At 43.6% G+C, this 51,080-nt stretch carries 56 protein-coding genes, 1 tRNA gene, 1 other RNA gene and 1 pseudogene; 33 read left to right on the forward strand and 26 right to left on the reverse strand.

Features of this window, described 5'->3' with window-relative positions; all coding sequences use genetic code 11:
• Positions 1-28: 28 nt before the first annotated feature.
• The gene (gene petD / locus H6F44_RS10645) at positions 29-514 is read right to left on the reverse strand and encodes a cytochrome b6-f complex subunit IV (protein ID WP_190350941.1); all 486 of its coding nucleotides are present in this window, start codon (positions 512-514) and stop codon (positions 29-31) included.
• 104 nt (positions 515-618) lie between these two features.
• Positions 619-1,266, reverse strand: a complete 648-nt coding sequence (gene petB, locus H6F44_RS10650) for a cytochrome b6 (RefSeq protein ID WP_142600269.1) — start codon at positions 1,264-1,266, stop codon at positions 619-621.
• A 105-nt stretch (positions 1,267-1,371) separates the two neighbouring features.
• Between petB and H6F44_RS10655 the strand changes: the two genes are divergently transcribed.
• The 4 genes from H6F44_RS10655 to H6F44_RS10670 all read left to right on the forward strand — a co-directional run bounded on the left by H6F44_RS10655 (position 1,372) and on the right by H6F44_RS10670 (position 4,704).
• Positions 1,372-2,181, forward strand: coding sequence for a M23 family metallopeptidase (locus tag H6F44_RS10655; protein WP_206754455.1), 810 nt, complete (start codon positions 1,372-1,374; stop codon positions 2,179-2,181).
• 138 nt (positions 2,182-2,319) lie between these two features.
• Positions 2,320-2,775 (forward strand): helix-turn-helix domain-containing protein, encoded by a 456-nt coding sequence (locus H6F44_RS10660; RefSeq protein ID WP_190350943.1) that lies wholly within the window; start codon positions 2,320-2,322, stop codon positions 2,773-2,775.
• Between the two features lie 172 nt (positions 2,776-2,947).
• The gene (locus tag H6F44_RS10665; RefSeq protein WP_190350944.1) at positions 2,948-4,186 is read left to right on the forward strand and encodes a DUF3696 domain-containing protein; all 1,239 of its coding nucleotides are present in this window, start codon (positions 2,948-2,950) and stop codon (positions 4,184-4,186) included.
• 35 nt (positions 4,187-4,221) lie between these two features.
• Positions 4,222-4,704 (forward strand): hypothetical protein, encoded by a 483-nt coding sequence (locus H6F44_RS10670; RefSeq protein WP_190350945.1) that lies wholly within the window; start codon positions 4,222-4,224, stop codon positions 4,702-4,704.
• Positions 4,705-4,717: 13 nt separating this feature from the next.
• Here the strand turns inward: H6F44_RS10670 and H6F44_RS10675 are convergent, their stop codons facing one another.
• The gene (locus H6F44_RS10675; RefSeq protein WP_199302082.1) at positions 4,718-5,563 is read right to left on the reverse strand and encodes a phosphatase domain-containing protein; all 846 of its coding nucleotides are present in this window, start codon (positions 5,561-5,563) and stop codon (positions 4,718-4,720) included.
• Positions 5,564-5,612: 49 nt separating this feature from the next.
• Between H6F44_RS10675 and nadA the strand changes: the two genes are divergently transcribed.
• Positions 5,613-6,581 carry a quinolinate synthase NadA gene (gene nadA / locus H6F44_RS10680; RefSeq protein WP_190350946.1) on the forward strand — a complete coding sequence of 323 codons (969 nt, stop codon included), beginning with the start codon at positions 5,613-5,615 and terminating at the stop codon, positions 6,579-6,581.
• A gap of 109 nt (positions 6,582-6,690) precedes the next feature.
• On the opposite strand, the gene H6F44_RS10685 is transcribed toward nadA, so the two are convergent.
• On the reverse strand, positions 6,691-7,848 hold the full coding sequence (locus H6F44_RS10685; protein ID WP_190350947.1) for a class I SAM-dependent methyltransferase: 1,158 nt from the start codon (positions 7,846-7,848) through the stop codon (positions 6,691-6,693).
• A gap of 148 nt (positions 7,849-7,996) precedes the next feature.
• Here H6F44_RS10685 and H6F44_RS10690 point away from each other — a divergent pair, with 148 nt between their 5' ends.
• Positions 7,997-9,322: a YdcF family protein gene (locus H6F44_RS10690; protein WP_190350948.1), complete on the forward strand. Its 1,326-nt coding sequence runs from the start codon at positions 7,997-7,999 to the stop codon at positions 9,320-9,322.
• Positions 9,323-9,382: 60 nt separating this feature from the next.
• On the opposite strand, the gene H6F44_RS10695 is transcribed toward H6F44_RS10690, so the two are convergent.
• Positions 9,383-9,892 carry an RNA recognition motif domain-containing protein gene (locus H6F44_RS10695; protein ID WP_190350949.1) on the reverse strand — a complete coding sequence of 170 codons (510 nt, stop codon included), beginning with the start codon at positions 9,890-9,892 and terminating at the stop codon, positions 9,383-9,385.
• Positions 9,893-10,265: 373 nt separating this feature from the next.
• Here H6F44_RS10695 and H6F44_RS10700 point away from each other — a divergent pair, with 373 nt between their 5' ends.
• Both H6F44_RS10700 and H6F44_RS10705 read left to right on the forward strand, forming a co-directional pair.
• On the forward strand, positions 10,266-10,421 hold the full coding sequence (locus H6F44_RS10700) for a hypothetical protein (RefSeq protein WP_190350950.1): 156 nt from the start codon (positions 10,266-10,268) through the stop codon (positions 10,419-10,421).
• Positions 10,422-10,579: 158 nt separating this feature from the next.
• Entirely contained in the window at positions 10,580-11,164 is a 585-nt protein-coding gene (locus H6F44_RS10705; protein ID WP_322096201.1) for a rhomboid family intramembrane serine protease, read from the forward strand.
• Positions 11,165-11,238: 74 nt separating this feature from the next.
• On the opposite strand, the gene H6F44_RS10710 is transcribed toward H6F44_RS10705, so the two are convergent.
• Positions 11,239-11,616: a response regulator gene (locus tag H6F44_RS10710; protein ID WP_190350952.1), complete on the reverse strand. Its 378-nt coding sequence runs from the start codon at positions 11,614-11,616 to the stop codon at positions 11,239-11,241.
• 135 nt (positions 11,617-11,751) lie between these two features.
• Positions 11,752-12,903: an NAD-dependent epimerase/dehydratase family protein gene (locus H6F44_RS10715; RefSeq protein ID WP_190350953.1), complete on the reverse strand. Its 1,152-nt coding sequence runs from the start codon at positions 12,901-12,903 to the stop codon at positions 11,752-11,754.
• Between the two features lie 343 nt (positions 12,904-13,246).
• On the opposite strand from H6F44_RS10715, the gene H6F44_RS10720 reads away from it, so the two are divergent.
• Positions 13,247-14,266, forward strand: coding sequence for a hypothetical protein (locus H6F44_RS10720; RefSeq protein ID WP_190350954.1), 1,020 nt, complete (start codon positions 13,247-13,249; stop codon positions 14,264-14,266).
• A 35-nt stretch (positions 14,267-14,301) separates the two neighbouring features.
• On the opposite strand, the gene H6F44_RS10725 is transcribed toward H6F44_RS10720, so the two are convergent.
• Positions 14,302-15,324 carry a phosphotransferase gene (locus H6F44_RS10725; protein WP_199302083.1) on the reverse strand — a complete coding sequence of 341 codons (1,023 nt, stop codon included), beginning with the start codon at positions 15,322-15,324 and terminating at the stop codon, positions 14,302-14,304.
• 387 nt (positions 15,325-15,711) lie between these two features.
• Between H6F44_RS10725 and H6F44_RS10730 the strand changes: the two genes are divergently transcribed.
• Complete coding sequence (locus H6F44_RS10730; protein WP_190350991.1) at positions 15,712-17,046, forward strand: cytochrome c biogenesis protein; 1,335 nt, start codon at positions 15,712-15,714, stop codon at positions 17,044-17,046.
• Between the two features lie 9 nt (positions 17,047-17,055).
• Here H6F44_RS10730 and H6F44_RS10735 read toward each other — a convergent pair whose 3' ends face one another.
• On the reverse strand, positions 17,056-17,931 hold the full coding sequence (locus H6F44_RS10735) for an alpha/beta hydrolase family protein (RefSeq protein WP_190350955.1): 876 nt from the start codon (positions 17,929-17,931) through the stop codon (positions 17,056-17,058).
• 12 nt (positions 17,932-17,943) lie between these two features.
• Complete coding sequence (locus H6F44_RS10740; protein ID WP_190350956.1) at positions 17,944-18,564, reverse strand: hypothetical protein; 621 nt, start codon at positions 18,562-18,564, stop codon at positions 17,944-17,946.
• Positions 18,565-18,934: 370 nt separating this feature from the next.
• Here H6F44_RS10740 and der point away from each other — a divergent pair, with 370 nt between their 5' ends.
• The 4 genes from der to H6F44_RS10760 all read left to right on the forward strand — a co-directional run bounded on the left by der (position 18,935) and on the right by H6F44_RS10760 (position 22,474).
• Positions 18,935-20,293 carry a ribosome biogenesis GTPase Der gene (gene der, locus H6F44_RS10745; RefSeq protein WP_190350957.1) on the forward strand — a complete coding sequence of 453 codons (1,359 nt, stop codon included), beginning with the start codon at positions 18,935-18,937 and terminating at the stop codon, positions 20,291-20,293.
• Between the two features lie 89 nt (positions 20,294-20,382).
• A non-coding RNA gene (gene ssrS / locus H6F44_RS10750) (6S RNA) lies at positions 20,383-20,570 on the forward strand.
• 114 nt (positions 20,571-20,684) lie between these two features.
• The gene (locus H6F44_RS10755; RefSeq protein ID WP_190350992.1) at positions 20,685-22,043 is read left to right on the forward strand and encodes a folate/biopterin family MFS transporter; all 1,359 of its coding nucleotides are present in this window, start codon (positions 20,685-20,687) and stop codon (positions 22,041-22,043) included.
• A 107-nt stretch (positions 22,044-22,150) separates the two neighbouring features.
• Positions 22,151-22,474, forward strand: a complete 324-nt coding sequence (locus H6F44_RS10760; protein ID WP_190350958.1) for an NIL domain-containing protein — start codon at positions 22,151-22,153, stop codon at positions 22,472-22,474.
• Positions 22,475-22,632: 158 nt separating this feature from the next.
• On the opposite strand, the gene H6F44_RS10765 is transcribed toward H6F44_RS10760, so the two are convergent.
• Positions 22,633-23,274 (reverse strand): peroxiredoxin, encoded by a 642-nt coding sequence (locus H6F44_RS10765; protein WP_190350959.1) that lies wholly within the window; start codon positions 23,272-23,274, stop codon positions 22,633-22,635.
• Between the two features lie 429 nt (positions 23,275-23,703).
• Here H6F44_RS10765 and H6F44_RS10770 point away from each other — a divergent pair.
• The 4 genes from H6F44_RS10770 (at position 23,704) to H6F44_RS10785 (ending at position 27,201) form a co-directional block, all read left to right on the forward strand.
• Positions 23,704-23,785 (forward strand) — tRNA-Leu (locus H6F44_RS10770).
• Between the two features lie 291 nt (positions 23,786-24,076).
• On the forward strand, positions 24,077-24,871 hold the full coding sequence (locus H6F44_RS10775; RefSeq protein ID WP_190350960.1) for a Uma2 family endonuclease: 795 nt from the start codon (positions 24,077-24,079) through the stop codon (positions 24,869-24,871).
• Between the two features lie 240 nt (positions 24,872-25,111).
• Positions 25,112-26,131 carry a dTDP-glucose 4,6-dehydratase gene (gene rfbB / locus H6F44_RS10780; RefSeq protein WP_190350961.1) on the forward strand — a complete coding sequence of 340 codons (1,020 nt, stop codon included), beginning with the start codon at positions 25,112-25,114 and terminating at the stop codon, positions 26,129-26,131.
• Positions 26,128-27,201, forward strand: a complete 1,074-nt coding sequence (locus H6F44_RS10785; protein WP_190350962.1) for a glucose-1-phosphate thymidylyltransferase — start codon at positions 26,128-26,130, stop codon at positions 27,199-27,201. Before rfbB ends, H6F44_RS10785 begins: the two co-directional genes overlap by 4 nt.
• 119 nt (positions 27,202-27,320) lie before the next feature.
• Here the strand turns inward: H6F44_RS10785 and H6F44_RS10790 are convergent, their stop codons facing one another.
• On the reverse strand, positions 27,321-27,662 hold the full coding sequence (locus H6F44_RS10790) for an ArsR/SmtB family transcription factor (protein WP_190350963.1): 342 nt from the start codon (positions 27,660-27,662) through the stop codon (positions 27,321-27,323).
• Between the two features lie 292 nt (positions 27,663-27,954).
• Here H6F44_RS10790 and secA point away from each other — a divergent pair, with 292 nt between their 5' ends.
• Together secA and H6F44_RS10800 are read left to right on the forward strand one after the other, a co-directional pair.
• Positions 27,955-30,762, forward strand: coding sequence for a preprotein translocase subunit SecA (gene secA / locus H6F44_RS10795; protein WP_190350964.1), 2,808 nt, complete (start codon positions 27,955-27,957; stop codon positions 30,760-30,762).
• A 498-nt stretch (positions 30,763-31,260) separates the two neighbouring features.
• Complete coding sequence (locus H6F44_RS10800; RefSeq protein WP_190350965.1) at positions 31,261-32,667, forward strand: DUF2079 domain-containing protein; 1,407 nt, start codon at positions 31,261-31,263, stop codon at positions 32,665-32,667.
• Between the two features lie 5 nt (positions 32,668-32,672).
• Here H6F44_RS10800 and H6F44_RS10805 read toward each other — a convergent pair whose 3' ends face one another.
• Positions 32,673-32,819: a hypothetical protein gene (locus tag H6F44_RS10805; protein ID WP_190350966.1), complete on the reverse strand. Its 147-nt coding sequence runs from the start codon at positions 32,817-32,819 to the stop codon at positions 32,673-32,675.
• A gap of 168 nt (positions 32,820-32,987) precedes the next feature.
• Positions 32,988-33,485: a hypothetical protein gene (locus H6F44_RS10810; RefSeq protein ID WP_190350967.1), complete on the reverse strand. Its 498-nt coding sequence runs from the start codon at positions 33,483-33,485 to the stop codon at positions 32,988-32,990.
• A gap of 103 nt (positions 33,486-33,588) precedes the next feature.
• Here H6F44_RS10810 and H6F44_RS10815 point away from each other — a divergent pair, with 103 nt between their 5' ends.
• From H6F44_RS10815 to H6F44_RS10835, 5 genes are all read left to right on the forward strand, one after another.
• Entirely contained in the window at positions 33,589-35,061 is a 1,473-nt protein-coding gene (locus tag H6F44_RS10815) for an MFS transporter (protein ID WP_190350993.1), read from the forward strand.
• Between the two features lie 4 nt (positions 35,062-35,065).
• Positions 35,066-36,835 carry an ABC transporter ATP-binding protein gene (locus tag H6F44_RS10820; protein WP_190350968.1) on the forward strand — a complete coding sequence of 590 codons (1,770 nt, stop codon included), beginning with the start codon at positions 35,066-35,068 and terminating at the stop codon, positions 36,833-36,835.
• Between the two features lie 133 nt (positions 36,836-36,968).
• On the forward strand, positions 36,969-37,301 hold the full coding sequence (gene pedR, locus H6F44_RS10825) for a photosynthetic electron transport-dependent transcriptional regulator PedR (protein ID WP_190350969.1): 333 nt from the start codon (positions 36,969-36,971) through the stop codon (positions 37,299-37,301).
• A complete protein-coding gene (locus H6F44_RS10830; RefSeq protein ID WP_190350970.1) occupies positions 37,294-37,575 on the forward strand; it encodes a hypothetical protein in 282 nt (93 codons plus the stop codon). Before pedR ends, H6F44_RS10830 begins: the two co-directional genes overlap by 8 nt.
• A gap of 35 nt (positions 37,576-37,610) precedes the next feature.
• The gene (locus H6F44_RS10835) at positions 37,611-38,294 is read left to right on the forward strand and encodes an HAD family hydrolase (RefSeq protein WP_190350971.1); all 684 of its coding nucleotides are present in this window, start codon (positions 37,611-37,613) and stop codon (positions 38,292-38,294) included.
• 137 nt (positions 38,295-38,431) lie between these two features.
• On the opposite strand, the gene H6F44_RS10840 is transcribed toward H6F44_RS10835, so the two are convergent.
• The 5 genes from H6F44_RS10840 to H6F44_RS10860 all read right to left on the reverse strand — a co-directional run bounded on the left by H6F44_RS10840 (position 38,432) and on the right by H6F44_RS10860 (position 41,747).
• Entirely contained in the window at positions 38,432-38,605 is a 174-nt protein-coding gene (locus H6F44_RS10840; protein ID WP_190350972.1) for a hypothetical protein, read from the reverse strand.
• Between the two features lie 237 nt (positions 38,606-38,842).
• Entirely contained in the window at positions 38,843-39,046 is a 204-nt protein-coding gene (locus tag H6F44_RS10845; RefSeq protein ID WP_190350973.1) for a phycobilisome linker polypeptide, read from the reverse strand.
• A 241-nt stretch (positions 39,047-39,287) separates the two neighbouring features.
• Positions 39,288-39,773, reverse strand: coding sequence for an allophycocyanin subunit beta (gene apcB / locus H6F44_RS10850; protein WP_190350974.1), 486 nt, complete (start codon positions 39,771-39,773; stop codon positions 39,288-39,290).
• Between the two features lie 142 nt (positions 39,774-39,915).
• Positions 39,916-40,401 carry an allophycocyanin subunit alpha gene (gene apcA / locus H6F44_RS10855; RefSeq protein WP_190350975.1) on the reverse strand — a complete coding sequence of 162 codons (486 nt, stop codon included), beginning with the start codon at positions 40,399-40,401 and terminating at the stop codon, positions 39,916-39,918.
• A 371-nt stretch (positions 40,402-40,772) separates the two neighbouring features.
• Positions 40,773-41,747 (reverse strand): LysM peptidoglycan-binding domain-containing M23 family metallopeptidase, encoded by a 975-nt coding sequence (locus H6F44_RS10860; protein ID WP_190350976.1) that lies wholly within the window; start codon positions 41,745-41,747, stop codon positions 40,773-40,775.
• 24 nt (positions 41,748-41,771) lie between these two features.
• Between H6F44_RS10860 and H6F44_RS10865 the strand changes: the two genes are divergently transcribed.
• The 4 genes from H6F44_RS10865 to H6F44_RS10880 all read left to right on the forward strand — a co-directional run bounded on the left by H6F44_RS10865 (position 41,772) and on the right by H6F44_RS10880 (position 43,728).
• Complete coding sequence (locus tag H6F44_RS10865) at positions 41,772-41,939, forward strand: hypothetical protein (RefSeq protein ID WP_190350977.1); 168 nt, start codon at positions 41,772-41,774, stop codon at positions 41,937-41,939.
• A gap of 52 nt (positions 41,940-41,991) precedes the next feature.
• Positions 41,992-42,849 carry an inositol monophosphatase family protein gene (locus H6F44_RS10870; RefSeq protein WP_190350978.1) on the forward strand — a complete coding sequence of 286 codons (858 nt, stop codon included), beginning with the start codon at positions 41,992-41,994 and terminating at the stop codon, positions 42,847-42,849.
• Between the two features lie 171 nt (positions 42,850-43,020).
• Positions 43,021-43,353, forward strand: coding sequence for a hypothetical protein (locus H6F44_RS10875; RefSeq protein WP_190350979.1), 333 nt, complete (start codon positions 43,021-43,023; stop codon positions 43,351-43,353).
• Positions 43,354-43,377: 24 nt separating this feature from the next.
• Positions 43,378-43,728 (forward strand): hypothetical protein, encoded by a 351-nt coding sequence (locus H6F44_RS10880; RefSeq protein ID WP_190350980.1) that lies wholly within the window; start codon positions 43,378-43,380, stop codon positions 43,726-43,728.
• A gap of 30 nt (positions 43,729-43,758) precedes the next feature.
• Here the strand turns inward: H6F44_RS10880 and H6F44_RS10885 are convergent, their stop codons facing one another.
• The 6 genes from H6F44_RS10885 to tsf form a co-directional block, all read right to left on the reverse strand.
• Positions 43,759-44,013 (reverse strand): Uma2 family endonuclease, encoded by a 255-nt coding sequence (locus H6F44_RS10885; RefSeq protein ID WP_242016531.1) that lies wholly within the window; start codon positions 44,011-44,013, stop codon positions 43,759-43,761.
• A 79-nt stretch (positions 44,014-44,092) separates the two neighbouring features.
• Positions 44,093-45,154 (reverse strand): M14 family metallopeptidase, encoded by a 1,062-nt coding sequence (locus tag H6F44_RS10890; protein WP_322096204.1) that lies wholly within the window; start codon positions 45,152-45,154, stop codon positions 44,093-44,095.
• Positions 45,155-45,298: 144 nt separating this feature from the next.
• A complete protein-coding gene (gene psaC, locus H6F44_RS10895) occupies positions 45,299-45,544 on the reverse strand; it encodes a photosystem I iron-sulfur center protein PsaC (protein WP_009628656.1) in 246 nt (81 codons plus the stop codon).
• A gap of 154 nt (positions 45,545-45,698) precedes the next feature.
• Positions 45,699-46,019, reverse strand: a complete 321-nt coding sequence (locus tag H6F44_RS10900) for a translation initiation factor (RefSeq protein ID WP_190350982.1) — start codon at positions 46,017-46,019, stop codon at positions 45,699-45,701.
• A gap of 70 nt (positions 46,020-46,089) precedes the next feature.
• Positions 46,090-46,704: a hypothetical protein gene (locus H6F44_RS10905; protein ID WP_190350983.1), complete on the reverse strand. Its 615-nt coding sequence runs from the start codon at positions 46,702-46,704 to the stop codon at positions 46,090-46,092.
• A 79-nt stretch (positions 46,705-46,783) separates the two neighbouring features.
• Positions 46,784-47,398, reverse strand: a complete 615-nt coding sequence (gene tsf, locus H6F44_RS10910; RefSeq protein WP_190350984.1) for a translation elongation factor Ts — start codon at positions 47,396-47,398, stop codon at positions 46,784-46,786.
• Between the two features lie 328 nt (positions 47,399-47,726).
• On the opposite strand from tsf, the gene H6F44_RS10915 reads away from it, so the two are divergent.
• The 3 genes from H6F44_RS10915 to purC all read left to right on the forward strand — a co-directional run bounded on the left by H6F44_RS10915 (position 47,727) and on the right by purC (position 50,747).
• Positions 47,727-48,998, forward strand: coding sequence for an ATP-binding protein (locus tag H6F44_RS10915; RefSeq protein ID WP_190350985.1), 1,272 nt, complete (start codon positions 47,727-47,729; stop codon positions 48,996-48,998).
• A 188-nt stretch (positions 48,999-49,186) separates the two neighbouring features.
• Positions 49,187-49,894: an energy-coupling factor ABC transporter permease gene (locus H6F44_RS10920; RefSeq protein ID WP_190350986.1), complete on the forward strand. Its 708-nt coding sequence runs from the start codon at positions 49,187-49,189 to the stop codon at positions 49,892-49,894.
• A 133-nt stretch (positions 49,895-50,027) separates the two neighbouring features.
• Positions 50,028-50,747, forward strand: coding sequence for a phosphoribosylaminoimidazolesuccinocarboxamide synthase (purC, locus tag H6F44_RS10925; protein ID WP_190350987.1), 720 nt, complete (start codon positions 50,028-50,030; stop codon positions 50,745-50,747).
• Positions 50,748-50,815: 68 nt separating this feature from the next.
• On the opposite strand, the gene H6F44_RS10930 is transcribed toward purC, so the two are convergent.
• Positions 50,816-50,983, reverse strand: coding sequence for a hypothetical protein (locus H6F44_RS10930; RefSeq protein ID WP_190350988.1), 168 nt, complete (start codon positions 50,981-50,983; stop codon positions 50,816-50,818).
• Between H6F44_RS10930 and H6F44_RS23160 the strand changes: the two are divergent.
• Positions 50,922-51,080, forward strand: a pseudogene (locus H6F44_RS23160) (transposase); the annotation flags it as partial. The gene H6F44_RS10930 and the pseudogene H6F44_RS23160 overlap by 62 nt on opposite strands.

A 51,080-nucleotide genomic window follows, 5' to 3' on the forward strand; every position in this document is an offset into this window, starting at 1 on the left:
CGCGGCGCTTTTTTATGTATTCACTATATTAGAACAAACCTAAAGTTAATGACTTATCAATAGGTAGTGTAGAACCAATCCCCAAGTAGAGGGTAAAGGCTGTGCCGAACAAGAATACAGCCATTGCCACAGGGCGACGGAAAGGATTTTGAAACTTGTTTACGTTCTCAATGAAAGGAATCAAGATCAAACCAACGGGTATCAAGCTTTGTAATAGTACGCCCAAGAGCTTGTTAGGAACGATGCGTAAAATTTGGAATGCAGGGTAAAGAAACCACTCAGGCAAAATTTCGAGAGGGGTTGCAAAGGGATTTGCAGGTTCGCCAACCATAGTAGGGTCGAGAACTGCTAAACCAGTAATTAGGGCGATCGTGCCAGTAATAACTACAGGGAACATATAGAGCAGGTCGTTAGGCCATGCGGGTTCGCCATAGTAGTTGTGACCCATGTTTTTTGCCAGTTTCTCGCGCAAAATGGGATCGTTCAAGTCGGGTAGCTTTTCAGTCTTTGCCATAGTTATTGCTCTACGTTACTGCAATTTATTTTTTAAATTATCTAATACAAAAATCTTAAACTGGGAACCCAGATAAGAAACCTTACAAAAAGCTTATCAAAAGCTTACAAAGGACCAGAAATGCCTTGCTTACGGATCATCAAGAAGTGAGCCAACATGAATACAGCAATTAACCAAGGCAATACGAAGGTATGCAGGCTATAAAAACGGGTTAGGGTTGCTTGACCAACGCTTTGACCTCCACGCAATAGTTCGACAAGGGTTCCACCAACGACAGGAATCGCATCAGGTACACCCGATACAATTTTGACTGCCCAGTAACCAACTTGATCCCAAGGTAAGGAATAACCAGTTACCCCAAAGGTAACGGTGATGACAGCAAGGATTACGCCAGTGATCCAAGTTAATTCACGGGGTTTCTTGAAGCCACCAGTCAAGTAAACGCGGAAAACGTGCAGGATCATCATCAAAACCATCATGCTGGCTGACCAACGGTGAATCGAGCGAATCAACCAACCGAAATTAACATCGGTCATGATGTAGCGCACGGATTCAAAGGCTTCGGTGACGGATGGCTTGTAGTAAAAGGTCATCGCAAAGCCAGTAGCAAACTGGATCAAAAAGCAGGTAAGGGTGATACCACCAAGGCAATAGAAGATATTGACATGGGGAGGGACGTATTTGCTGGTAACGTCTTCGGCAAGCGCCCCGACTTCGAGGCGATCGTTAAACCAATCGTAAACTTTACTCATTTAATTGAAAAACCCAAGATTGCTGAACTAGTAACAATTTTTTGATAGCTGTAACTTATTTTAATACTTATGACAGGTGTAGGCAAACCCAAAGGCAACTTTTTAATGGTTTTTACTAAATATATATTACATTTCTTGAAAAAATTTGGTTTTTTAATATTCACCACCCAAGCGATGATGGGTGCTGCTTTGGCTCAGGGCTGCCCAGATTCATCTTTGCCTGCACAATTGGAGATAAGTTTAGAAGCATATCCGCCAACACAGCGCGTTGGCGATTTATCAACATTGAGCCGCGATCGCCAATTAGTTTGGGCATTGCCAACGGACTTTACCGAGATTGCCCATTTCACTGGACAGGTGCATCAACTGGCAAACCATGAAGGGCTGGATTTTATTCATACCGATCCGTCAGTGGAGCAAGTGAGCGTGCGATCGGCGGCTGATGGCATCGTTGTCTATGTGCGCCATGATTGCCCACAATCTCAAGCCTTTGGCGACAACTTAGCTCAGCGCGACTGCGGCGGCGACTGGGGAAACCACGTTGTGATTAAACATCCTAATGGGCTATTCACCCGCTATGCTCATTTAGCTCCCGCCAGTATTCCAGTTTTGGTTGGGCAGCGCGTCAGCATTGGGCAACAACTTGGCAAGATGGGCAATTCGGGACGTAGTGATACGAGACATTTACATTTTGAATTAGGGGTGGCAATTAAGGTCAATCCCTGTGCGCCAGCCCAATCCTTTAATTATGTTTACGATCCGATCATTTTGTTTTGCAATAGCGCGATCGCCGATTTCCCCACAGCCAACCGCGATCGCCCCTCACCACTCCTAAAATGCGATCGCCTAAATTTCAAGATCAAAATCAACATTAAAAGCAATATTAAAAGCAATATTAAAAGCAATATTAAATAGCGATCGCCAACATCTAGTCCAATGGTTGAAGAAACTAAGCCCTGCCCAGTATAAAATTAGACATCAAAAGCAGCACAAAGCAATGCTGTCAGAAATATTTCTGTACCACCAAAAAAACTCAATAGGTTGTAACTCAAAATGGATAGATTGAAGAAACTAAGAGAGAAATCGTTTGAAATAGAAGTTTGGCAGAAGCTGTTGTATCAATATCAAAATACTCGTATCCGAAAAAGGCTAGAAGCTGTCAAATATCTATATGAGGGCATGACCAGAAAAGAGGTAATGCTTGAGGTGAGATGCTCCAGACAAACTCTCATTACTTGGATTGATATGTACTGTGTAGGTGGACTAGAGGGGCTGACCCAAGTCTCTGTCTCGAACAAACCAGAGCGGCTAAGTGGTGAACAAAAAGCTGAACTAAAAAGAATGCTGCTGGAAAATAAACCGATAGACTATGGTGTTGATCGGCAGATTTGGACTGGCAAGATAATTTCTGATGTTATCAAACAGAGATGGGATGTGGATTTACGAGATAGTCGTATTTACGCAATACTAAAAGACATGGGTTTATCGCGTCAAAAAACACTTGACTAGGAAATTGCCAAGAAAGAGAATTAATAATCCACTCTTTTAATTGCCTATTGAATGATAGGATGCCTTACGTTACACTGGCGTGTATATTGCTTAGGGATGGGTTGTTATGCGATCACCAAACCATCCTACGTTTAATCACTGTTTCAAAAAATCATTTTTAGAAAAAATATTTATGCAGATTCATAGATTAGCTTTAAAAAACTTTAAATGCTTTAAAGAAGTAGATGTTTCTTTCTCAAAAATAACTTTACTTACAGGTGAGAATAGTAGTGGTAAAAGCTCTTTAATATATGGAATATTAGCAGTATTGCAAAGTCTTAATTCACAAAGTAAATCCTTTCCATTATATCTATCACTCAACGGTAAATATGTAAATATGGGAGGATATAAAGATGTTTCATTTAATCATAGTTTAAAGAATGATTTTGAAATTCATATAAATTTATCTGAAGACGATTTGAACTTCTCTGACATTAAAACTCTATGGCATTTTGATAAAATAAGTCACTCACCTAGATTGACACAATTAAAGATCTCATCTTCAATTACTGAAATAAATGAAGTAATACAAAATGATGACTTGTCATACAGAGTAAGTAGTGATTACAAAACTGGAATTGTAGATTCCGCAGATATAAATGATCTTTTTATTGAGCTATGTGAGGAATTAATACATTATTCAAATTATGGTTTCAATTTTATTAGTTCTTCTAGAGTTTCTCCTGATCGTACGTATTATCAATCAATAGCAAATAATATGGTGAATAATTATGGAGAGGGATACATTGATCAAATTTTAGAATGGAATGATAATAAATCCAAAGAAATATATAAACTTGTTTCTGTCTTAAAGGATTTAAAGATTTTGTATGATATCAAGCCTAATAGATTGTCAGGCGGTAGATTTGAAATAAAAGTAAAAATAAAAAGTAAAAGTAAGTGGGAATCGTTAGTTGATGTTGGCTTTGGAATTAGTCAATTTTTACCAATTATTGTTGCTGATTTACAATTATCAGATGATTCAACATTAATCATGTCTCAGCCAGAAATACATTTGCATCCATCTATACAAGCTAACTTAGGTGATTACTTAGTTAAAAAAGTTAATGAAGGAAATAAAGGCAATACTATTTTTACATCTGATAGCGATTATTTGCCTAGCAGAAAAATCAGTAAAACTTATATTGTGGAAACTCATAGTGAATACTTGCTCAATAGAATGAGATTGCTAATTGTTAAAGGAGAAATTCAGCCTAAAGATGTAGCAGTTTATTATTTTGAGAACTCGATTAAAGATGGCAGCATTGCTCATCGGATTGAATTTACTAAAGATGGACAAATCTTAAATGCTCCTAAAGGATTTTTTGAGACGTATATGATTGATACGATGGATATTGCTCTGAATGCTTGATAGATTTGATTTTTAAAGTTTAATAAAAATTTCTAATGACTAGAAAAGATATATTTATCGATAACAATATAGCCAAAAACTTCTCTAATCCTCTTGATCCTGAGTACAAGCAGCTTATCAAATGGCTAATAGAATATAGCTCTAATCCCAAAAAGCATGATGACAACGCTCACTTAGTTGTTTCCAAAAAACTCATAGCTGAATATTACCGAACGATGGGTCACGCCGCATCAGGCAATAATATCGCCGTAATTATTAATTTGTTAACTCAGCAAAGTCGATTAAATCGCATTAGTAACGAGCAAATCAAGGAATTTAAGCAAAAGTACTTTACAAATAAAGTAAAACGGAAATTAACTTCCAATGAAGAAGATCGAGAGCATATTCCTGTAGTTTTGTTGTCCGATCGCAAATATGCCCTGACTTTAGATGAAAAATTTACAGAAGACCTGCTAAACTTTCCAAGCTTTGCCGCCACAGTAGGCAAAAAGCCATCCGATATTCCTTACGATAAATAGATTGATACCAAGCTTAAAAATCACCATAATCTACCTGCAAACAGGTCAACCCCAAATCACGCCATACGCGCACCACTTGGTCGCGATCGTCTAACACAAAGGCAATATTGTATTTATCGAGCAGGAATTCATCGTAAATCTCCCTTTTGACGATGCTATCCTTCCGTAGATCGCCCGACTTTCGCATATGCAGTGCCTCAAAGGAAATATTGTGCTTCGCTAACCATGCAAGGGTTTGGGGCTTAAACTTATCCTCGCGACCTGACACAAAGATGATTGCTTTGCCAGAGGTTTCTAGAATGGAACGGATCGGCTCATTCACCGCGTCTAGTTCGCACTTTGCACCATCATAGGGACTGCGATCGCCTATGAGCGCCAGCGTACCATCGAGATCGCAGATAACCGCATCGGGCAGTTCAGGATTATAGGCAGGCTTGGGCGCTCTGGGGGGAGCAATAAATTGATTGTACATATCGCGAATTACCTTTTCACCCACCGAGTTCGGACGCTGGCGATCGCGTTCCAGACAGGTTTCCAACGGCACATCCCGAAAATCGACAATTTCCAAATTTGCCAAACCCTTGATCAACTCCCGAATCCTTGCCTCATGCTTGGGGGCTAGGTGCGTATTGTCAACAATGACGTGCTTGCCATTTTCCAAAGCCGCCTTAATGATCATGTCCTGAATATCAAGCACAAACTTTTCATTGCCCTTGGAATGATAGGAATTGTCTAGCATTGCCCGCAGGTCATCTTTGTTCACCCGCTTAATGGCATTGGGGGACTGATCGACCTTGTTTTTTGCCCAAGTCGATTTTCCTGAAGCAGGTAAACCAATCGTAAAATAAACCGTCAACATTTTGGTGATTTCTACTATAATTAAATACTAAGCCGCCAAGAGGTAAATCATGTTTCTCACCCTTCCTAAGCCTGAAACCCATGCCGCGCCAGCCAAACCGCTAGATCTATTTCAGGCGATCGCCGATCTCAAGCAAGAACTAAATGCTGTAATCTTAGCGCACTATTATCAAGATCCTGATTTGCAAGACATCGCCGACTATATCGGCGACTCACTGGGGCTATCGCAAGCCGCCGTCAATTGCCAAGCCGATGTAATTGTTTTTTTAGGCGTACATTTCATGGCAGAGACTGCCAAGATCTTAAATCCGCAAAAATTAGTACTGCTGCCCGATTTAGATGCAGGCTGCTCCCTTGCCGATAGCTGTCCCCCCGATCGCTTTGCCGCTTTTAAAGCCGCTCACCCCGATCATTTGGTGATTTCCTACATAAATTGCTCGGCAGCGATCAAGGCACTGAGCGATATTATCTGCACCAGTGCCAATGCCGTGAAAATCGTTAACCAAATCCCCAAGGAGCAACCGATTATTTTTGCACCCGATCGCAATCTAGGGCGCTATGTCAGTCAGCAAACTGGGCGTGAAATGGTGCTATGGGACGGTGCTTGCATGGTTCATGAAATATTTTCCGAACGAAAATTAGTGGATCTCAAAGTGCAGTATCCTAGCGCCGAAATTATTGCCCATCCTGAATGTGAAGAAAATATCTTGCGCCATGCGGATTTTATTGGCTCCACCACAGGCTTACTGAAATATGTACAACGCAGCGATCGGCAAGCATTTATTGTTGTCACTGAATCTGGAGTAATTCACCAGATGCAAAAAGCCACGCCCACCAAGAAATTTATCCCTGCGCCCCCCACTAGCAATTGCGCCTGCAACGAATGCCCTTATATGCGCCTGAATACCTTAGAAAAAGTCTATCTGACCATGAAAAACCGCACTCCTGAAATCACTCTTGATGAGTCAATTCGCCAAGCAGCGCTTAAGCCAATGCAAAGAATGCTAGAGATGTCCTAATATCAAAACAAAAAATGGCAAAGCCATTTTTTGTTTTGAAAAACTTTACAGCCTCTTGATGCTTTGATTAATCCAGCCATATTTTTTAAGTAAGCGCAAAGCGCCCTACCTACAGACGTTTACATACGATCCAGCGCAATTGGATTGGGGAATGATCGGCTAGGGGAAACACATCTTTTCCTGTTGACCAGCTTTCAAACCAGCTTGTGGGGGGCCAAGCCTCAGGGGGTAAATTACTGCGCTCAAAATCTAGTACCGCATCATTGGCAATGATTTCCATTGGCAAATTGTCGAGGGCATTGTGCAGGTCTTGATAGGTGAAGATGGTTGACCATGCTAATTCGGAAACTTGGCGATCGAGGGGCGATGGCTCATAGCCTTCGTTTGCCATAAATGCATTGAATAAGAGTAATCCGCCATGCTGGAGATAGTCGCAAGCCTTGGCAAGCAATAGCCGCAGTTGGTCAGCATCACGAAAGTGGGAAGTTACTTCACAGCAGATTGCTAAGTTATAGGCAAGGGTCTTGAGGCGGGTCAAGGGGTTGAGAATGTCACAGGCGATGACGTTAACGGGTAGGTTCTCATTTTGGGCGATCGCCTGCAATTGTTCGGTAAAGGCTGGGGTCATTTCCAAAGCATCAACCTGATAGCCCATTCTGGCGAGGGGGAAGGTGTTGCGCCCAGTGCCAGCACCAATATCAACGATATAGGGATCGCGCCCTAGCTGTTCCTTAATTTGCGCGGCAAGTTCCATTACTTTAGCATCGGCATGACTGCCAAATAATGGCGGTTCCTTAGTTGCTGCCCAATTATTATATTGATCGGTGATGGAACCAATGGTGTAGGTGATGGTGTAGGTGATGCCAGTGTTGGGGGTTTGCGATGGTTCGTATCTGAAGACTAATTTGGATAGAGGCGAGGTGCGAAATCCTTCTTCTAATTTGCCTAGTAGCAGCGATCGCAGATGATCGTTTTCGGCGGGGCTGAAGGATTTGCCAAAGGTGTCAAATAGGGTCTGCAAACGCTCCATATATAAATCGATGAAGGCTGGCAAGCAGGGCATTTCCATCTCGCCACGAATGAAGGTGTTGCGGTGTAGTAAGGGCAGAAAATTTTGGATTGTTTGCATAGCAAGGGAGGTATTGGTTGCTGATGAGTTTATAACATGGCGATCGCGCTTTGAAGAGGATATTTTAGTGAAAGCAGTAAAGGTCAAGCGGAGTTTATCGATGGCGGCGATTTGTGGGATTTGTTTGTGGGAGTTCATAGCTAAGTTAAAACTTGTATTAGCTATTTACATTGAGGGCGCTATTGCTTAGCATATTGCACTTGTATATTTTCTTAACTTAATTGGCTGCCATAGCTTAATTTTTGAGAATTTACCCCAGAGGCTAAGCGAGAATCTTGGAGGGATCTTGTTCGATCTATTAACCAACATTCTGATTTGGATCATTGCCATCCCGATCTTCATTATTCTATTCAAGGCAATTCCTAAGGATTGGTTTCGCCTATTTGGATTATTGATTTTTACGGCTTTGGTGATCATCATCTTCGCCAACTTTCGGTTTGTGGATGATCCGATCCCTAGAATTGTTGTAGATTTTCTGGCATTTCCCTTTACCTTAGTAGGTATCATTTTGCTATTGCTATTTGTTAACTATTGGCTCAGACTAAAGGATCTCAAGGTCAAAAGTGGTGACAAAGTAGATAATAAGGGGGCATCCGAAAAAATTGGGATCGTTACTAAAGAGATATTCATCGTCCTGTTGATCTTTGCGATCGCCACTAATAATGCCACCTCAGAATTATTCGTTTGTTATGTTGAGCAGCAAGGAGCCAATGCGATCGAACAGTCCTATCGCCGCCCTGTCCTCAACCTGACTGAACAGGAGTTATTAGACTTTAGAAGTGGCATATTTGATCTAATCGTTGTTCTTGCCGAAAACCCACCCTACGAGCCAAGACTGCAAGAGGCGGTGCGGATTTGGACTTTGGCAAGTCAACAACAAAAGCCCTATATTGTTTTGAGCGGCGGTCGTCATACCACCTATCCGCCCACCAAGGCTTACCCTTGTCTGATTGCGCCAGCAGCACCGCCTAGTCGCACCAAGGAAACAATTAGAGATGAGATTGCCACCCGTGCTGGCTCACCAGACATAGGACTGCGTTACGACCCGCGCTACGAAAAATTTTTTACAGCCCGCACTGCACCATCGGATGAGATCGCGCCAGTTGATCAAACAGAAGCCGATCTAATGTGTGGCGCATTGCTGAATATACCGAATATGGCGGGACTGCGCTCTTTTATTATTTTGGAACCCACGGGGCGGACGGTACGCAGTAGTGGCGATGAGATCAGTCAACTCATCAAATCCCTAGAGAAAAACAAATTACTGCGTGAAGATACCCGCAACAGTCGCCGCATTTTATTAATCACTTCACCCATTGAAGCTTCTCGCGCTTTCCTGTCCTTTAGAAACCAAGAATTAAATGCCGCACTAACGATCGCCAGCTATCCGTCAGATAGTCATACAGATCTAGCAAAGCAATGCCCCTGGCCTATAGGTAAGCAGTTTTCCCTAAAGCCAAAATATTTTTTATTTGATGCCAAGAGTTTTGTACAGTCAGAACGAGTTTGGACTGAGGTCAAGGAGCTAGTTTTTTATACCCTCAGATTTTGGTTGCGACCTCCCCTCAGTGATGAACGTCCTTACTTTCCTAAGTCGCCGCCCACATCTTAACCATGCCGCGCTTTAGGTGACATTACAAAAAAGGGTTCCGCACCGCGAAACCCTTTTTATTTATCTTGCTGCACCCTGTGCTTCTAGTAACTGCTGCTTGAGACGCTCTAGATCATTTGCCCAACGTGGGTCAGGCTGATGTGCTTCAGAAGTAGTACTGCTGCTAGATGCAGAATTGCTGGATTTCTTGTTATTGCTGCGTTTTTTACGCTTAGCGCTAGGCTTAGCAGGTGCAGCAACAGCGATCGCCTCATTATTATCACTAGCGACTGCATCTTCAGTGCTTTCATCAACATCTGAACCGTCTTCACCCTTACCTTTAGTGCGAGGCAAGGCTTTTTCTAGTTTCAGGACAGCGCCGTTGAAGTCATAGCCGTTGAACTTTTCGATCACAGTATCCGCTAACTCATCAGAGCCGACAGTTACAAATCCAAAGCCACGGCACTTACCAGTCTTACGATCAGTGATAACTTTGAGCGATACCGAATCACCTGATTCATTGAAAATTTTTTCTAGAGCTTGGCGATCTAATTCTGCTGGCAAGTTGCCAACATAAAGGCGAATGGACATGATGATAGAAAACCTCTACGCTATGAAATCTTCAGCAGGTGACTAGAGCCGCCGCTACAAAAACCTGTTTAAGAACCCGTTTAAGAAACTTTTTTTGCTAGTTATTGATTAAAATACCTAGCCTAAATGCCTAGCCTTAAATAACTAGCCTTAAATAGTTAGTTTGAATTGGTGCTATGAACTTTGTGCAACCTGCGATTAATCTTTAAAATACGATACTTTTGTACCGCTTAACAACATAACATGAAATTGTTAATTTTCAAAACATATTGTAACTAAAGTATCAAAATTTTTATAATCCCTTGACTATTAGATTTTGGGCAATGTACTATGTGCTTCCATAAATTTAAACAAAGAATTAAACAAAAAATTTATGGAATTTATTGGAGCTTTGTTTATAATTGCTTCCGTATGGGCTTCGCAATGGCTGAATGATGCGGAAAAGAAGAAAGAGCAAGAGATCGAGAAAAGAGTGAAGGAAAAACTAAAGGATGAGCCTCATGTCAATGTGAGGATCATTGATAAATGATTCTCACAAAGGTAGGCGCAATTTATGAATTGCCCCTACCCATGAATCAGGGTTCCCAGTCCTTTTGCGTAAACCCTAAGTTAATTTAGGGTTGCCATGCCCCAAATCAGTATGATCAGTGTGTTGTCACTATATTTTTTATGTGGGATCTTAAGGTTGTGAAAAAAAAGCTGCAATCAATTGGGAAAGAGCTAAAAGAGCAGATTCAAATTTTAGCTGCGGTGACATTAATTTTTTGGGTGGTATTTATTATTGATCGAAGTTTTTGGAATGGCAATCTCAGTCAGTTTGGGATCATGCCTCGTCGCTTAATTGGGCTGCGGGGTATTTTATTTGCGCCGTTTCTCCATGGCAATTTCTATCATATTGCCTCAAACACAGCCTCATTCTTGGTTTTAGGCTGGATGGTGATGCTCCGCAATACCAATGATTTTTATTTTGTGTCCGTGTTTACAGCGATCGCCTCAGGCTTAGGCACTTGGCTTGTGGGCAGCCCTTACTCGGTGCATATTGGTGCTAGTGGTGTGATTTTTGGCTATTTTGGTTATTTGCTATCGCGGGGCTATTTTGAAAAAAGCTTTGTGGCGATCGCCATTTCCATAACGATCGCGATGAGCTATGGCAGCCTCATTTGGGGGATATTGCCGACTCGCTCATATATTTCATGGGAGGGGCATCTGTTTGGCTTTATTGGTGGCGTATTGGCGGCGAGGATTTTGGCGGCAAAAACGAAAATCTCGTAAAAATCATCATAAAGACCCCTCATAAAAAAAGACGCGAATGCGTCTTTTATATATTTATGTTTTAGCTTGATAAATTAGGCAACACTTTTAATTGCTTCTAACAAACTTTTGGTACAAGCTCCCTTTTCACAAAAGGCATCAATGACTGCACCATTGGCGATCGCCCTTGTTTTGCCACCATCGGCAGCCGAGTAAGCGACAATTTTGATGTGGGGATATTGATTTTTGATGGCTCTAGATGCATCCCATCCGTCCATTATCGGCATATGCAAGTCCATGACCACAACATCAGGCTCATGTCTACATACTTGGGCGATCGCCTCTTTACCATTATCAGCAACTACTACATTACCAATGCAAGATTGTAGAGAAAGCGCAAGTTTGAGGGTGCATCTAGTCAGTTCGTGGTCATCCACCACCAAAACGCGCAAAGTTTTTGTAGAAGATGTCATGGTAGGTTCGTTAAATAGGACTTGACAATTACGAGAATATGTAATTGAAGATACTACTTTCAACAATTTTTAGCTTCTATCGCAGGGACTAATACCTATTTTTCCAGTGCCATGGCGCTGAAAAAATAACAGAACTTAACCGCGCCACTTTACCTTGGGCATAATTTGTTGCTGATCGATGCGATCGCGGTATTTGATTGCGAAATTTAATAGCGAATCCAGCAGGGCATCGGATAGGAAGTGGGGCTGCAAACCTAGATCTAACAGATTAGTATTTTTGGCATTGAAATAATGCTCTTCCGCTTCTACCCTAGGATTATCGATATTTTGGACCTCTACCTTAACGCCAAGGGTTGCACCTGCTTTCTGCACTAGCATCGCGAGGTCGCGAATAGAGAAAAGCTCCGTAAATTGGTTGAATACGCGCATTTTGCCCGCTTCTGCTGGGGTGGCGATCGCCAGCTCAATGCAGCGTACCGTGTCACGGATATCAAGGAAGCTGCGGGTTTGTCCGCCCGTACCATAGACAGTCAGAGGATGTCCGATCGCCGCTTGGATACAGAAACGATTGAGGGCAGTACCAAATACACCGTCATAGTCAAGGCGATTGATTAGCATCTCGTCTGTGCCAGTCTCCTCTGTCAGCACGCCATAGACCACGCCTTGGTTGAGGTCAGTGGCGCGTAAGCCCCAAGTGCGACAGGCAAAATGGATATTGTGGCTATCATGGACTTTGCTAAGGTGATAAAAGCTACCAGGCTGCTTAGGATAGGGCAGAGTATCTTTGCGTCCATTATGCTCGATGGTGATATAGCCTTCTTCGATGTCAATATTAGGAGTGCCATACTCTCCCATTGTGCCGAGCTTCACTAAATGACAATCGGGATTATGCTCTTTGATCGCATAGAGTAAGTTTAATGTACCAACAACATTATTAACCTGGGTCAGTACTGCGTGTTCGCGGTCAATCATTGAAAATGGAGCCGATCGCTGCTCCCCAAAATGGACGAGTGCATCGGGGGTAAAGCTACGAAATACACCTTGCAAAAATTCGTAGTTGGTAATGTCGCCAACAAATAATTCTATTTTTTGTCCTGAGACGGCTTGCCATTTAGAAATTCGCTGTTGAATTGGAGCGATCGGCGTTAATGTTGCCACACCTAGCTCGTTATCCCAATGTCGGCGAATTAGACTATCTAAGACCCCAACTTCATAACCTTTATTGGCGAGGTGCAAAGCCGTCGCCCATCCACAATAACCATCGCCACCAATTACCAGTACTTTCATGAGTTCCGTAGCTTACAAAAACTTTGATTTGCAGTTTCCAGATCAACCCTATCAGGATTTGCCTCACTTGTGATCCGCAAGTTTATATTTTGTTGCTACTTATTGCCCAGATTATGCTTTGGTTAAGATATCCTCTAAATCACTGGTTGAGTGAAGCTAAATTATCAAAATTTTAGAAATCCTGTAAAGCATCGCGCCCAAAATTCTGGCGTTTTGGTAATATTACAGTTACAACTATTTGCGGTTGATCAAATTAGAGTTTTTTAAGAACATCATTTTGTAATACTTTGCGCCACAGTATAAGTAATCCAAGGATAAGCCTTCTATAGGAAGATTGCTAGACATGACTTTGATTGCCGAACTTGATCATCAACTAAATCCACAGGCGATCGCTGAGATCCTTCGCCAAGAGTTACAGAGCCTTAATCTTGAGGATGTGACCGTTGCTGCCGCCATTGTCGATAGCAATTTGGACTTACAAATTCGCTCAAATTCCGCCATTGACAAGGAAAAACTGCTGACATTAATCCATGGCAGACTTCAAGGTTTGTCGATAGAATCATTGGCAAAATTTAGGATTCATTGTTGGCGCAACTCAGAAATGGCAGAATCGCGCTGGCTATGGTCGGAGCAGTTTATGTTAAAAACCCTTGAAGTAGTACCTCAAGACATTGCAGCAGATGTTAATGGAGCGCGATCACCAGAGCCGCAGCTTTCCAAAAATTCTGTATTACAGTCGGCGATCAGCCAGATTGCCAGTACTAATCCCAAAATGCAGCAGCAACTGTTAGCGTTGCAACAAGAGAATGTTAGTAATAGCGATCGCCTTGATCGATCCCCAATTGCCGAGCAGTCCATAGATACTAAACCTAGCCCAAATTTTCAAGGAGATGCTAGAAATGTAAATTTCTCATCGGATACCGCTCAAAGCTATTGGTACTTAGTATTAGTTGGTCTATCGATAGTGCTAATTGGTTTGGGCATTGGGGCAGTGGTGCGGACGCTAACGACAAAAACTACGGTTGCGACTCAGGGTTTGCCTGCTTCTGTGGTCACATTGCCATCAGCGATCGCCGAGCCGTCAACACCGCTAGAGGCTCCCGTCTCTGCTAGTCCTATGCCCTTGGCAGAATCTAGCCCTGTTAGTCCCATAGTCACATTGAGTAAATTTAATTTGGTGGAAAATGGCATGACGATTGAGCAGGTGGAGCAAATATTTGGAGTGACAGGCAAAGTGATTGCGGAAACAAGCTCAGATGAATCCGTTGGCAGAGTATATTCTTGGCGCAACCCTGAAGGCAGCAATGCGATTATTGAGTTTAAAAATGGTCAGGTGGTTGCTAAGGCGCAAGCGGGTTTGTGAGGTGAAATCAAATGGCTACGCCATTTGATTTCACCTTAGAAGGGTTTCCAATCTGGCGATCGCAACATTTTAAAATGCTCTAGGCGTTGATGAAAATAACTGGGATCGAGTTTGCTATGGTTGTGGGCGATCGCGTACTTGACACTAATTGCCCATGACCAAATTTGAGCAACCTGCGTCAAAGATTGCATTGTACTTAATTCAATATTTTCAAGGGGCTGTACTAGTTGATAGCCATGTAAAAAGGCTTTGCGAACACTGGGACTAATACCAGCTTGCAGTGTGACTTGCAAAAACTTGGCAATGTCAAAGGCTCGCCACCCATATCCGCATTGGTCAAAGTCAAACAGGGTGATTTCGTTTGCTTCTGTAAAATGGACATTGCCACTATGGGGATCACCCCAACAGACTGCCCAGAGGGGTGCTTCGCGGGGTAGTTGACAGATTTGTTTTTTGATTTGGGCGATCGCCGCATTTAAATATGATTGTGCTGTAGATGATAGAAATGGCGACAGATCGAGCAGTGAATTGTCTAATAAATATTCAATAGTCAAGGCGGGGCGATCGGCATAGGTGCAAAAAGCATGGGAGGCTTGATGTAGTTTGGCTAGGGTTTCCCCTAGCTTTTGGGCTTGGGATTTATTGAGATCCCCTAGAGCAACCTTACCTGCCGCATAGGTAAATAAAGCTGCAAAACGTTTACCTTCTAAGGAATCGATCTCGATCGCTAATTTGTCGTCTTGGGTGGAGAGGGGATAGGCGACAGGAATTTGTTGTTGTTGCAAAAAACTGAGAAATTCTAACTCGAACTGAATATCAACATGGGTTCGCCAATGGGCATGGGATATACGCAGGACATAGCGGCGATCCTCCGTTTCTACTAAGTAGATATCGCTCAGTCCCCGCATCCAGAAAACGCAGTTTTTGACAGGAGCGATCGCATAACGGGGCAGAAGTCTCGTGATGATGGCTTGGGGCGCAAGGGTGGAGTAACTGACGGGAAAGAGATGGTCAGACATACCTGAAATATGCTGCAAAGACCTATCTGCAACGGGCATAGCGATCAATGAGTTGGTAACTTGGGACTAAGGCTGCAAAGCAATCCCCATTGCGAGATACAAGTTCTCGCGGCTTTAGGGTTTGTTGGCATATTTTTAGATATATCCGAGAGTGACAGTCAAAAGTGTTTATTAGCAACTAAATACCCAAAAAGATCCCCGAAAGATATTTTTGCATAATAATTTTTACATAATTTTTACATAATTTCTGTATAATAGTTTTGCGTAAGCCCTATGTTTGAAAAGTTCCGCTCCCACTATCAACCAGACTTCAACACAGCCGATCTCTAGCTATAATCTTTAGATTATCGACAAGCATCTTATTAGCAAGTGTTCCCACAAATTCCATTGCAATTTCAGCAAATTAATCAACAAGTCAGCCTAAAGATGCAGCAAATTTGGCGGCATCAATTTGTGTCGCTATTAGCTAATCTCAAGGTGGCGATCGCCCTATTATTGCTAATTGCCCTATTTAGCATTTCTGGTACTGTGATTGAGCAGGGGCAAACCTTAGATTTTTACAAAGAAAATTATCCCGAACATCCCGCCCTATTTGGTTTTCTATCCTTTAAGGTGATTTTGGCGATCGGGCTAAACCATGTTTATGGTAGCTGGTGGTTTCTCACCCTGCTCATTTTGTTTGGTTCTAGCCTCACCGCCTGTACTTTCAATCGTCAATTACCAATTCTTAAAGCGTCCAAACGTTGGTTTTATTATACGAAACCCCAAAGCTTTGCCAAACTGCCCCTAGCGACAGAAATTAGCAATGGTAATCTTCAGCAATTAGCGGACTGTCTTAAGGCGAGAAATTATCACGTTTTTCAAGAAGGCGATCGCCTCTATGGGCGAAAAGGTCTAATTGGGCGGGTTGGACCGATTATTGTCCATGCCAGTATGTTGCTAATCCTGATTGGTTCTATTTGGGGATCGCTGACAGGCTTTATCGCACAGGAGATGGTTCCTAGTGGTAATACTTTTCAGGTCAATAATATTACAGAAGCGGGTATTTGGTCAGCTTCACGGGTTCCTAAGGATTGGTCAGTGCGCGTTAATCGGTTTTGGATTGATTACACTCCCAAAGGCAATATTGATCAGTTTTATTCCGACTTATCGGTACTAGATCGCGACGGACATGAGGTTGATCGTCAGACGATCCATGTCAATAAGCCTCTCAAATATAAAGGTGTCACCTTCTATCAGGCAAATTGGGATATTGCCGCCGTGCGCTTCACGCTCAACAATAGCCCCATATTACAGTTGCCCGTTCGCAAATTAGAATCCACTACGGGCGGTAGGCAAGTTTGGGGAACATGGATTCCCACTAAACCCGACTTGAGTGCAGGAATTACCCTAATTACTCCCGACTTGCAGGGTACTTTCTTGATCTATGACGAAGCAGGTAATCTCTTAACGACATTGCGAACTAATGGACAAATGGAAGTTAATGGCATTACGCTGACACTAAAGGAGGCGATCGGCAGTACGGGCTTACAAATCAAGGCAGATCCTGGTATTCCCATTGTCTATGCAGGTTTTGGACTATTGATGGCAGGTGTAATTATGAGCTATGTTAGCCATTCACAGGTTTGGGCTTTGCAAGTGGGCGATCGCCTATACTTGGGGGGCAAGACCAACCGCGCCCAAGTTAGTTTTGAATCCGAATTAATTGATTTAGTGACAGATTCCAACCTGCATCTTCATACAGATTGCGCCATATCCTAACTCTGGAATTTAGCGAACGCCCGCATAGGCACTGTAAATGCAGCGATCGCCTGCCTGTTCGCTTGGCTTTGCGTTGGGGACACTAACATAGAAATGCTGGATTCTGAGTAAGTTTTCCCATTCCCATAGCTTTGTGCCATCGTCATAGCTCTTGATTGCCTTTGCCTTCCCAAAATTACGGCTATCTGTTTCCGTCAAATCTCGCGCCCTTAATTCCGCAATTAGCTGTGCAGATGTATCTATGGAGAGCGGCGTAATTATGGGATTTTGCCAAAACTGTTGGATCACGGCTGCCACCTGAGGATGATTTTTGAGCGTAGCATGGCGCAGTCCTTGCAACTGCACAACTTGAGCATGGGCAAACTGCGAAGCACCAAGGGGAACAATGCCATCGGTATGATGCCCAATATCACTAATAATCGATAGAGTCGGAATTTTGGCGGCGATCGCTTCGGCAATGGGACGGCGATTTCTGCCTAGATCCCGCGCTATCAAGGGAAATATGCGTAGAGGATCAAATAAGCGCCCCAAATCTGAGCCACCCACGGGCGAACCGATTAACACAAGGCTATGTACCCGTGGCCACCATTGAGGATTTCTCGACAATATCTCCAGCCAGATCAATCCCCCCATCGAATGCGCCACGATGCGCCAAGGTAGATCAGGATATGCGGCGATCGCGGTTTGGGCAGTCTGCTCGACATAGTTAATTAGCGGCGCGATCTTTAGCCAAGTATTAAGCCAACCAAGGTTAGGCGTATAGATAGGGATATCACCGTACCGATTAGCGATTGAGCGGGCAAGACTGTTAATATCGCGATCACGATCAGCCCAGCCATGCTGTCCAAATAATACAAATCTTGACCCAAAACTTTCGTGAAGCATTCCTAATCGCCCTTAGCGCCTAATGATCACCCCACGATACATTACTGCCCCCTTGGTATCAGCATCGGACTTAGATTTATCGGACTTAGATTTATTTTTAGTAGTTGAACGGTTAGGAGCCTCAGCTTCATCCGCGATCGCTTCAGGGTTCTTTAGGCTTGCTTGAGATGAATTATTACTGATTGTCCGCATAATCTTTTCCAGAGGAGAAGTATCTAGCGAACAACCTATCAATGCCGTCACCCTTGCCACCTCTGCAATCAAATTTTCTGAAGATAACCTTGGCAAAACATCCGATGCGCCCCGGCGCAATGCCCAGCTATGCTCAATGTCTTTGATCTTTTCCTGCCGAGGATTAAACAGGACTATTTTAGTTTTAGAATTATTTTTGCTAGCCCATTGGCAGACCGAAGATGATTGCAACATCTCAGAGTTAGGACTTTTGATTGCCATATCCACCAGCAACAGGTCAGGCAAGTATTGCTGATCGCAGGTTTCGAGGTACTGCACAAGCTCTATAGAAGCTTTTTCCCAGATTACCTCTAGCTGCTGAGTAGCCAAAGCTGTCTGCCACAATTGTCCTTGCCCTTGGTCAGTGTGCATCATTAAAACAGCCTTTTTTTGCTCAGACATAAGCGCTTTTTGTTTCCCCAATAAGGTTACTTTTTGAATTGCAAATTTAAATTGTGGAATTTTTCAAACTTTCTTTAACTAAATATTAACTTTTGCTGCGCCCTCATTTTGTACCCTACTTGACTAAAACCTTAAAAGATTTTGTGCTTTAACAGGAGCAAGTCTATGTCGCGCTCGGATGTCGTATTTGTCCCTAGAGAAATCTTGGGAAGCGGCGCTCCCGCAAATTAGCAACTCTCTGGTTTTTAATTAAGCGCAAAGCGTTGATACAGTTGCTAATGTCTAAGTTGCTTAAGGACTATTGACAATCAAAGTATAACATCGCTAAAATAGTGAGTTCGCAAATTTCTCCAAATCAAAGTTTAAAATCATGTCGCTACCGATTGTTGCCGTTGTCGGTCGTCCCAATGTGGGCAAATCCACCCTTGTAAACCGTCTATCAGGTGAGCAATATGCGATCGTCTATGATGAACCGGGTGTGACCCGCGATCGCGTCTATCGAGAATGCTTTTGGGGAGCGCACGAATTTCAAGTGGTGGATACTGGCGGTCTCGTTTTTGATGATGAAACCGAATTTTTGCCGATGATTCGCGAACAGGCAGAGATTGCCATTCGGGAATCGGCGGCGGTTATTTTTGTTGTCGATGGATTAGCAGGGATTACCGATGCGGATGAGCAACTGGCGGGATGGCTAAGGCGACAAAATATTCCTGTACTTTTGGCGGTAAATAAATGTGAAGGTTCTAAGTATGGTCTTTCCCTTGCTGCCGAGTTTTGGAGTCTAGGCTTAGGTGAGCCGCTCGCTCTCTCAGGGATACATGGCAATGGTACTGGTGAATTATTAGATGAATTAGTTAAGCATTTGCCGCCACCCGAAGAAGTTTCATCGGATAGCGATGAAACGAAGGTTGCGATTATTGGTCGCCCCAATGTGGGCAAATCCAGTCTCCTAAATGCCTTTATCGGTGAAAATCGCAGCATCGTTAGCCCAATTTCGGGAACGACAAGGGATGCGATCGATATGTCGGTGGAACGTGATGGTAAAAAATATCGCTTGATCGATACGGCTGGTGTGCGCCGTAAAAAGCATATTGAGTATGGTATTGAATTTTTTAGTATCAACCGTGCTTTTAAGGCGATCGGGCGATCGGATGTGGTGCTGTTGGTGATCGATGCCCTTGATGGAGTCACCGATCAGGATCAAAAACTGGCGGGGCGTATCAACGATGAGGGTAAAGCCTGCGTGATTGTGGTCAACAAATGGGATGCGGTGGAAAAAGATTCTTACACTATCTATGACTACACTGCCGAGGTCAAAAGCCGCCTCATGTTTGTGGAGTATGCGCCAATTATCTTTGTCAGTGCGCTGACGGGGCAGAGAGTTACGCAAATTCTCGATCGCGTTGATATTGCCGCCGAGCAGCATCGCCGCCGCGTTCCTACAGCCATCTTAAATGAGGCACTCAATGAAGCGGTCACATGGCACGCCCCACCCACCAGTCGCGGCGGCAAGCAGGGGAAGGTTTATTACTGCACCCAAATTTCCGATCAACCGCCAACAATTATTCTGTTTGTCAATGATCCCCATCGCTTCAACGACAATTACAAGCGCTATATCGAAAATCAATTCCGTAAGACCCTTGGTTTTGAGGGCACGCCCCTGAGATTTATCTGGCGCGGCAAAAAAGATCGCGAGGTCGAAAAGTCCAAAAATTCAGCCTTAAGATAGAACCTAGAAAGCATTGCTTTCCCGCGCTTTCTGGTTTTCATCAAATTAAAAAAGCTACACCATTTTCTATTTGATATGATTAGACAAGAATGATTCTGTGGCGTGCGTGACTACCGATAATGTGTCTTGATCGATAATCGTTTTTAAGGAGTCTTCGCAGTCTTCGCCGCAGTAAACCAGACTAGCATCTGGGAACTTTAAGTTAGGCGAAGCGCTTCGGCTCCACCTGGTTTTACCGGGTCAAACAACTGAGGTGAGACGGCGTTGCGGATGATTTCCCACAGAAAGGTGGCTTACAAAGTAAGTCACCTTTCTGCGTTTTGAGGCAAAAGCTATACAGATGCTAATATTAATAAACATTCAAGTTTCTTAATATTTGAGTAATCCTATTGTGCTAATCCAATCAGAGTGGCTCAAAAGCCTGCGAGGGCGCTCGTTTGACTTAGAGTTAGGGGCGATCGCTATTATTTATTTTGTGCAGGGGGCGATGACCCTCTCACAGCTTGCCGTTAGCTTTTTCCTTAAGGATGACCTTGGACTAAGCCCAACGGAAGTTGCCTCTATGGTGGGAATTACGATGCTGCCTTGGACAATCAAGCCACTGTACGGATTAGTCTCTGATGGATTTCCTATATTTGGCTATCGTCGCCGCCCCTATTTGCTAATTTCTAGTGTTTTAGGAGTAGCCGCTTGGATCAGCATGGGGACTTGGGTAAATACACCATTTTGGGCGATCGCCATGATTGCGATCGGGTCACTATCTCTTGCCTGTTCTGACGCGATTACCGATGCTCTGATCGTTCAACGCGCCAGACTGGAGCCAGAGGGCGATGCAGGATCTTTGCAGTCCTTTAGTTGGATCGCCTCATCCGTTGGCGGCATTATTGCCGCCTATCTCAGTGGCTACTTACTAGAACATTTTGGCTCAAGATTCGTATTTGAATTCACCGCATTTCTGCCCCTATTGGTCGGCATTTCTGCCTTTGCGATCGCCGATCCGCCCATGTCAAATATCTTCATAGCTGAGGCGATCGATGGCTCCCCCAATTTAGCGCAATTGTCACGCAACTCCCAAATGTGGTTATCCCTAAAGCGCAACTTTGGACAACTTCGCGAAGCCTTTACCAGTAAATCAATTTGGCTTCCAGCAGCCTTTCTCTTTTGCTGGCAAGCTACCCCCAGCGCCGACACCGCCTTTTTTTACTTCACCACCAACGAGCTAGATTTTAATCCTGAGTTCTTAGGGACAATTCGCTTCTTTGGTAGTTGGGCTGGACTTTTAGGGGTTTGGCTATTTCAAAGATTTTTTAAGGGCGTATCCACCCGCAACATCTTTTTCTGGACAACAATTATTTCTACTTTGTTGGGTTTAACTAGTCTGCTATTGGTGACACACCTTAACCGCGAACTTGGCATTGGCGATCGCTGGTTTAGTCTTGGCGACAACCTGATCCTGACCGTAGCAGGGCGCATAGCCTTCATGCCCGTACTAGTATTAGCCGCCAGATTATGCCCAGAGGGCATCGAAGCCACCCTATTTGCATTGCTAATGTCGGTGTTAAATATTTCCGCCCTCTGCTCATTTCAACTGGGCGCAGGCTTAACCTATATACTCGGAGTCACAGAGACAAACTTCGATAACCTCTGGATCTTGGTACTAATCGCTAACCTGTCCAGCCTATTACCCTTACCATTGCTGCATTGGCTGCCTGACGAAACAGCAAAAATTGCAAAAAAGACTGTGCCGTAAATTACAGAACTCTAAAACTAGTAACACAAGTCACTTCCCTTTCCTTAAAACTTTAGTTACTATGGTTAATATAAACTCATCAACAAGTTTGCATTGGAGAAATTGAAATGTTAGCGGCGGAATGTATTGATTCCAGAGCTACTGTGAAAGCTGCTGTAAGTGTAGAGGAAAAGCGCCGAACGACAACTCGCATAGCGATGCGAGTGCCAAGAAGCTGCTACGGCGAGCCAATTATTTCTCGCCTCTCTTGTGAGCATGGTTTAACGGTAACGATTATCGCTGCACTTTTGGGTGAAAGCCCCGAAGAGGATGGCTGGTTTACCCTAGACCTAACTGGAACGACTCAAAAAATTCAGAGTGGCATTATTTACTTAGAAGAATTAGACCTAGAAATTTGGGACAAAACCACTATCGAAGACGAAAGTTGGTAATCAAAATACATAAAAAAGTTGCGGTGCATTGCGCCGCAACTTTTTTATTTCTCTAACAGAAACATAACGGCATAAAAATCAACCCCTAGATGTGCTTGGCGACACTTCGCGCCGCCAAGCACATCTGACATATCCTGAGCAAAGAAAGCTTTACTATGTTATTTATTGGGCTGAGGAGTCAGGCGCAAATATGGCTTGACAGGGTTAAAGCCCTTAGGAAATTTGACCTTTGCCTCTTCATCGGATACAGAAGGCACAATTACGCAGTCGCCACCATCAGTCCAGTTTGCAGGGGTAGCAACACTATAATTATCGGTGAGCTGCAATGAGTCAATGACTCGCAAAATCTCATCAAAGTTACGCCCAGTGCTGGCGGGATAGGTGAGAGTGAGCCTTAGCTTTTTGTTGGAGTCAATGATAAATACAGATCTTACGGTGAGCGTGTTACCTGTAGCCGAGTTGGGATGGATCATGCCATACAATTCGGAAACTTTTTTGTCTTCGTCAGCAAGAATGGGATAGTTCAGTTTTGTGGATTGGGTTTCTTCAATGTCGCCAACCCAACCCTTATGGGATTCAACCCCGTCAACACTCAAAGCGATCGCCTTAACGTTGCGCTGATCAAATTCAGGCTTGAGCTTAGCAACAGTTCCCAATTCAGTTGTACAGACTGGCGTAAAGTCCTTGGGGTGTGAGAATAAAATAGCCCAGCTATTCCCAATCCACTCATGAAAATTGATCACGCCATCGGTGGAGTCTTGGGAAAAATCGGGTACAGTATCGCCTAAACGCAATGTCATAGTTTTACTCTAAAGTATGTGAATTCGGTCTTATTGGGGGGATAGCACTTTGCAGCCACTCAAATTTCAAAGAATACCTAGGTTTATTTGTATCCTTACTGTCTTCCCCGTCCCAGCCTAAAAATAGACAGGAAAGCCCAAGGATTAGCGAGGCACCGCATCGCCAATTTTTGAGTGGGAAGGGAGTAGGAATGGCTGTAATCTTCAAGATTAAGAAAATAACGACTAAACCTATAATGCGGTATTCCCAGTGCATTACTGTAGATTATGTCACCATTCTTCAAGCTTTTGCCAAAATTTAACTAGAGTTAATGATTAATCACCTGAGATCAACATTGAGATCAAAATTGCCTCTTGGACAAGATTGACATTGTGCAATCTTTACATCAGACTTAACTAAATCTACTTTGACTAAGATAATTACCGACTGCGGAACTGGCGGAATTGGTAGACGCGCATGTTTCAGGTACATGTGTTGAAAGACTTGGGGGTTCAAGTCCCCCGTTCCGCATTGCATTAGTACTACCATGTTTTGCGAATTTACAGCAATTACTGATCGAACGAGCCACCAGAAAAATATCGAAGGCGTTGTTTTGCTGCGACTTCGATATTTTTCTGTTTTTGGGTCTTAATCTCACAGCATTATTTCCTGATCTTTGCAATAATCACTGATTAATTTAACCTAGAGAAAAAGCCTGGAAACCTCATCAAGTATGGTTTTTGGTCTTTTTATGGTGATTTGATCAAAGGGCTTGAAAGAGGTTATAAAATTCTATTTAGAAAGTGTTACTTGAGGCTAGTCATGTATCAACCAATTCATCCGCGATCGCCTTTAGAGACAATGCCCACTATGTATGATTTACCAAGTGAATTGGTAGGAGAATCTGGTTTGCCCGATGAATTTCATTTGATACAGGCAGCTTTGTTGACAGAGACCTGCCAACCGATCGCTTATGCGCCAGAAGAAATTTTATTGGCAAGTGATCTTAATCTGTATTACGATCCTATTCATACTAATTGGTACAAGCGCCCCGACTGGTATATGGTCGTTGACCTGCCAAAAGTCTCACCAAAACCAGAAATGAGGCTGAGTTACCTCGTATGGCAAGAAGGAATTTCTCCTTTTTTGGTGGTTGAGTTGTTATCCCCTGGAACAGAGTCAGAGGACTTAGGGCGAAGATTACGTGAGATTAATCAACCACCCACTAAGTGGGAGGTTTACGAACGGATTTTGCGAATTCCTTATTATGTTGTGTACGATCGCTATGAAAATAATCTACGTGTTTTTAAAATTTCAGGAGGTTTCTATGAGGCGATCGCCATATCGGACAACCGCCTTTGGATTGAAAACTTAGGGCTAGGCCTAGGTTTGTGGCAAGGCATTTATCGCAATTTCTCAAGTTTATGGTTGCGTTGGTATGATCGCACGGGCTGGATACCAACCCTAGCAGAGCAATCTGAAGCCGAGAAGCAACGTGCTGAAGCTGAGAAGCAACGCGCTGAAGCTGAGAAGCAACGTGCTGAAGCTGAGAAGCAACGCGCGGATAAGTTAGCGGCATACTTGCGATCCCAGGGCATTAACCCTGAAAATCTATAGCTTTTTATGAGATTTATTGGCTAATTGGCTGACAAAATTGCAAGTCCCTGTAGCGCGGGTATTCTGTCCACTTTTTTTTGGCGGGGGATTTGTCAGTCAATCAGGGTATTTGGGATTCAATTGTGTGCAAGGTGAAGTCAGAGCAATTCCCTATGTTTTGCTAATTATTGCTAAAGGATAACCAATTGTGTCTGCGGAAAATGCTGCTGGCAAATTATTAAAAGGCTTGGAGTTATTTGCATGAATCTAGTCGAAAAATTTCAAAAGGTGCTGATTACAGGGGGAGCAGGGTTTATAGGCTCTAATTATGTCCATTACGCCTTAAATCAGCATCCCACATGGGAAATTGTGGTGATCGATAAGCTCACCTATGCAGGAAATTTGGATAACCTCAAAGATGTCAGCGATCGCATTACTTTCATTCAAGGCGATATTGCCAATCCTGAAGATGTGGAAAAAGCTGTAAATGGTGTAGACGCGATCCTCAACTTTGCCGCCGAAAGCCATGTCGATCGGAGCCTGCGTGATCCAATTCCCTTCATCCGCACCAATATTGAAGGCACATTATTATTATTAGAAGCGGCGAGAAAACATCAAGTCAAACGTTTCCTCCATGTTTCCACCGATGAGGTGTACGGTGATCTCGTTGGTAGCGATCGCCATTCCCTTGAGTCCGATCCCCTAGCACCGCGTAGTCCCTATGCTGCATCCAAGGCAGGAGCCGAGCATTTAGTCTTTTCCTATGGCATTAGTTATGGTTTAGATGTGGTGATTACCCGTGGCTCCAATACTTACGGACTATATCAGTATCCCGAAAAGATCATTCCGCTTTTTATCACCAATGCCCTAGAGTCAAAATCCTTGCCTATCTATGGCGATGGTTCTGCCGTTCGTGATTATCTTTATGTCGAGGATCATTGCTCAGGCATTGACATAGTGCTGCATGCAGGTACAAGTGGTCATGCCTATAACCTTGGCGCACGCATGGAAGTCAATGGCATCGAGGTAGCCAAAACTATTTTAGGATTGCTCGATTGTCCCGAATCCTTGATGCAAGCCGTTAGCGATCGCCCAGGACATGACTACCGCTATTCTGTTGATCCTAGCGCCACTGAAACATTAGGCTGGCAGCGTCAATGGGACTTTCAGCGTGGCATGGCGCAAACGGTAGCTTGGTACAAACAAAACTGGGACTGGTGGCAAGCGGTCAAATCTAAAAAAGTATTTCAGGAGCATTACAACGAGTGGTACAACAAATGAAAGCATTGATTTTGTCAGGTGGTAAGGGGAAGAGACTCAGACCCTTTACCTACACAGGAGCCAAGCAACTTGTGCCAGTAGCTAATAAACCGATTCTGTGGTACGGCATTGAAAGTATCGTGGCGGCTGGCATTCGTGACATTGGAATTGTTATTAGCCCTGAAACTGGGGAAGAAGTCAAAGCTAAAACGGGTAATGGCGATCGCTTTGGGGCAGATATCCAATATATTCTGCAATCAGAGCCGCTAGGACTTGCTCATGCCGTTGCGATCGCGCAACAGTTTCTGCAAGATTCGCCTTTTTTGTTGTTTTTAGGAGATACCCTACTACAATCGCCCCTAGAGCCATTACTAACAAAATTTCAACAGCAACAGCTTGATTCTTTGTTATTGTTATGCGAAGTTAACGACCCCAGAGCTTTTGGTGTTGCCAAAATTGATGAAAACGGGAAGCTAGTGCAAATGCTAGAAAAGCCCAAAGATCCGCCTTCAAATCTAGCTCTAGTGGGTGTTTATTTTTTTAATACCTCAATCCATGCTGCGATCGCCTCAATTCATCCCTCGGCTAGGGGAGAACTTGAAATAACTGACGCTATTCAATATTTAATTGATACTAATAAAAAAGTTGAAGTTTCGATGCTTCAGGGATGGTGGCTAGATACAGGGAGGAAGGATGATATTCTAAGCGCCAATCAGATCATTCTTGACGATCTACTTACATCTCAAAATTTAGGAGAAGTGGACTCAACAAGTAGTATTAGTGGGCGGGTTCAAATAGGGATAGGTTCTAAAATCATTAACAGCAAGATTCGCGGTCCTGTAATCATCGGTGCAAACTGCCACATTGAACAGGCTTATGTTGGTCCCTATACCAGTGTTAGCGATCATGTGACCATCATAGACACCGAAATCGAACATAGCGTGATTTTAAATGACACCGTAATTACCGACATTCATCAGCGAATTGTGGATAGTCTAATTGGACAAAGAGTGTCTATGAAAGTCTCTCCGAAGCGTCCACAAGCATTAAGGTTTATGCTCGGTGATGATTCTCAGGTGGAAATAATGTAGCAGTAGCAGTAGGTAGGATGTCTGCACTACAAGGATTTCAAATTTTTTGGTTAGATATTTTGTCTGACAAGGCGCTCAAACACTTCTGTCATTTAATGGGTCTGCCGATTCCTTTGGGGCTAGCGTTGCCGTAAACCTTCTAGCTGCTTTAGCTGCTGTGATTGCTCCTGTAAACGCACAGACAAGCGATCGCCCACCAATTCACATAGATCAAAAATGAACGGCTCGACAATTTCGTAATATACACTAACCCCTTGAGGAGTCCTAGAGACAATCCCTGACTGAGCTAATATCTTGAGATGTTTTGAAACATTTGCTTGCCCCAGTCCCGTTTCTTCCATAATCTCAGTCACATTCTTGGAGCCTGATTTTAAAGAACACAACACTTGCAATCGGCTAAGCTCTGACAAAACCTTAAAGTAATCAGCAACTTGAGTTAGGGCAGATGGGTTAAAGGTCATGGCGGCGGCAAAAGTTTAGCTTTACTTAATTATTCTGATTCACTAACAAATATACAGCATATTGCCATATGGTAATACGCTTGAATTTAAAAATGTCTCAGACTCACTCCCTTCCCAGCCAAGAAACTTTCCCAGCTTAAAAATAGATTACGGAGATTACGGAAGTATCCTATTGAGGGCATAGATTCGGAAAACCGAAGTTTGTATTTTCACTAGTCGAGTAATATGTAATATAGCAACTTGCTCAAAAGACCCTGTTTTTAATCGCATCCTCGTTATCTCCTCGTTATCTATGTTTAACCTCAAAAATCTGATTGGCGATCCTAATAAACGCAAGCTAGACAAACTTCGTCCTGACGTGGCTCTGATCAATTCCTTAGCCCCAGAACTAGCGGCGCTAAGCGATCGCGACTTGCAAGCAAAAACAGGAGAATTTAAACAAAGGCTAGAGAAGGGTGAAACCCTTGATGACCTTCTGCCTGAAGCGTTTGCAGTGGTGCGCGAGGCGGCGACAAGGGTTTTGGGGCTGCGGCACTATGATGTGCAGATGCTCGGCGGTATGGTATTGCACCGAGGCGAGATCGCCGAAATGAAAACAGGGGAAGGCAAAACCCTAGTGGCAACTTTGCCAAGCTATCTCAATGCACTGACGGGGAAGGGTGTCCATGTTGTCACCGTTAATGATTATTTAGCGCGGCGGGATGCAGAGTGGATGGGGCAGGTGCATCGCTTTTTGGGAATGTCCGTAGGCTTGATCCAAAACTCGATGGAGCCAATCGAGCGCCGTAAAAACTATAGCTGTGACATCACCTATGCCACCAATAGCGAGCTAGGTTTCGACTACCTGCGCGATAACATGGCAACCAGTATCGAAGAGGTAGTACAACGCCCCTTTAATTATTGTGTGATTGACGAAGTTGACTCGATTTTGATCGATGAAGCAAGAACGCCTTTGATCATTTCAGGAATGGTGGAGCGTCCTACGGAGAAATATTTAGGAGCAGTAGAAATTGCTGACCAATTACAGCCCGAAACCCACTACGAAGTTGACGAAAAGCAACGTAATGTGATCATGACCGATGAAGGTTTTGAATTGGCCGAAAAACTCTTAGGCGTGCAGGATCTCTTCGATCAGGCTGACCCTTGGGCGCACTATGTGTTTAACGCTCTCAAAGCTAAGGAACTATTTAAGCGCGATGTTAATTATATTGTCCGCGATCAAGAGGTAATTATTGTTGATGAGTTTACGGGGCGGGTGATGCCTGGTCGCCGTTGGAGTGATGGTTTACATCAGGCGATCGAGGCGAAGGAAGGTGTGCCAATCGAAAATGAAACCCAAACCTTAGCCACGATTACCTATCAGAATTTCTTCTTGATCTATCCCAAACTTGGCGGCATGACTGGGACTGCCAAAACCGAAGAGGCGGAGCTAGGCAAGATCTACAATCTAGAAGTTACCACAATGCCCACTAATCAAAAGAGTGGACGCGGTGACTGGTCGGATGTGGTATATAAAACCGAGGCAGCCAAGTGGCGGGCAGTTGCTGAAGAATGTCGCGAAATGCACGAAACGGGTCGCCCTGTGCTGGTAGGAACCACCAGTGTCGAAAAGTCGGAAATTCTTTCGCGCCTTTTGTCGGAGAAGGAAATCCCCCATAATTTGCTCAATGCTAAGCCTGAAAATGTGGAACGGGAAGCCGAAATTGTCGCTCAGGCGGGACGTAAAGGCTCAGTCACGATCGCCACGAATATGGCAGGTCGTGGTACTGATATTATTCTTGGTGGCAATGCCGACTATATGGCAAGGCTAAAGGTGCGCGAGAACTTTATGCCGCAGATTGTGCGCCCCGAAGATGATGATGACTTTACCAATGAGGGGCAGAGGATGTTTGGCGATCGCCCCCAAAAAGGGCAAGGTTTTGGCAGTCCGACAGAAGCCAAGGTGAAAAAGAATTGGAAAGTGTCCGATAGTCTTTATCCTTGCGAACTATCTCAGGATGCTCAAAAATTGCTCAAAGATGCAGTTAGTTTTGCAGTTGAGCAATTGGGAAGAATGAGCCAATCGGAACTAGAGGCAGAAGAAATGTTGGCGGTTGCCTCTGAAAAAGCCCCCACCGATGATCCTGTCATTCAAAAACTGCGGGAGGCTTTTACTCTTATTAAACGGGAATATGAAGCAGTCACCAAGGCAGAGCATGAAGTGGTCACACAGTTGGGCGGACTGCACGTCATTGGCACAGAGCGCCATGAGTCTCGCCGCGTTGACAATCAATTGCGTGGTCGTTGTGGTCGTCAGGGCGATCCAGGTTCAACCAGATTTTTCTTGAGTCTTGAAGATAACCTGATGCGGATTTTTGCAGGCGATCGCGTGGCAGGATTGATGAATGCTTTCCGCGTAGAAGAGGATATGCCCATCAGTTCAGGAATGCTCACCAGCGCCCTTGAAAATGCTCAAAAGAAGGTGGAAACATACTATTACGACATTCGTAAGCAGGTGTTTGAATATGATGAAGTGATGAATAATCAGCGCCGTGCTATTTATGCCGAGCGCCGCCGTGTCTTGGAAGGTGAGGATCTGCGCGATCGCGTAATTGAATATGCCGAACGCACCATGGATGATATTGTCAATGCCTATGTTAATCCTGAACTGCCACCCGAAGAATGGAATCTCGTGGCGATGGTGAAGAAAGTAAAAGAATTTGTAAATCTTTTACAGGATCTAGAAGCTGATCAACTAGATGATATGTTTCTGCCCGAAATTCAAGCATTTTTGCGGGAAGAAGTCCGCCGTGCTTACGAAATCAAGGAAGCACAAGTGGAAGGGTTGCAAACAGGCTTAATGCGTCAAGCAGAACGCTTCTTCATTTTGCAACGCATTGATACCCTCTGGCGCGATCATTTACAAGCAATGGAGGCATTGCGGGAATCCGTTGGACTGCGGGGCTATGGACAAAAAGATCCCCTAATCGAATATAAGAGCGAGGGTTATGAAATCTTTTTGGATATGATGACCCAAATCCGCCGCGATGTGGTCTATTCACTCTTCGAGTTCGATCCACGTCCCAAACAATCCGACACCATTGAAGCGGAATTTGTTTAATCTGATCACGCACTGACAAAATAGAATTATCTAGAGTGAACTCCAAGAAGAAATGAAGACTCTGCTTAGCAGGGCTTTCATTTTTTCTTGGTTTGGATTTGATCGGTAATTTATAAAAAACCTTACCAGTTATATTGGATTTTTAACTCGTCAAAATAACGTCATACTTTCATCTACGTTGTAATGCCATCTAATGCTGTTAGTACAGAGGCTTTAGCGCAGTTGTCACCCCATCAGCAAAAATACTCAAGGATGTTATTGGGCGATTACCATTACTAGTTCATCTAAGAGATTGTTTGAAAAGTCTGGACACTCGCTAGAAATACTGATTGATCCCCCCTAGCCCCCCTTACGAAAGGGGGGAAAAGATTAAAAAAGTCCCCCTTTATAAGGGGGATTTAGGGGGATCAAAACTTTTCAAACAGGCTCTAAAAACCTAGTTGAGTGCAACGCTCTTAGTTTATACTGTCAAGGAATAAAAATTTGGTTTTATAAGGGATGGATTTAAGAAAACAATCCGATCAGCAGTCTACCAAACTAATTTTGATAGTGTTTGTAATAAGCACTCTGGTATTATTTCTTTTCGCTAGTTTAAGACATTCTCTATTTCAATCTGGGGCTTTAGATTTAGGCTTTTTTGATCAATGTATTTGGTTGCTGAGTCAAGGTATGATTCCAAGATCTTCTATAATAGACATCCATATTTTAGGTGATCACGCCGCCTTTATACTTTATCCATTAAGTCTTTTTTATAAAATACATCCAGATATTCACTGGATCTTTTTGATTCACGCTATTACTATTTCATCTGGTATATTTCCCATAGTTAGTTTGTCTAGAGAAAAGGGATTAGATATTAAATATGTTTACTTAGTTATACTAATATATCTTCTATCTCCCGTTTTGTTCAATGCTAATTCAACATATGATTTCCATCCTGACATATTTGCAGTTCCATGTTTATTATGGTGTATTTTATGGGCGGAGAAGAATAAGCTAATTTACTTTTGTTTGACGTTATTGATATTAGTCAGTTGTAAAGCTGTTTTTTCATTGACAGCAATAGCCTTAGGAATATGGCTAGTTTTTAAGAACAAAAAGTTAATGGGAACTATTGCTATCACTATTGGAATAATATGGTTTTTAATTGCAACTCAAATAGTAATGCCTATGGTTGGATCTGGAACAGGGCGTTTTATACATCGGTATAGTTCTCTAGGAGACTCTTATTTAGAAATATTAAAAAATTTATTTTTAAAGCCAGAATTGATTTTAAGTAAAGCCTTTTCAATTGATAGTCTAACATATTTGTTACTGTTATTTGTACCGTTTATCTGGTGCTTAAAATATGCAGATATAACATTGCTAATAATTATATTGCCAACCATAATAATGAGTATTTTATCAGATGATCCACAACAAAGATACTTAGCAAATCATTATCCCTTGCCTATTGTGCCAATTTTAGTTGTGATGGTAATTTCTAGTATTAATAAATTTACACAACGGAAAAAATGGACTTATCGATTCATAATATTCTGGTCAGTGTTGGCATTTGTAACGATGTCGCGTTTAAATTTATTTACGGGTGAATATTTACAATCTTTAGATACTTGGCAAGCGAATAATGAGGCGATCGCTTTAGTGAAGACCAAGGGTAGTATTCTCACCACCCATGAAATTGCGCCCCATGTTACCCATCGCCCCCAAGTTAAGTTAGCCTTTTCTAATCTGAACCCTAATCTTGAGGAATTTGATTACATTTTGCTAAATACAAGACATCCTAGTTGGCAAAGTGATCGCAATTATATTTTAAGTTTAGTTGAGCAAGCGAGAAATATACCTAGTTTAAAGCTTGAATACAATAAGGATGATGTTTATTTATTTAGTAAAAAGGATTTATGATAGCTTCAGTCAGAAAATTGATCGGGATCTATGCCTTGCGATCGCAACATTGCTTCTAATCTTTCCGCCCTTTGTATGGCTTTTTCCTTAGCCAAACGTTCTTGCTCTTCGGGTAATGGGACGATCGCACCATCAGCAGTGAAATAGCGCAATTGATGGTAGTGCTAAATAGGTAAGGATGGGCGGCGCGAAGCGCCGCCCATCCTTGCCGTACAAATCCTTTCCTTTTTAGGACTACCCCTTTTTAGGTCTACCAAATTTTGAGTGTCAGCACAAAACATCTATGCTCAAAAGCTTTTTGAAGTTTTAAGTTAGCTTGATCAAGAGCCGTTGGGTATCCGTTTCAAGAATTTTTGATCTGTATTTAAGCAGGCTTGCAATTCTGGCGATCGCCCTGTTGGGAAATTAGGATCGAGTTTATATTCAATGCCCTTGCTAACCATCCGTCCCACTAAATTACCAAATAGAATTTTGTCGCGACTAAAAGCAAATTGCTGAATTGCTAAGACACCAAATTCCTTAGTTACACTTGGAATGGTATAAACTTCGTAATCCATGCCCGTTTGATAGCGGGGGATCGTTAACTGCAAAGAAGCGATCATGGAGCCGTTGCTGGAAAACCCTTGATAGCAAACCCGCACATCATCAGCGCTTTGTCCCTTGTTAATGCGCTTAGCTATTTGGATATAGCGCGAGCCGCCACCCCAATACACACCTTCGGCGATCGCCTGTACTGCGTCAACTGCGATTGAAAATGTGGCGCAAGCGATCGCGAAGCCGAGGGGGAATATAAATTTATGGGAATATGAGATTTTCATAACGGTTTATGGCTGCTTTAGTATATTCTATAAGCCCAAAGGGAAGTTGCGGCACAAAGCACCACAACTGATCGATCAACCACCAGTAATTGCAACCCTTGCCATGAATAATCCTGAAAATTCATTCGACCCCGCCCCCTATGACCTCACTAGCACCAAACTCACCCTCAGCGAAAAGCTTGCCTATGGCGCAGGAGACTTGGGTACAGCAATTACCACTAATTTGCTGTCCTTCTTTTTGCTGTTTTTCTTTACAAATGTGGCAGGTTTAGCGCCAGATCTGGCGGGGATGGTATTGCTAATTGGCAAGGTTTGGGATGCGGTCAATGATCCGATTGTGGGGATCTTGAGCGATCGCACCAAATCGAAAATGGGGCGGCGGTTGCCTTGGATGCTCTATGCAGCGATTCCCTTTGGGCTATCCTTTTTTGCCCAATGGCTAGTCCCTAGCACCGATAAAAATATTCTTTTTTGGTATTATGTGGCGATCGGCATTGTCTTCAATACCTTCTTTACGGCGATCAACCTTCCTTACTCCGCCCTCACCCCTGAAATCACCCAAGATTATAACGAACGGACAACCCTCAACGGCTTCCGCTTTACCTTCTCCATTGGCGGCAGTATTCTATCTCTATTTCTGGCGCAATTAATCTTCGCCTTTTTTAAAAATCCTAACCCACAGGCAAATAGCTGTGATACGGGTGGCGCTCAGTATGTGGCATTGGGAGCAGTCTGTGCGGTCATTTCCACTCTGTCAATCTATTGGTGTGTCTGGGGTATCAAAAAAAGAGCGATCGCCAGCGATCGGCAAAGACGGCAAAACGATCTGAGCGAACCGAACACTGAAGTTGGTATTTGGGAACAATTAAAAATAGTCTTTAACAATCGCCCTTTTCTCTATGTAATTGGCATTTACTTCTGTTCGTGGCTTGCCCTCCAGATTACCGCCTCGATTATTCCCTACTTTGTCGTCAACTGGATGGGACTTGGTGAGAATGATTTTATTTTGGTAACGATCGCTGTCCAAGGTACAGCCCTATTGATGTTGTCCGTATGGGGGGCAATCAGCAAAAGATTTGGCAAAAAAGAAGCTTATTTCATGGGAGCAGGCATTTGGATCGTTGCCCAAGCAGGACTATTCTTTTTGCAACCAGGACAGGTCGCACTCTTGTATATTCTGGCGATCATGGCAGGTGCGGGTGTATCAACAGCCTATCTGATTCCTTGGTCAATGATTCCCGATGTCACCGATCTTGATGAATTGCAGACAGGACAGCGCCGTGAAGGAATTTTCTATGCGTTTATGGTACTCTTGCAAAAATTTGGACTCGCCGCAGGTTTATTTCTCTTGGGGCAAGGACTAGCTTGGGCGAATTTTCAAGAGAAAGTGCCATGTCAACCTTCGCCAATTCAGCCTGATTCCGCTTTATTTGCCATCCGTTTAGCGATCGGTCCTTTACCGACGATCGCCTTAATCATCGGGCTAGGACTAGCTTATTTCTATCCGATTACCCGTGAAGCACATACTGAAATTTTGATGCGTTTATCTGAAAAGAGAAGATCTGGAAACCCTTAAAAATATGGCAAATTTACATCCACTATTGCGTCTCATCCGCTATGCTCGCCAATATAACCCACAAATCTGGTCAGCAACCATCTGTTCCATTCTCAATAAATTCTTCGATCTGGCTCCACCTGTTCTCATTGGGGCAGCGATCGATTTGGTTTTAGAGAAGGAGAACATCTGGGCAAATCCTTTTGGGGTCAAGGGTTTGGCAATGCAGCTATTTGTATTATCAGCAATTAGCGGCGTGATTTGGGCTTTAGAATCAATTTTTGAATATGCCTATGCCATGCAATGGCGCAACCTTGCCCAAACCGTGCAGCACGACCTGCGCCTCGACACCTATCAACATTTGCAGGAGCTAGAACTAGCTTTTTTTGAAGATCGCAGTTCGGGCGGCTTGATGTCGATTGTGAGCGATGATGTCAATCAATTGGAGCGATTTCTCGATGGCGGAGCCAATGAAGTGATTCAGGTGACCACAACTGTATTGCTAATTGGCGGTGCATTTTTTGTAATCACGCCCAATGTCGCTTGGTTAGCACTTTTGCCGATGCCTTTTATTTTGTGGGGTTCCATTTGGTTTCAGAAATTCTTAGCACCTCGCTATGCGGATGTCCGCGAAAAGGTGGGCTTATTAAATGGACAGTTAGCGAATAATATTGGGGGCATTACCACGATCAAAGCCTTTGTTACTGAGGACTATGAGCGCAAACGCATTGAAAAGGAGAGCAATCGTTATCGCCAAAGTAATCGCCATGCGATCGCCTATAGCGCGGCTTTTGTGCCATTAATTAGAATTTTAATTTTTATGGGATTTATCGCCATTCTCTACTATGGCGGTTTAGAAGTGCAAGCACAGAGGCTATCGGTGGGCAACTATTCCGTAATGATCTATCTGATTCAACGCTTACTCTGGCCATTAACCCGCCTTGGTGAAACCCTTGATCAGTACCAACGGGCAATGGCTTCCACTAATCGCGTTTTAGATTTGCTAGATACACCGATCGCCATTCACTCAGGTACGCAAAACCTGAAATATCCAGTTCAAGGACAAATTCAGTTGGAAAATGTCACCTTTGGCTATCAACCCAACTTCCCAATCGTGGAAAATCTTTCATTGACAATTGCCGCCAATAAAACCACAGCGATCGTGGGGGCAACGGGTTCTGGCAAAAGCACCTTGGTGAAATTATTATTGAGATTATATGAAATTCAATCAGGCAAAATTCTCATAGATGACATCGATATCCGGGATTTAGACCTGCGATCGCTGCGGGCGGCGATCGGTTGGGTCAGCCAAGATGTATTTTTATTTCATGGTTCCGTTTTAGAAAATATTGCCTATGGCTCCTTTGCTGCCACTGTGGAGCAAATTGTGGCAGCAGCAAAGATTGCCGAAGCCCATGAATTCATCCAAGATCTGCCCAAAGGTTACGATACGATTGTGGGCGAACGTGGCCAAAAACTTTCAGGCGGTCAACGTCAACGCATTGCGATCGCCCGTGCTGTCCTCCGCAATCCGCCCATTTTGATCATCGATGAAGCAACCTCGGCAGTGGATAATGAAACGGAAGCCGCCATTCAAAAATCCTTAGAGCGCATCACCAAAAATCGCACTACCATCGCGATCGCCCATCGCCTCTCCACAATTCGCAACGCCGATCATATCTACGTCATGGATCAAGGCAAAGTTGTAGAATCAGGCAACCACGATCAGCTAGTAGCCCTCAGTGGTATCTATACTAGCCTTTGGAATTTGCAAACAGGTCAAAGCATTTTCTAAGGCGCGTAATTTTCTGAATTATTAAAACAATCTGAATTACATTGACACAAGCTCAAATAAGAAATTATACTTATTAGCTAACCGCCAACATAAGTGCATTCCTAAAAACTTGGCGCAAATAACCTCCGTTACCATGACCAATCCTGCCGAATCCAAACCTCCTACAATTACGAACCTATCCATAGCCCTTTCTGAAAGAGAGCTACAAGTCATTGAGTTAGTGGCTGCGGGTCTTACCAATCAAGATATAGCCTTGCAGTTGGCAATTAGCAAACGTACCGTAGATAATCACATTAGCAATATTCTCACCAAAACTCAAACTGACAATCGGGTTGCCCTAGTGCGCTGGGCTTTGCAATGGGGAAAGGTCTGTATTGATGAGGTCAACTGCTGTATGATCGGCACACCACCAATTAATCAAACAATTAACAAGATTCTAGAAAAACAGGAATTAGAAAGTGCTTAGTGGGGAAATTGATCAAAATCTTCTAAGTGGTAATCAAGGCGATCGCCACCTCATTACCTATGCCCCTGAAATCACCCTAGCCATGTATCGCGAGTTAGCCTCTCACCTTGAGCAAGTTGATGGTGTAAATGTTGAGCTTGTGTGGCAAGGCGATCGCGAATTTAACTATTTGGGCAGTCAAATTGGCGGGCTGTATTTAACCTATCCAGCCAATTGCCAAAATCAACAGGATTTAATCGAAAAAATTTTGAATCATTATGGTAACTGGCAATGAAGTGACTAAAGCTCATTTCATAGTGGAAAGAGATTATGCAAAAGCGAATATTTACTGACTTTGATGGTCCAATCATGGATGTGTCAGAGCGCTATTATCAAGTCTATTTATACTGCGTCCAAAAAATTCGCCAACAGGATCAGTCTATAAAAACTTTATCAAAAGCTGAATTCTGGGAATTAAAGCGATCGCAAGTCCCCGAAAAAGAAATAGCCATCATCTCTGGCTTTGAAGACGAGAAACAAGCGATTGCCTTCGCCCACCTGCGTCGTGCCACCGTCCATACCCATCCTTACTTCGCCCACGATCGCCTAATTCCTAGTGCTATCCCTGCCCTCGAGAAAGCCCAACAAGCAGGCATAGATCTAGCGGTAATGACCATGCGGCGGCGGCGCGAACTAGAACCTGTGCTGGATCAATATAATTTAAGGCGCTTTTTTAATAGTGATCGCATTTTTTGTTTAGATGATGACTATGTTAAAACCGTAGATACACAGGACAAACCCAAATTGATGCAGCAAGCACAGCAAACCTTACCGCCAGCGTCCCAACAATGGATGATCGGCGATACTGAGGCCGATATTTACGCTGCTCAAAGCTACAACATACCAGCGATCGCTGTTCTCAGTGGTATCCGCAATCAGCATCAATCAGAAAAATATCATCCTAGTCATATTTGCCCTGATCTATTTAGTGCAGTAAATTTCCTATTAGCCTAGAGCAGTTAGCCTCAAGCAACTGCCAATTAATCGAAGCTAGTACAGCACTTTGCGCGAATTAGAAACCACTAAAACAGTTAAAAGCGGCGCGAAGCGCCGCTTTTAGCTATCTTTATGGATTAGGATTACTCAAAAAATTACATCCCCCCCAAAAGTTCTTGCTTAGCAATCTTTACCATCAAGGCTTGCTGACCTAAATAGAGCATATGCAGATCCGAAAGTAACTGTTTAGCAGACTCTAGATCAATATTTTGGATTTGCTGACAAAATACCATGTGGGTAAATTGCTTCTCAACAGGTAAATCACTCATAAGTACCTCTTCTGCGGATCAAATAATCACATTAGCTGACATATTGTTGTCTCTTGACAGTAGATAAAAGCCACTATGTCAATACAACGTAACAATACTTTAACTACCTTGAATAAACTGTATCACGATAAACATTTTTTTGAGATATACCCTAAGAAGCATTTTGATCGTCAATAGCTATAACAAAAAGAGGGCAGCGCTTTGCGCTACCCTCTTTTCTGTTGTTTTGATTGTTGATTAAAGCAAACCAGTATTTGTGCCTTGTCTACCAGTTGCTAGTTCAACCTTGACAATTTTTCCGCCCATTTTCATGATGCGTTGCTGTTCAGCAAACCAATTGTCGTAAGGGACTAACTTTGTGAAATAGGTATTTTGCAACTCGCGCTGTGTACGAATGCGGGTTTGGCTAGGTACACAAGCGGTGATTTTAAAAGTCCGCATTGCGGCAATCTCCTTCAGAGCTTGTTATTTTAAAGGTTAATTCAAAGAAATACGCCGAGATGACGCAGTGAAATCAGAAACTAATTGCTTGATATATAGGTTAGCGGCGTGATAGGAGCAAAAAAACACCTACCACCGCCGCTTTAGAGTTATCAACTAAAAATTAATTAAATTTGTTTACAAAATTAATTAATTTCCAAAAATAAATCATTTTGCTATACAAGCAATCAGTTCAGAACAATTAGCTCAAGCCAGAGCTGATGTAATCAAGGTAGATGCCTAGCTCTTTACCAGCATCAGAACCAACGATGCTAGCTGCTACTTCTTTGATAGCTTGAATTGCTTGAATGGTGGAAACTACAGGTACTCCAAGGGAGTTGTAGGTTTCTTTCAAGCCATTGAGTACGCGCTCATCAAGGATCGAAGCATCGCCAGCCAACATAGCGTAGGTGGCATAGCGGAGGTAGTAGTCGAGGTCACGAATACAAGCTGCGTAGCGACGAGTGGTGTACATATTGCCACCGGGACGGGTGACATCCGAGTACAACAAGGACTTAGCAACAGCTTCCTTGACAATGGTGGCAGAGTTAGCGGCGATCGCGGCGGAAGCACGCACACGAAGTTCACCAGTAGCGAAGTAGCCCTTTAGCTTTTCTAGGGAAGCAGCATCAAGGTACTTGCCTTGAACATCAGAAGAATTAATGACGGAGGTAATTGCGTCTTGCATTTTTGTATATTCTTTAGGTTTGCAATTAGTTTTTTGAATCAGCGATTCAGAATTCTGAATGAATTAAATTCTGTTTTTAAAGAAAGTCAACGGGTAAAAAAGATTGGCTGATTGGTAATTTCAATCAGTCATCCAATCGTTATTACTGCATTGCACCGATAACGTAATCGAAGTAGTAACCAGCTTCGGCTGCATCTTCACCAGATAGCAAGGCAGCAGCAGCATTTTTCAAACCACGTACACCTTCAGCAACGGCAGGAATTGGAGTACCCAAGGAGTTGTACATTTCCTTAACGCCGACTAGACCAATTTCTTCGATGGGGGTAACGTCACCAGATACGACTCCGTAGGTGATTAGGCGGAGATAGTAGTCGAGATCACGCAAGCAGGTTGCGGTCATTTGCTCACCATAGGCATTTCCACCAGGAGAAACAACGTCAGGGCGCTTTTGGAAAAGTTGATCGCCAGCTTGCTTAACGATACGTTCGCGGGATTCGGTCAAGGTTTGGGCAATGCGAAGACGGCGCTCACCAGAGCTTACAAAGCCCTTAATGCGATCTAATTCACCAGGGCTGAGGTAACGTGCTTCAGCATCTGCATTCACGATGGACTTCGTGACTACGCTCATTTAATTTTCTCCAATCAAAAATGTGAATAAAAACGGTTTATGTGATAGCTACCATGCAGAACCACTTGTTTAAGTTATACCTTATGGAAGATAACTTGATCACAAAAGTGATTATTGCAATGGCAGGTTTCTTTTGTCAAAGCAATGATTACTAGAACATTTTGAAGCATTGCGTTGTCTATAGCCTTTCCTTTATAACACTTCTTAACAATTCAAGTTGCATACTCTCCTCTCAGGCTAAAAATACATGCTAAAAATCAAGGACTAGCAGTACGCTGCCATGCTAGCCCTTGATGGGGACAGGGATATAGGGATTTCTCAATTAGCGCTGAAGATGTACAAGCGCTGATCACAGGTCTTTTGCGGGTTTTTTATGATAGGACAAAGCGCTGCAATAGTGATAGGTAGGGGGCGACTGAGGCAATGCGATTGAGATAGGGGGCGGGGTCGAGGGCAATCCAGCCATCACCAGATGGGGCGAGAATTTCAAAATGCAGGTGCGGACCTGTGGAGCGTCCTGTGGAGCCGACAGCGCCTATTTGTTGACCTTGAGCCACTCTCTGCCCTTGGTAGACGTAAATGGCTTCGAGGTGGGCGTAGCGAGTGCCTGAAGCGCCATGATTAAGCTCGATGAGGTTGCCATAGCCACCACCCCAACCTGCAAATTCGACAAACCCTGATTTGGCGGCAAGGACGGGTGTGCCGAAGCCTGCGCCGAGGTCAATGCCGCTATGAAATGACCAAATCGCGGTAACTGGGTTCATGCGCCATCCATAATTGGAGGTGACGGGGACGGGGTAGGGTAGGGGATAGCCGCCTGATTGAAAGATGGTGGTGGAGTTTTCATTATGGGCGATCGCTGGTGGTTTAAATGGCACAGGATCGGGTTTCCAGACTGCCCCAGGTACAAACACGACCTTGGGACGGCGTTGACAGCCGTTGCGCTCAAAAAGTACATCAGCCCGAACATTATATTTTTTGGCAACGGTTGTGTAATTTTCTTCGTTTTTGAAACGATATACCAACCCATCCATGGGTGCGATCGCTAAGGTCTGCCCCACTTCAACAGTTCCATCCCGCACGTCTGGATTCATGCCCATGAGGGTGGCAGTTTTAAGATTGTATTGCTTGGCGATCGATTCAAGGGTTTCGCCCTGCTTGACCTGATGCTGCAATAATTCATCTAGTGTTGGCTTACCACAAAGTTCTTCAGCCTCTTGGGATTGAGTCTTTTCAGGAGAATTTGAAGGTGTTGAGGTGGCGGCGGCAGCAGCTTGGACGCTAAATCCTGAGGTGGCAAAGATGGGAATAGCGGCAATTAGGGATATTTTCCAAGATGGCTTCATGGATGGCTATTGACAAGGTTGAGAATGATTTTAGTAATTGTTGATATCTTTGTAGATGGCTTTAAGGTAACAATTTATAAAGAATTGCTAAATAAACTTTACATAACTAGCCAATTATATTCTCGCAGCGATCGCGTCATAATCAACCCATCCGATCTGGTGATTGCTCAAAAAGCGCCATCAAAAATCTGAATTTGGTTTCACAAAGCTTCATAATAATTATCGCTACATATTGAAATTAACTATGAATAATCTGGCTCTTTCTTTGCCAAGTGATATTAGCGAAGCCCAGTTGCAAGCATTTTTAGACGTTGCGACCGAGGCTGCCTGTGCCGCGGGGGCAATTCTTAAATTTTATTGGGGGAATTTACAGGAAGTTACCGAAAAACGCCCAGGAGATTTGGTGACGATCGCCGATAAAGAGTCGGAGGCGATGGTGCTGCAAATCTTGCAAAGACATTTCCCTGAGCATGGCATTTTGGCCGAGGAGTCGGGTGTTTTGGGCAATCAACAAAGCCGATTTTTATGGGCGATCGATCCCCTTGATGGCACAACTAATTTTGCCCATCAATATCCCTTCTCATCGGTATCGATCGCCTTGCTCATTGATGGTATTCCCTCTGTGGGCGCGGTGTACGATCCCTTCCGCGATGAAATTTTTCGGGCGGCAACAGGCTTAGGGGCAACCCGTAACCGCTTGCCGATGCGTGTTTCTAAGACTTCAGAACTCACGCGCAGTCTGTTAGTTACTGGCTTCGCCTACGATCGCACCCTCGTTGAAGATAATAATTATGCTGAATTTTGCCATTTTACCCATCTGACCCAAGGGGTGCGGCGCGGTGGATCGGCGGCGATGGATCTTGCCTATGTTGCCTGTGGGCGCTTAGATGGTTATTGGGAGCGGGGACTATCGCTATGGGACTTGGCGGCGGGGGTGGTGTTGGTGCGTGAGGCGGGTGGTTTGGTGACTGCCTATGATGGCAGCGATCATGTTCCTAATTCGGGCAGGTTGCTGGCAACTAACGGGCATTTGCATGGTCAGATGGTGGCTGAGTTGGCATTAGTTAAGCCGTTACCTTTTAAGTTTCCCTTTGGCAGATAGTGTCAACAATGTATGAATGATTTATCAGCAATTGCCAACCTGTGGCAGATTTGATTTGGTTGAGGCATAGTTAGGGGAAGGACAATTGTTGATTGTCATAATGCGAAAATAGTGGTAAAAGCAATAAAAATTTGTGATATTCTGAGTTTAACAACTGTCAGGGAGTAAAAAATGATTCGCTTGATCGGCTTGGGACTGTTCTTTTGGGGATTCTGGTTTATTGGACAAAATATTATTTTCACATCACGAATCTCATTTTTTACATTTCGGGGCATCGCCGCAGGCGGAAGTATTATTTTGTTGATTGGGGGAATTTGCACATATTTGTTTGGTAGTGGCAGCAGCCGCAATGCAGGTTTAGTGATGCTTTTCCTATCGATTGTTCTGATATTCATGGGCGGCGTGATTATCATTACACCAACTTCACTAGCTGAAGTATTTATCGGTATCGCTGCCATGATTTTTGGGGGCAGAATGATTACAAGCGGTCGCTATGATATTTAGATATGATATTTAAAGGGTGTGAATATGACTTTTGAAGAGATGCAGGCGCTAATTACCCATATGCTGGCAGTCCAGAGGGAATTACAGGAAAGCCAGTTGCGGTATCAAGAAAGCCAGTTACGCGATCGCGAAGGTATTAATCGAAATCATGAAGATATTTTGCTTTTAATTGAGCAAACTAAGCAGTTGGCGACAGTGCAGAGAAGCATCCAAGAAGATCAAATTCGCGATCGCCAAGATATCGAGTTACTTATACAGAGAGGTAAACAACAGGAAAAGATGATAGATCGCCTGATTGGTTATAGCCTGTCCTACGAGTCTGACAAGTTAGAACGCAAAAGGGCGGAGCGTAATCAAGCAGAGCGTAATCAATAAGTTTGTCAAATCGATTCTTGTTAGAAATGCTTAAAATTCCACATTTTCATAAATTTCTGCCAAACTAAGCTCGCTCCCCAACGATGATAATTGCAGTTGATTTTCTAACTGTGAATATTCCCTGAGAAGCCATTGATTAGCGCCCTGTTTTAGATAATGCTCAACATGGGGTTTGGTTTGGTCAATCAGTAGATATTCTTGAAAGCTAGGAATACTGAGATAATCGGCAAATTTTTCACCGCGATCATAGTTTTTGGTGGACTTTGATAGCACTTCCACAATCAAGATCGGCTCTGTGACAGTATCCGATCACCCCTCCTGCAAAGCGATCGGGCGAGGCACAACCATCACATCGGGATACCATCTAGCTTGTGAGTCTCTCCATCAGGTAACACAGGCAATCTTGGCGCACGATCGCCTCATTTAATGTGAGCATCGAAGGCATTACGGACTTTTTGAGAATAATTTCACCATCTTGGATTGCAAAAAAGCGCTCGCTTTTTTCTACCCCATCTTCCCCAATCGCTAGTAAATAGGCATTCTCAGTTTTGACCTTGCCGAATGTTGTGCCAATGGGTAATTCGCAAAAATTCAACTCATCCATCGCCGCAGGAAAGGTGATGTCATCGTTTGGGTTGGCACAAAAACTAAAGTTAAGTTCTGGGGGGATTTTGACGATCGCTACTGTGTGAAAGAGATTGATATCGGCGATCGCGGATTCGGGCAAATTGGCAAAGCTTTCTAAATTTAAACAGGTTTCCACATATGCCAAGGCGTGGGCAGTGCCATCAGGCAAGTCGGGCTGTCCGCATTCCACCACGATCGCGGGGCAGAACTCACCAAAGGCAAAAGACTGAACTGTTTTGGGGCTGGTGTAATAGACCACATTGCGATCAAATAGTCGCGCCAACTGCAATGAGTCACGATCTAGGCGCGTGATGCAACCGTAATGAGGATTGCGCCCCGTATTGTTATGAATATCGATGCTGGCAAACACACCCCGCGATCGCATTGCCGCGATCACCTGTTGCGCCATGATTTGCTCTGGCAATGGCTGCGGCGACATTTGCCAGATGCGGTTATAGTCGGGCTGATGTGCCAAATGTCTTTGCCTTTGCTGAGCCGCTTCCACATTGCCAATAAACAAGGACAGCGATCGCGGTAATCTTTGATTTTGGTTGTAGTTCTGATATTTGCGAAGTAATTCACGCATTGCTAACCAACTCGTTGTTTCATTACCATGCAGCAGAATTGACACGAATAAAGACGGTTGGCGATCGCCTTGCAAATGAATTAGGGTCGGTTGTTTTAAAACTGCAAAAAGTTGATCAGCATCAAGGTCTAGTAAACCATCGGGTAGGCGATCGAGAATAGTTAGCATAAAAAATATAGTCCATACAAAATAGACTGCAACGCTAAGCGCCACAGTCTATTTTGTAAGTTTAAATGCAGGATAAAGAATAATTGCACTTATTAAAAAAAAAGAAAACGAGAATCTAGCTTATTTAATAATTTAAAATCTAGCAACCCAGAATTAAGAGTTCCTAATTCGTAATTGCTCAATTCGTAATTAATAAGTTAGACCCATGCTGCGGCTAGTTTCAGCACCAAGATAGACACGGACGCTTAGGAAGTCAGTGGGGCAAGCAGTTTCGCAACGTTTGCAACCAATGCAGTCCTCGGTACGGGGAGAAGAAGCGATTTGAGCCGCTTTGCATCCATCCCAAGGAACCATTTCCAAAACATCACAAGGACAGGCACGCACACATTGAGTGCAGCCGATACAGGTGTCATAAATTTTGACTGCATGCGACATATTGCTATTGCTCCAATCAATATATGTACCTATTTAGGCACGGGATGTTTAAAACCAAGTTTATCGTAGTGGTTTACATTCCATGCAGCGATCGCCATATAACTTAAAACAAATTAACAAATGGGCTAGAGCGTTTTGCGCTGGCTTATGCCACTTATTTACCACTAATTTTGGCTTTGTAGCCTAAGCTGAGCAGGATTTGTAAGATTTTTTGACTGTGATCGCCTTGGATCTCGATCGCTTGCTCCTTACAAGTACCGCCCGATCCACATTGATTTTTAAGTTGCTTGGTGAGCTTGGTGAGTATTTCCTCGGTGGTTTGAAAGCCCGTAACCTCTGTGACGGTTTTGCCCCCCTTACCGTGTCTTGTCACCTGTACCCGCACATTTTGCTGTTGTGGCGGTAGATCTGTCCTGTCTTCTTCAGGTTGTTCATCAATGCCAAACTCACGGTACACCACCCGACCTTTGCTCATAGTTTTTTAGTTCTTTAACTTTTAAACCAATGATATTAGAGGGGCGGCGCAAAGCGTCGCCCCTCTATCACTATTCCACCCATGCTGATCGCCATGCCAGCTCTGCTTCAGCAATAGTTTTTTGATGATATTTCTTATCTAGCTCATTGTGTAGATGATTTAGCCTTGCAGACAAGACTCGCAGTTCGCCGCGATAGGACATGACATAGCGATCAGTAAACTCAATTTCGGCTAAGCGAATGCTCATCTGCGGCTGAGATGGCTTTTGCTCCTTTTGATTTGTCGCCGCCTCTACCGATTCCAAAATTTTATGTTCCACCAATAACTGATTGAGTGCAGTCATCGTGGCATTTAAGCAATTGCCTAGCAATGTATCGAGGTTGTTTTGGTCATCACGTTCGCGGCGATCGCATTGCTCTAGCGCCTGTTGCATCTCTTCACTAAGAGCTTTGATCCTTTGGCGCAAATGCTCTTGCAATTGCTGGCGTTCTGATAGAGACAATGCCAGAAACGCGGTGGGGCGCTCATGGGTACAAAATTTAAATGCCGCCAATAATACTTGCTGCTGGACTGCCTTGGCGATCGCCTGGGCATATTCCAGATGGATCGTATCAATGCGACTGCTGACATCAGCGATCGCCTGTTGAATATCCTGAATATCTTTTTCAATTCTTGCCAGCATCATTACAGCCTATTGATAAGATTTTGTAGAGGAATTTTTGAGTGTGGCTTTGCGCCGATCAAAAATTCCTCATTGCTAAGAGTTACTCAGCGCTTAGATCTTCGCCAACGACAAAGCGCACAAAGCGACGTACCTTCACGTTTTCGCTCAATTTTGCACCAGTTTGTTTAACCAACTCATCTACAGTAATGCTTTGATCTTTGATGTATGGCTGATCTAGCAAGCATAATTCTTTAAGACGCTTCTCAATGCGTCCTAATACAATCTTGTCACGGATTGCAGCAGGTTTGCTTGCCAAGTCTTCCTTACCTGATTCAACTTGCTTTTCCTTTTCGACAAATTCCGCAGGAATATCAGCAACACTGACATATTCGACATTAGGACAAGCGGCAATCTGCTTAGCTACGCTATCAGCTAGTTCTTTGAGTTCTTCACGGCGAGCGACAAAATCAGTTTCACAATTAACTTCCACTAGGACACCGATCCGACTGCCAAAGTGAATGTAGCTATGGACAATGCCTTCAGTCGCCGCCCGACTGGCTTTTTTGACCGCAGAGGCTAAGCCTTTTTGTCTTAGATATTCAGTTGCTTTGGTGAAATCGCCTTCGGAGTCTACCAGCGCCGCTTTGCAATCTTTGATACCTGCACCAGTGCGGGCGCGGAGTTCTTGAATTTGTTGGGTTGTAATTTCTGCCATATTAATAAACTTATTGAGGATTTTTGGGGCAACATTTAGAGGAGCATTGTTATTGTTGCTCGTTGCCGAAAATAGTTTTCAGAAACTATTTCTAAAATGTTTGCAGTAGTCTAACTTACCACAGTTCCAAGTCCATAGGGATTGCCGATCCTAAAATACCTTGTAATATTCTCTGCAATTTTAGTGCTTATGCAAAAATGATGCAAATTCGCTTTTTCTAGTAAGGCTAGTTCATAAACTGACCTTACTATTGGGTCTTAAGCAAAAGAACCAATTATAATTACCAAATAATTATCTGAAATCACTCCAAAAATTGGAGGTTAGCAACTTGGTTAGCTTGTCACCAAATTCATTACCGCTTCAAGCCTGCAATCCTAGCCATAGTATTTACCCGATCAAATTAAGTGCGGAGCTTCCAGAAATCTCCAACCGTATAGATCGCGGCGATCGCCAAGACTATAATCAAAACCATAATCAAAACCATAATGTATATGTCGACCTAAGTGAGGCAAGGGGCGATGATGTTGTAAAGCGATTACGCAGGGGGATCGCCATGTCGCCTAACCGTCCAACCTTACAATTTCTGACGGGGGCGATCGGCAGTGGCAAAACTACAGAGCTATTGCGCCTTAGGCGCAGCCTAGAGAAGCAAGGATTTGTGGTGATTTACTGTATGGCGGATGAGTATTTGCCCTTAGGTGATGTGCGCGTAACAGAGATTTGGATTTTGCTGTTATATCTGGTGACTCAACAGATGGAGCGTCAGGGGGCTTTGCCACTGTCCTATTTACCCAATGTGATCACTAGAATTGGAGCAAAGATTCGTCTTAATGCTGACATAGTGGGCAATCTTGCCACCAATAACTCAAGTCATAGCGATGAAATCAGCTATACTTCTAGGCTAAGCAAAATTCTCAAATTCCTCCAAAAACATAGCCAACAACGCTTTCAGCTACGGCATTACCTAGAGTCGCCCCTAGAGCCAAAATTAAAGAGCTATTTGTCGATGGCGGCGGAAGAATTGGTGGGTAAAGAAATTGAGCGCTTGAAGCAGATGGGTAGAAAGGGGCTAGTCATTTTGTTGGATAATCTCGATCGCTTATCTAAGGAGCAAGCACACCAAATTTTTGATGCGGGGGCTAAATATTTACAGCAGTTCCCTTGCCATACTGTCTATACATTGCCAGTTATGTCTCCCGTCCTCAATGATGTTGACACAAACGGCTTTAATAGTGATTCAGCCCGTAACTTCCATAGTTCGCGGACACTTCCCCATTTTGTTCTGCCTACATTGACTTTGCGCGATCACCAAGGAGAAATCAATCCCGATATTTTGAGGTTGCTGCGTCAGATAGTGTTAGCGAGGGTAATCCCACAGATTGCGCCTGAGCAAAGGCTTGACCATCTCCCTCAAGCCTTTGCAGATCTAGAAACCCTAGATCATCTATGTATTGCCAGTGAAGGTCATCTTCCCCATTTAATTTCATTGCTGTATGGTTGCTGGCAATTACAGGAGCCACCTTTTATGAGGGAGGCGATCGCGGCGATCGTCACTGACTTTCACCATTATCGAGCTTACTCCTCTCCCACTCAGGGATGAGATATCCACCGTGCCGCTTATATAGATCCTTAGGATCTTTGGGCTTGAGTGCCACCAAGTGCTGTAAGCCAACGCAAAGCAGCGCGTCAGGATATGCCCCTGTCTCATCTTTTATTCGGCAATTCCCAAGGTGGTAATCTAAGAAATACCAACAAAACACAAAATAACCAAACATTTGGCAAACCAGAATGCTTTCCCCACATATCCATTTAGCACTGCATATCCCCGATGGCTACCTCAGCCTGCCCGTTAGTCTTATTACAGGCGCGATCGCGATTATTTTAATTGCCCTTTCCTTGACCCAAGTTCAATCAGAATATCAAGAACGCACTGTCCCTTTAATGGGGGTCAGCGCCGCTTTCATCTTTGCAGCACAGATGATCAACTTCCCAATTGTTGGTGGCACATCTGGACACTTAATGGGAGGAACCCTTGCCGCAATTTTACTGGGACCTTGGGCAGGTTCATTAGTAATGGCAGTGGTTTTTATTGTGCAAACAGTGGTTTTTCAAGATGGAGGGCTGACAGCATTGGGAGCCAATATTACGATCATGGGATTGGTTGGCACTTTTGGCGGTTACTATCTCTATCGACTGCTACGCAATCTCTTGGGGAGGCATACTTGGTTGGGCATGAGTGTTAGCACCGCGATCGCCTCATGGTTGAGCGTTGTGGTTGCCGCCGCAATTTGTGCTATTTTGCTTGCCATTTCTGATACTGTCCCCCTTGCTGTCGCCATGACCGCAATGCTGACTTGGCATTTGATGATTGGCATCGGCGAAGCAATGATCACCCTTGCTGTGGTTAGCTTTCTATGGCGCACCCGCCCCGATTTAATCTATGGCTCTCCCACCTCATTAGAAAGTTTAGAAAATTTGGAAAGTAAAGAAGATTAGCGCTCTCTCCAAAGAAAGAATCCAAAAACATCCTAAAAGTTTCGCAGCGCGAAACTTTTCTAGTTTTTAAGTCAGCGCAAAGCGCTATAAAATAGTCACATCAACTAGGCATATTAACCCATAAGCAGATCCAATGAGTGGAACCAAACTCTACGAAGGCAAAGCCAAAATTCTATTTACAACTGACGATCCGCAGATTTTGCGGTCACAATACAAGGACGATGCAACTGCATTTAATGCCCTGAAAAAAGGCACGATCGCCCATAAAGGCGAAATGAACTGTGCGATCGCCTCCCGTATATTCCAATATTTAGAATCTCAAGGCATTGCCACCCATTTCATTCAGCAAATTTCTCCCCATGAGATGGAAGTAATTGCCGTCAAAATATTGCCAATCGAGGTTGTAGTTAGAAATATTGCCGCAGGAAGTATTTGCAAAAGGCTAGGGTTAGAGCAGGGGCAGCTCCTCAAACAGCCATTGGTGGAATTTTTCTATAAAAATGATGAATTGGGCGATCCTTTAATTACCGATGCCCACATTGAAATGCTAGAACTCGCCACCCCTGAGCAGGTGACGCAACTCAAACAGATTGCTCTCAGTATTAATCAGCATTTGCAAGAATTTTTTAAACGTTGCGATCTAATTTTGGTGGATTTCAAGGTGGAAATGGGCATTGACCATCAAGGTAAACTTCTCCTTGCGGATGAAATCAGTCCTGATACCTGCCGCCTCTGGGATCAAAATATTGCCGACCCCAGCGATCGCATCCTCGACAAAGATCGGTTTCGCCAAGATTTGGGCAATGTCGCTGAGGCATATCAAGAAGTTGCTAAGCGTGTATTACAGGCTTAAAATCCCCAAAATATTTTTGCATATTGGTACAAAGCGGCGATATGCAAAAATATTTCGCACTGTTTTTTTTAGAGATGATTGGGAAGTAATTCGGCTAGTTTGGCTTCACCGCAGCCGAAGTCACCGATCTGGAGATTGGTATAGTTTTGGAGCTTTTCGGCGATTTTTTCATAAGCAGCAATACCAGAAAATGGAGTGGGGGTAATGGATAGAGGGTTTGCTAAGCTAAAATGCATTAAGAGATTAAATGAACAGCAAGACCGCTACTTTGTGATAAGAGTAAAGAACAATATGAACCTAGAGTTACTAAATAATGGTAAGGCAATATTAGGG

Origin of the sequence: Pseudanabaena cinerea FACHB-1277, assembly GCF_014696345.1 — a bacterium.
GTDB classification, from domain to species: domain Bacteria; phylum Cyanobacteriota; class Cyanobacteriia; order Pseudanabaenales; family Pseudanabaenaceae; genus Pseudanabaena; species Pseudanabaena cinerea.

Bases quoted from the DNA above. Each gene is read 5' to 3' on its own strand.
- H6F44_RS10930 (WP_190350988.1), bottom strand. From the start codon at position 50,983: ATGCATTTTAGCTTAGCAAACCCTCTATCCATTACCCCCACTCCATTT.
- secA (WP_190350964.1), top strand. From the start codon at position 27,955: ATGTTTAACCTCAAAAATCTGATTGGCGATCCTAATAAACGCAAGCTA.
- H6F44_RS10735 (WP_190350955.1), bottom strand. From the start codon at position 17,931: ATGCTTCACGAAAGTTTTGGGTCAAGATTTGTATTATTTGGACAGCAT.
- nadA (WP_190350946.1), top strand. From the start codon at position 5,613: ATGTTTCTCACCCTTCCTAAGCCTGAAACCCATGCCGCGCCAGCCAAA.
- H6F44_RS10740 (WP_190350956.1), bottom strand. From the start codon at position 18,564: ATGTCTGAGCAAAAAAAGGCTGTTTTAATGATGCACACTGACCAAGGG.
- H6F44_RS10790 (WP_190350963.1), bottom strand. From the start codon at position 27,662: ATGACCTTTAACCCATCTGCCCTAACTCAAGTTGCTGATTACTTTAAG.
- H6F44_RS10835 (WP_190350971.1), top strand. From the start codon at position 37,611: ATGCAAAAGCGAATATTTACTGACTTTGATGGTCCAATCATGGATGTG.
- H6F44_RS10865 (WP_190350977.1), top strand. From the start codon at position 41,772: ATGATTTTAGTAATTGTTGATATCTTTGTAGATGGCTTTAAGGTAACA.
- H6F44_RS10820 (WP_190350968.1), top strand. From the start codon at position 35,066: ATGGCAAATTTACATCCACTATTGCGTCTCATCCGCTATGCTCGCCAA.
- H6F44_RS10815 (WP_190350993.1), top strand. From the start codon at position 33,589: ATGAATAATCCTGAAAATTCATTCGACCCCGCCCCCTATGACCTCACT.
- H6F44_RS10765 (WP_190350959.1), bottom strand. From the start codon at position 23,274: ATGACATTGCGTTTAGGCGATACTGTACCCGATTTTTCCCAAGACTCC.
- petB (WP_142600269.1), bottom strand. From the start codon at position 1,266: ATGAGTAAAGTTTACGATTGGTTTAACGATCGCCTCGAAGTCGGGGCG.
- H6F44_RS10920 (WP_190350986.1), top strand. From the start codon at position 49,187: ATGCTTTCCCCACATATCCATTTAGCACTGCATATCCCCGATGGCTAC.
- H6F44_RS10905 (WP_190350983.1), bottom strand. From the start codon at position 46,704: ATGATGCTGGCAAGAATTGAAAAAGATATTCAGGATATTCAACAGGCG.
- H6F44_RS10715 (WP_190350953.1), bottom strand. From the start codon at position 12,903: ATGAAAGTACTGGTAATTGGTGGCGATGGTTATTGTGGATGGGCGACG.
- H6F44_RS10685 (WP_190350947.1), bottom strand. From the start codon at position 7,848: ATGAACTCCCACAAACAAATCCCACAAATCGCCGCCATCGATAAACTC.
- H6F44_RS10800 (WP_190350965.1), top strand. From the start codon at position 31,261: ATGGATTTAAGAAAACAATCCGATCAGCAGTCTACCAAACTAATTTTG.
- H6F44_RS10900 (WP_190350982.1), bottom strand. From the start codon at position 46,019: ATGAGCAAAGGTCGGGTGGTGTACCGTGAGTTTGGCATTGATGAACAA.
- H6F44_RS10725 (WP_199302083.1), bottom strand. From the start codon at position 15,324: ATGCCCGTTGCAGATAGGTCTTTGCAGCATATTTCAGGTATGTCTGAC.
- purC (WP_190350987.1), top strand. From the start codon at position 50,028: ATGAGTGGAACCAAACTCTACGAAGGCAAAGCCAAAATTCTATTTACA.
- H6F44_RS10810 (WP_190350967.1), bottom strand. From the start codon at position 33,485: ATGAAAATCTCATATTCCCATAAATTTATATTCCCCCTCGGCTTCGCG.
- tsf (WP_190350984.1), bottom strand. From the start codon at position 47,398: ATGGCAGAAATTACAACCCAACAAATTCAAGAACTCCGCGCCCGCACT.
- H6F44_RS10720 (WP_190350954.1), top strand. From the start codon at position 13,247: ATGACTTTGATTGCCGAACTTGATCATCAACTAAATCCACAGGCGATC.
- H6F44_RS10775 (WP_190350960.1), top strand. From the start codon at position 24,077: ATGTATCAACCAATTCATCCGCGATCGCCTTTAGAGACAATGCCCACT.
- H6F44_RS10675 (WP_199302082.1), bottom strand. From the start codon at position 5,563: ATGTTGACGGTTTATTTTACGATTGGTTTACCTGCTTCAGGAAAATCG.
- H6F44_RS10785 (WP_190350962.1), top strand. From the start codon at position 26,128: ATGAAAGCATTGATTTTGTCAGGTGGTAAGGGGAAGAGACTCAGACCC.
- H6F44_RS10660 (WP_190350943.1), top strand. From the start codon at position 2,320: ATGGATAGATTGAAGAAACTAAGAGAGAAATCGTTTGAAATAGAAGTT.
- apcA (WP_190350975.1), bottom strand. From the start codon at position 40,401: ATGAGCGTAGTCACGAAGTCCATCGTGAATGCAGATGCTGAAGCACGT.
- H6F44_RS10860 (WP_190350976.1), bottom strand. From the start codon at position 41,747: ATGAAGCCATCTTGGAAAATATCCCTAATTGCCGCTATTCCCATCTTT.
- H6F44_RS10840 (WP_190350972.1), bottom strand. From the start codon at position 38,605: ATGAGTGATTTACCTGTTGAGAAGCAATTTACCCACATGGTATTTTGT.
- H6F44_RS10875 (WP_190350979.1), top strand. From the start codon at position 43,021: ATGATTCGCTTGATCGGCTTGGGACTGTTCTTTTGGGGATTCTGGTTT.
- H6F44_RS10655 (WP_206754455.1), top strand. From the start codon at position 1,372: ATGGTTTTTACTAAATATATATTACATTTCTTGAAAAAATTTGGTTTT.
- apcB (WP_190350974.1), bottom strand. From the start codon at position 39,773: ATGCAAGACGCAATTACCTCCGTCATTAATTCTTCTGATGTTCAAGGC.
- pedR (WP_190350969.1), top strand. From the start codon at position 36,969: ATGACCAATCCTGCCGAATCCAAACCTCCTACAATTACGAACCTATCC.
- H6F44_RS10700 (WP_190350950.1), top strand. From the start codon at position 10,266: ATGGAATTTATTGGAGCTTTGTTTATAATTGCTTCCGTATGGGCTTCG.
- H6F44_RS10670 (WP_190350945.1), top strand. From the start codon at position 4,222: ATGACTAGAAAAGATATATTTATCGATAACAATATAGCCAAAAACTTC.
- psaC (WP_009628656.1), bottom strand. From the start codon at position 45,544: ATGTCGCATGCAGTCAAAATTTATGACACCTGTATCGGCTGCACTCAA.
- petD (WP_190350941.1), bottom strand. From the start codon at position 514: ATGGCAAAGACTGAAAAGCTACCCGACTTGAACGATCCCATTTTGCGC.
- H6F44_RS10710 (WP_190350952.1), bottom strand. From the start codon at position 11,616: ATGACATCTTCTACAAAAACTTTGCGCGTTTTGGTGGTGGATGACCAC.
- H6F44_RS10730 (WP_190350991.1), top strand. From the start codon at position 15,712: ATGCAGCAAATTTGGCGGCATCAATTTGTGTCGCTATTAGCTAATCTC.
- rfbB (WP_190350961.1), top strand. From the start codon at position 25,112: ATGAATCTAGTCGAAAAATTTCAAAAGGTGCTGATTACAGGGGGAGCA.
- H6F44_RS10760 (WP_190350958.1), top strand. From the start codon at position 22,151: ATGTTAGCGGCGGAATGTATTGATTCCAGAGCTACTGTGAAAGCTGCT.
- H6F44_RS10845 (WP_190350973.1), bottom strand. From the start codon at position 39,046: ATGCGGACTTTTAAAATCACCGCTTGTGTACCTAGCCAAACCCGCATT.
- H6F44_RS10695 (WP_190350949.1), bottom strand. From the start codon at position 9,892: ATGTCCATTCGCCTTTATGTTGGCAACTTGCCAGCAGAATTAGATCGC.
- H6F44_RS10870 (WP_190350978.1), top strand. From the start codon at position 41,992: ATGAATAATCTGGCTCTTTCTTTGCCAAGTGATATTAGCGAAGCCCAG.
- H6F44_RS10880 (WP_190350980.1), top strand. From the start codon at position 43,378: ATGACTTTTGAAGAGATGCAGGCGCTAATTACCCATATGCTGGCAGTC.
- H6F44_RS10665 (WP_190350944.1), top strand. From the start codon at position 2,948: ATGCAGATTCATAGATTAGCTTTAAAAAACTTTAAATGCTTTAAAGAA.
- der (WP_190350957.1), top strand. From the start codon at position 18,935: ATGTCGCTACCGATTGTTGCCGTTGTCGGTCGTCCCAATGTGGGCAAA.